Origin of the sequence: Methylobacterium sp. J-070 (assembly GCF_022829385.1) — a bacterium.
In the GTDB taxonomy this organism is placed as follows: Bacteria; Pseudomonadota; Alphaproteobacteria; order Rhizobiales; family Beijerinckiaceae; genus Methylobacterium.
This window is the reverse complement of sequence record NZ_JAKSXX010000182.1, coordinates 1-54,159: the sequence shown is the minus strand read 5'-3', so window position 1 is coordinate 54,159 and position 54,159 is coordinate 1. Positions and strand designations below refer to the sequence as shown.

Below are 54,159 nucleotides of genomic sequence, written 5' to 3'. Positions count from 1 at the left end.
CGCGTAGCCCGATCCGTCGTGCTCCAGGCTCGCCGTGACCACGAGCTCGGCCCCCGGCCCGACGAACGCGCGGAAGCGCGCCTTGTCGACGCCCGTGAGGAACGGCATCCGGGCGAAGTCGAGATGGGCGAGCACGAGGTAGCCGGAGGCCTGCGCCATGGTCTCGGTCAGGAGCACCCCGGGCACGAGGGGATGGCCGGGGAAGTGTCCCTCGAAGACAGGGCTCTCCAGCGGCACCCGGGCGAGCGCCTCGATCCGCCCGGCCGTCCGGTCGAGATGCCGCACGGAATCGATCATCTCGAAGTATTCGAGGCGCATGACGGAACCGGCCGGCCTTCTGGCGTCAGACCTTGGCGGCCTTCTCGGCCACGAGGCCGTCGATGCGCGCACACAGGTTCTTGAGGACGAAATACGCTTCCGCCGGGACCTTGCCCTCGTTGACCTCCTGGGTCCACCGCTCCAGCGGCAGCTTGATCCCGAACGCCTTGTCGACCGCGAAGGCGATGTCGAGGAAGGCGAGGCTGTCGATGCCGAGGTCGTCGATGGCGTGGCTCTCGGGCGTGATCTTGTCCCGCGGGATGTCGGCGGTCTCGGCTATGATGTCGGCCACGCGCTCGAAGGTGGCGCTGCCGTGGGCGGGCTCGTCGGACATGTCTACTCGCGGGCTGTTCGAATTCCGGGTCGGACGTGCGGATGCCCCCTCGGCGCCGGGCGGCCCGGCGCCCCCCCGCGGCCACCTCACGCGTCCACGGGCCCTCACGCGCGGCCCCGTCGAATGGCGGCGACCTCTACACGAGGGGGTCAGAGGCGGCAACCGCCGCGGTTCCCCGGCGTTTCAGCGCGTGTCAACAGGCGCGCCGCACCGTGTGCGGATGCGCGATCCCCGATTTGCCGGCCCTCGCTTCGGGGCGGGACCGACCGCGCCTTCCCAGGAGTTCAGACGGATGCCACCGATCACCAAACCCGTCGCCCCGCCGGCGCGGCTCGAGTCGACCCCCGTGGAGCGCCCGAGCCCCCCCGGCGAGCGCGGCCGCTCGCAGGGCGCGGCCCGCGTCCTGCTGGTGCTCACGCTCGCCGCCCTGGGCCTCTGGATCCTGCACGGGTTCCTGCCCGCCCTCGCCTGGGCGCTTGTGCTCGCCATCGCCCTGTGGCCGCTCTACGCCCGCCTGGAGCGCCGCTTCCCGCCGGGCCGGCACAACATCCTGCTGCCCACGGTGATGACCGCCGCCGTGGCGCTGGTCTTCCTGGCGCCGCTCGCCATCCTGGGGATCCAGGCCGCCCGGGAGGCGCACGACGTGGCCGAGTTCGTGCGCAATGCGGAGGCGAACGGCATCCCGGCGCCCGAATTCCTCCAGCACCTGCCCTATGGCGCCGCGCAGGCGACCGCGTGGTGGAACGACAATTTGGGCCACGCCCAGGCGGGCTCGGAGCTGCTTCACCGGTTCGAGAACAACTCGGTGATCGGGGCCTCGCGCAACGTCGGGCGCGAGGTGGTTCACCGGATCGTGCTGTTCGGGTTCAGCCTTGTGGCGCTGTTCTTCCTGTTCCGCGACTGGCGCACCGTGCGGGACCAGTCGCTCACCGCCTGCCACCGGCTGTTCGGGCCCCGCGGCGAGCGCGTCGCCCGGCAGATGGTGGCCTCCGTGCACGGCACCGTCGACGGCCTCGTGCTGGTGGGCATCGGCGAGGGCTTCCTCCTGGGGATCGTCTATTACTTCGCCGGCGTGCCCCACCCGGTCCTGCTCGGCGCCTTCACCGCGGTGGCGGCGATGATCCCGTTCGGCGCCGCCGTCGCCATCGCCATCGCGGCGGCGCTCCTGCTGGCGACGGGCTCGGCGACGGCGGCCGCGGTGGTGGCGGCGGCGGGCCTCGTGGTCACCTTCGTGGCCGACCACTTCATCCGGCCGGCGCTGATCGGCGGCACCACGAAGCTGCCCTTCCTGTGGGTGCTGCTCGGGATCCTCGGGGGCGTCGAGACCTTCGGATTGCTCGGCCTGTTCGTCGGGCCGGCGGTCATGGCCGCCCTGGTCCTGCTGTGGCGGGACTTCACCGAGGGCCACGACGAGGCGGCCTGAGCCGCCCGGCGCCCTATTCGGCCGCGCCCGCCCCGGCGGCGGACTCGACCCGGCGCCGGTCTTGGCGCCAGTCGGCCGGCTTCTCGAAGGTGCCGGCCCAGAGGCCGCGGCGGGTCGCCCAGGCGTGGCCCTCCTGGCGGAGATAGGCCGCAGTCCCGTGGCGGCTGGCCAGGGCCAGGCCCGCGCCGGCCATCCAGGCCGACAGGTCCTCGCCGTGGACGTGGCAGATTCCGGTGACGCGGCCGGCGACGGGGCTCTCCCGCCGCTCGCAGGTGACGAGGCCGGCGCCGATCCGCGCGCGCAGGGCCTGCGCGGCCTCGCGGCCGCACCGGTATTCCAGCCCCTTGGCGGTCTCGCAGCTCTGCCCGGTGTCGGGGGCGTCGATGCCGTAGAGATGGATGCGGGTGCCCTGAACCTCGACCGTGTCACCGTCGATCACGGTCGCCGGGCCGCTGATCGTCCCGGCCGCGGCCGCGGGGCCGCAGAGGAGCAACAGGGCGAGCATCGGTCTGATCATCGGGGAGCTGTCCACGCGCAGGCGGTCGGTCGAGCGGAAGGTTTGGCGGAGCCGCGACGCTGGGCCCGTACCGTGGCGATTTTGCCGGACGGTGGGACAGGCGCGGGTCGCAGGACGCGGACGCTATCGCGTCGGGCTTGCGAAAGCGTTCCGCGCCGCGCCGGGGCCCCGGTGATCGTCGGTCGGGATCATCCGCGCGTCGGGGCCGAGCCGCCCCGGAATGATGACGGCGTCCGCGCATCGTGCGCGACGCGCAGCCAGGGCGCCGCCGCCGCGACCGAGCGGTCGGCGTCTCAGACCCGGTACTTGCCGTTGCGCTTGACCAGGACGCGGGTCCCCACCGGGACGCGCTCGAAGAGGTCGGCGATGTCCTCGTTGAGCATCCGGACGCAGCCCGACGACAATTGCTCGCCGATGCTCCAGGGCTCGTTGGTGCCGTGGATCCGGAACAGGATGTCCCGATTGCCCTGGTAGAGGTAGAGCGCGCGGGCGCCGAGCGGGTTGTCGAGGCCGCCCTTGCGGGTCCGCGGGAGGTCGGGATTGAGCGAGACCATCGTGGTGGTCGGGCTCCAGTCGGGCCAGACGCCCTTGCGGCCGACACGCGCCTCGCCCTTCCAGGAGAACCCGGCCTTGCCGACGCCGACGCCGTACTGCATCGCGGTCCCATCCGCCTGCACCAGGACGAGCTGACGCTTGTCGATGTCGACCACGATCGTGCCGGGCTGCTCGGGGCCGTTGTAGGTCACCTGCTGGCGGCGGTACTTGGGATCGAGCCGCTGAGTATCGACCAGCGGGATGTCGAAGGGCTTGTCGGCCTTGGACCCGATGTACCAAGCCGAATCGTCATCCTGCGCGAGCTGTCCGGGGCGGGTCTGGCAGGCCGCCAGGGGCGCGATCGCCACGACGGCGAGAAGGATCCGCGAGGGACGGATCCGGCGCACGCGGTTCCAGGCCGAGGTGAGTGTTGCGATCATAGGTCCTGTTCGGGCGGAATGCGGTTCTCGGCCTCATGCCTACCGTCTTGCGTCCCGCGACGATGTAGCTTTTCCGCCGCATCGCACAGCAGGCGCCGGCTGCCGCGGTCACGGTTGCGCCCTATTTCACCCGTGAGGCGGACCTTCGGTACGGTCTTGCGCGGAGGTGATCGATGCCCGAGACCGAGACACTGCCCGTCGAGGCCCTGATTGCGCCGACCGCCAGCCTGAGCCCGGCGATCCACCTCGACCATTGCGTCATCCACGTCAGCGACTGGGCGCGGTCCAACGCCTTCTACCGCGACGTCGTCGGGGCCGAGGTGATCGCGCGCGGCCCGGGCTTCGCCTATCGGTTCGGCGGCGTTCAGCTGAACTGCCACGGTCCGGGCGTCGAGGCCACGCCGGTGGCGCGGGAGCCGGTGATGCCCGGCAACAGCGACCTGTGCTTCCGCTGGTCGGGGGCGATCGAGGACGCGGTCGCGCATCTCGAAGCGTCAGGCGTCCCGGTGGAACTCGGCCCCGTCGAGCGGCACGGTGCCGCGGGCGCCGGCATCAGCGTCTATTTCCGGGATCCGGACGGGTCGCTCCTAGAGTTCATCACCTACCCGCCGGGTTGATCCGGCTCAGCCGCGGCTTTCGGCCAGGGCCTGGTTGGTCTGTTCCAGGCGCAGCGCCAGCACCCGCATGAGGGCGATGCTGATCTGTGGAAACTGAGCCAGCAATTCGAGGAACACGCCGCGGTCGATGCGCAGGGCGGTCACCGCCGACTCCGCCGTCACGGTGGCGGATCTGGGCTGCTCAGCCAGGATGCCCATCTCCCCCACCAGGGCATCCTGGCCGAGCACCGCCAGCCGCACCGGGCCGGCGGGACCGTCGATGCTGACCTCCGCGGTGCCCTGGAGGATCACGTAGGCCGCATCCGCGACATCGCCTCGGGCGAAGAATCGCTGCCCGGGCTCGAAATGCACCCGCTCGCTGGTGAAGGCCAGGAGCTTCAGGCGCGCCGGCTCCACTTCGCGGAACAGCGGCACCTGCTTCAGGGAGGAAACCTCGGTGTCGAGGGTCATACGGGGGCTCCGCGACGGGTCTCACGCCCAGGACGGCGGGGCCGGACGGGCCCGCGTATCCATGCGGTTCGTCAAGCACTTGTCCAGTCCCGCGCCCGACACCGGCCGCGCCCGGTCGCGCCGGGGCCTCGCAGCGGGGCTGGTTCTGAGCCTGAGCCTGAGCCTGTGCGCCGCGCCGGCCTGCGCACGCCTCGCCCAGGCCGACCTCGCCCGGGTCGCCGTGGCCCCGCCGCCCGGAGCCCGGGCGCCCCTCGACCTCGCGGTCACGGACGCGCGCACCGGGCAGGCCACGACGCTCGGGCAGGCACTGAACGGATTGCCGACGCTGCTGCTTCCGGTGGATTACACCTGCGGCAACGTCTGCGACCCGATGGTGTCGATGTCCGCCGATGCCCTGGCGGCCACCGGGCTCGCCCGGACCGACTACGCCTTCGTGCTTTTGGGGATCGACCCGCGCGACGATGCCGCGTCCGCGCGCCGCATGCTCGCCGATACGCTCGGGACCCGCGCAGGGGCGGTCGACCCCCGGGCGCTCGTCGCCGGCCAGTCGGCGCTCGGCCGGCTCACCGCCGCCCTGGGCTACACGGCGATCTACGATGCCGGTACCGACAGCTTCGCCCATCCGGCCGCCGCCCTGCTGCTCGCCGGCGACGGGCGGGTCGCCCGGGTGCTCTCCCCCCTGGCGCTCACCGGGCGCGATCTCCGCCTGGCCCTCACCGAGGCGGGTGAAGGCCGGATCGGCGGCCTGTCGGACCGCCTCGCCCTCCTCTGCTACGGTTACGACGCCGCCCGCGGCGTCTACACCCCGCTCGTCCGGCGCATCCTCACGGTGGCCGGGATCGCCACGATCCTGGCCATCGGTCTGCTCATCCTCGGGCTCAGCCGACGGGTGCCGGCGGGGGCCGGCTGAGCCGGCCCGGGCTCAGCGCTTCGTCGACAGACCCTGCGCGCCGGGCGCGGGCGCCTCGCGCTTGAGGCTGGCGTTCAGGTGGGGCGAATCCACCGGCTCCTCCCGGGTCGTCGGCCGGGGGGCATCCTCCGGCGCCGGCATCAGCGGCAGGGGCGGCGTGTTCGGCGTCACCGCCGGCGCCGCGCCGCCGGTATCCTTGACCATGTTGCGGTTCGTCATGCCGTGGAAATCCTTCTCCATCCGGCGCCGCGGGCGACGGCGCTCCGGTCCGCCTCGGGCCGGTCCGCCGCACCCGCGGTCCAGGCCCGGGATCCGACGCGCGCAGCAACCGAGGTGGTTCCATGACCAACGCCGCGCAGAAGACCGAGGTTGCCGCCAAGCTGAGCTATAAGAAGCTTGACCAGGTCTCGGGACAGGAACCTTGGTTATTGCTGAAGGTTGTTGCGGGGTGAAGCGAAGCCTGAGGAGGAACTGATGGCATCCGGAAACTCGACCTCGAAGCGGGGCTTTGCCTCGATGGACTTGGAGCGGCAGCGCGAGATCGCCAGCAAGGGCGGCCGCAGCGTGCCCGCCGAGAAGCGGTCGTTCTCCCAGGACCGCGAACTTGCCTCGACCGCAGGCCGCAAGGGCGGCCAGTCCACGGGCACCGGCCGCGCCGAGTGAGGCAGGACGTTCGTCGTAATGCGTAGCGGCGCCGCGTCCTCCCGGACCGGCGCCGCCCTTGTTTCCGGCAGCCGCCGCCTGCGACACGCGCATCGAACGCGTGGTGCGGCCAATGATTATCCGGTGCCCTGGTCGGCCGCGTGATGGGAGACAGTGGTCTTCGCAGCGAGCCGGGGCATGACGAAAGGCCCCGCCGACGCAGCGGGACCTTTTGTCATGCCAGCGGGGGTCGCTCCCGGATCAGGAAATGCAGCGGCCCGGGGTCATCCGCCGCGCTTCCGGACCGACCAGGGAGCTGAGGGCGGTCTCGCAGCCTTCGCGGACCATGCGTCGCACGGGCGCCTTCAGAACCGGTCGGATGCCCAACTCCTGTGCCTCGCCGGCCACCGGTGTGACGCCGCCCTCGCTCTTCTGAACGCCGGCGATCCGGGTCGGGCTGATGGCCAGCGAGACCGGCCGCATGCCCGGCAACGGCGCATAGACGACCTGAGCCGTCGGGACCGGCGCCGTCCAGCGGTCCGCCGTGTCGCGCACGACCGGCTGCACCAGGACAGTGAGAAGAGCGGCGGGAGCACTCACGCCCAGAATGAAACCAGACCGCAGCATAACCCCGACCTCGTCGCGTGAGCTTGACAGGATGTTGTTATAACGCGGCCTGCAATCACAGGTTCCTAGACTATCGCGCGTCGCCCGCCCCTCAGTATTCGGCCGTGCTCCGGGCGTTGGTGCGGCGGCGCACCCGCGTCATCCACAACCGTCCTCTGTGCCTTCGCGGCCACATTCGTCGAAAAAGCGATTTTCTGGAACCGCACGGGCCGGCGGCCGTTTCTCCAGCACCCGGCCACCTGGTCCTCCCCGCATTCCCCTTGTGCATCGGCCGGAACCTCTTCGACGGGCTGGAGCTTTCTCCGGCCCGTTTTTTTGCGCGCCGCGCCCGGCACGCGGGCAACAAAAAAACCCCGGCTCGCGCCGGGGCTTTTTTTTCACGTTCAGGATCGGTGGGGGCAGCCGGCCTACGCCGTCTTGGCCTCGCGGCGCCGGGCCGTCTGCTGGAAGAACAGCGCCTGGCTGATCACCGCGGACACATTGGCGGGCTGGAACGGCTTGGCGATGAGGAAGGCCGGCTCGGGCCGCTCGCCGGTGAGGAAGCGCTCCGGGTAGGCGGTGATGAAGATCACCGGGACCTCGAAGGTCTTGAGCAGGTCGTTGACGGCGTCGAGGCCGGAAGAGCCATCGGCGAGCTGGATATCGGCCAGGATCAGCCCCGGGCGCTTGCCCTCGCCGGCGATCTTGATCGCCTCGGTGCGGGTGCGGGCCACACCGATGACGTTGTGGCCGAGCCCTTCGACCAGCGCCTCGAGATCCATGGCGATCAGAGGCTCGTCCTCGATGATCAGGATCTCGGTGGCCATGTCGGCGGCGAGTTCACGGCCGGCCTCGTCCACGAGGTCGCGGACCTCGGAAACGTCGACACCCAGGATGATCGCCGCATCCTCCTCGGAGAAGCCTTCGAGGCACGAGAGCAGGAAGGCCTGCCGCGGCAGCGGGGTGATCTGCCCGAGGCGGACTTCCGCCGGAAGATCGTGCTGGACCTGCTCGCTGCGTCCGTTGACCGAGAGCGAGTTCCAGATCCGCGTGAAAACCCGGAACAGGTCGGCCTTGATGTTGGTGCTCCGGCCCAGCGTGTCCGGCTCGTTGACCAGGGTCTCCAGGGTGGCGGCGACGTACGCGTCACCCGCCACTTGGCTCCCCGTAAGCGCGCGCGCGTAGCGGCGCAGGTACGGCAGGTGCTGTACCACGAGTTGCGATGTCGACATTCGATCCCCTGTGCCTCGCCGTGCTGCCCGACCGCGTCACTCCGATCTCAGACCGAAGTCGTGCCGGGGCCGGCTTATATCCTGCGCAGCCTACCGCCCAACGCGGAGGCCCGCACTCCGTTCCACCCCCCGGCGGAACCGATCCCGGCGGGCAGGCGTTGCCGCCGCAGCCATGGCGTATGTCGAGCCGCAGCACAATGCGGCCCAGCCGACATCGGCAATAAGGGGCGTGTCGATGGTGGATCAGGGGAAGGAGGCGGGCCGCCGTGCGCGGTATCCGCATCCGGGAGTCGCTTCGCGTCGCACATCGGACGCGAATGACAGCGCCGGCGCCGAACCCCAGAAGCCGACAGCCAGCCCTCCCTCCCGGACGGGCCTCAGCGATCAGACCCGCAACCGCATCGCCGCGCAGTTGCGGACGATGTACGACACGATCACGCAGCAGCCGGTCCCCGACCGCTTCGCCGACCTGATCGCGAAGCTCGACAGCGCCGACCGCAAGTAGATTCGATCCGGCGCGTCGCGACCCGCGGAGGCGAATGCCGACCTGATCGTGTGCCGCAGTGCCTTCGACCTGACGCGCGTGAGCATCGACGGTCCGATCGGAGTTCGGGCGCGTCTCCGCAGATCGGGATGACGGAACGCCGCCTCACCGCCGGCACGATGGCCCCGGAGCGGACTAACGCGCCGGGTCGCTGCCGGCGACGGAGGCCGCCTCCGGGCATCGTCCCCGCTCCATAAGAAAAGCCGCCGCGTGCCGCGGCGGCTCGTTGCAGCGTCACGCCAGCCCGAGCACAGGGCTGGCGCGTATCGATACGCGTCAGAGCGTCGGCGAACGGCCGCGCATCAGGCCGACGACGGCCGAGATCGCGAACAGGACGATCGCCACGAAGAACACCAGCTTGGCGGCTTCCATCGCCGTACCGGCGATACCACCGAAACCAAGCAGAGCGGCCACGAGGGCAACGACAAGGAAAGTTACGGCCCAACCGAGCATTGTACGTATCCTTCGACTGTATCAACGCGGGCGGGCCGCGTCGTTCTGACCACGAAAACGCCAAGGTTTCGCTCCGGTTCCGCCCACTTGACAAAGTCCTGTGTGTGGAGGCGGCCGCCAGATCCGGCCGCGGCAATCGGGGACGGAACGGGACGCACACGCTAGCGTTCGAAGATAGGCCTTCTGGTTCGAGCCGAGATCCGTGATGCTGCAATCCGCCAAGACCACCGTCCGATCGAAGGCCGCCGCGGCGACGGCCCGCCTCGCCGATGTCATCGGCAGAACCGGGGAGGCCCTGCGCGAGGCGGCCCTCGGCCTCGTCGCGGCTCCCGTGCTCGTGCCGGTGCGTGTCCGGACCCGCCCCCCGGGTCGCACCGACTGACCGGTTCGATCGGGCTGCACACGCGGACCGCGCGCATCCGCCGATGCCGGAGCGGCGCCGATTGCAACGCGGTCCGGATACGCTTTAGGAACCGTCCACCAGGTCGCGCGAGGCAGCGATGGCGGACGCGGACGAGAGCACCCTGACCTTCGATCGAGCGAGACCTCCGGCCGGGCGCCTGGAGGCGGTGGCGCCGCTGATCCGCCGCCGCATCGCGCCGAACGGCGGACCGTTCACCGCGACGGGAACCTGCACCTACGTGATCGGCCGGGGCCGCGTCGCGATCCTCGACCCCGGTCCGGACCAGCCCGATCACATCGACGCGCTCCTGGAAGGTCTTCCCGGCGAGACGGTCGACGCGATCGTGGTCACCCACACCCACCGGGATCATTCCCCCGGGGCGCGGCTCCTCGCGGCCCGGACGGGTGCGCCGATCCTCGGCTGCGGCCCGCACCGGGCGGCGCGGCCGTTGGCGGACGCCGAAGTGCCGCGCCTCGATGCCAGCACCGATACGGCCCACGCCCCCGATCGGGTCATGGCGGAGGGCGATTCCGTCTGCGGGCCCGGATGGACCCTCGTGGCGGTGGAGACGCCGGGGCACACGATGAACCATCTCGCCTTCGCCCTGCCGGAGGCGGAGGCCCTGTTCTCGGGCGATCACGTCATGGCCTGGTCCACCACGATCGTGGCGCCTCCGGATGGCGAGATGCGGGCCTACATGGCCTCCCTCGACAAACTGCGGGCACGCTCCGAGCAGACCTACTGGCCCGGCCATGGCGGCCCGGTCCGCGAGCCGGCGCGGTTCCTGCGCGGCCTCGCCGGCCATCGGCGCCAGCGCGAGGCGGCGATCCGGGCCCGGCTGGCCGCCGGCGACACGCGGATCGCCGACATCGTCGCGGCGATCTATCAGGGGCTCGATCCGCGTCTGAAGGGCGCGGCGGCTCTGTCGGTCCTCGCCCACCTGGAGGATCTGGTCGGGCGCGGTCTCGCGACCGCGCAGGGTCTGCCGAGCCTGGACGGCACCTACGCCCCCGCCTGAGGCGCCTACTTCACCGCGAGGGCGAGGTTGGCGACATCGTCGAGATAGGCGCGGATCCGGTCGGCGCTGCTGCCGAAGTCGCGGCCACCCAGCCGCGAGGCGGACCGCACGTCGATCCGTGCCCCATCGGCCCGGGGGCGGATCCGGACGGTCACGTCGTCGGGCAGGTTGAGGATCAGGCCGCGCGCCACGGCCTCGATCCGGCCGTTGCCGGTCCGTCCGCCCGGGCGGATCGCCTCGACGATCTGCCAGTGCCGGTTGAGGGCCGCTTTGCGGGCCAGCTCGAACGCCGCGTCGGCGCCGATATCGAGCGTCAGCGGCGCGATCTGCGGGTAGGCGCCGCGCTGGCGTTCGCGGAGCGCCGGCCCCGGATCGGCCGGATAGCGGCCGCCGCGGGCCGCGAAGGCCGCGCGCGAGCGCGAGAAGGCGGGCGGATTGTCGATGTCGGTGCTGATGTCCGACAGGGCGGGCAGCCGCAATCCGCGCAGGGCCAGGAAGGCGGGATAGCCGAGGACGACGAGCGCCAGGACCAGACCGGCGACGGCGGCCCCGAGCCCCCGCGCGCCCTCGCGCCAGACCCGCACGAAGGCGAAGATCGCCGCCAGGGTCGCGGCGAGCGCGACGCCGAGCCCGGCCGCCAGGGCGGCGAGCGCCGCGTCGGTGTCGGCGCGCGGATCCCGGACCAGCACCAGCGCGATCCCGGTGGCGACGAGGGAGAACACGGCGAGCCGCCGGGCCAGGGGCCCCGCGCGGGTGACCGGTTCCTCGATGAGCAGGCGGCGCATGGGGATCATGGAGGCGTTGAGGGCCCGATCTTAGAGCTTGACCGAAGACGGCGCCACGGGGGCGTCACGCGGACATCAAGGCACGTAGGCGCGCGCCGTGCCGGGAAGCCCGACCGCGGCGGGCTCCTTGAGGGACAGGGGCAGCAACGCCTCGCCCGACCGGCCGGCCGGCTCGGCGCCCTCGCCGGGGGCGAGGGTCTGGGCGGTGAGCGCGCTCCAGGGCCCGGAGATCTCGAACAGGAGTCCGCGGAGCGGGTCGGTGGCGGGCCGCAGCACGAGGCTCCCCTTGGCATCGAGACGTCGCTCCGGCAGCGACACCTGCCCGTGCAGGGTCGCCCCGACCCCCGGGCCGAGCAGCCCCGCCTCGGTGATCTCGCCGATCCCGTCGACGAAGCGCAGGGTCACCGCGGCCCGCTCGAAGGCCGTCCGGCCGTTCCGGCGTGCGAGCGCCCCGGGGGCGACGGCCCCGTTCCGGTGGATCACGTCGGCCAGGTCGAGCCCGGTGATGGTCCCGCCCTCCACGGCGAGCGTCGCCCGGCCGCCGAGATGGGTCAGCAGGCCGGCACTGTCGCGGGCGCTGGCCTCCAGGACGAACTGGCCGTTCGCCGGCCCGGCCAGCCAGCGCGACGCGCCGACCTCGCTCAGCAGGCTGCCGAGGGCGACCCGGTCGAGGCTCCCCTGCATGCGGATCTCGGTCACGGCCGGGTCGGCCCCGCTCGACAGGGTCATGCGGCCCTTGAGCGTGCCGTTCTCGATCCGGGCGCGGTTCACCGCGACCTCCACGGCCGCCTCGCGCACCAGGACGCTTGCCGCCAGGTCCTGGACCTGAACCGGCCCGACCTGCCCCTGAGCGGCTGACAAGCGCAGGTCGAGGTCGCCCCGGGTGAACGGCGCCAGCGCCATGTCCTGGGGCTCGGACCCGAGGACCCGCGCGAGGTCGTCCACCAGGGGGGCGAGGTCGAGCCTCTCGGCCGCCAGCGTCGCCTGGACCGAGAGGCGGGGCGCGTCGCCGGGCCCCAGGGCGACGGCGCCCGCGCCTTCCAGCACGTTCGGGCCGATGCCGATCCGGAGGCTCGGCCAGGACAGGGACCCGGCCGCCGTCTCGAACCGCCCGGAGACCGAGAAGGCGCCGGCGAGCGGCGAGAGCGGCACGTCCCGCCCGATCCAGGACAGGCACTCGGGCAGCGCGCGCGTCTCGAACCGGACCTGACCGGCGAGACCGGGCAGCCCGGTGCCGGCCGCGGCGTCCGCCACGCGCCCGTCGGCCGCGAGGCTCCCGCCCGGCCATGTCACCTCCGCGGTGAACGGGCTGCTCCGGCCCTGGGCGATGTCGGCCGGCCGCAGGTGGGTGAGCACGATCCGCGTCGGGACGCCGCGCCACGTCAGGCTGGCGCGGCCCTCGGCCGACGCGCTCCAGAACGGCCACGCGATGTCCAGATCGATATCCCTTGCCTCGCCGCCGTCGGCGAGGCGGGCGCCGCTGACGGCGATACGCCGCAGCGGCGGCGTATCGCCGGACCGGGCCGGGCCGGCGAGGCGCGCGAGGAGCGCGCGCCAATCCGCGTCGCGCGACAGGCGCGCGCCTTCGAGGCGCAGCCCCCCCGCGGCGGCGCGCCCGGCGAGCAGGCTGACGGGATCGAGGTCCAGACTCAGGCGGCCGTCCTCCGCCAGCGCCGGCCCGGCCGGCGCGGACGCGACGCGGACGCGACCGAGGGTGAGGCGCGGCACGGGCAGCAGCGTCAGGCTCGCCGGCCCCTCGACGCTCAGGACGAGGCCGTAGGCGTCGAAGGCCTCCCCCGCGAAGGCCGCCGCCCTGGGCCCGTCCACCGGCCAGTCGCGCAGGCCGAGACCGGCGACGACCAAGCTGCCGAAGGCGAGGATGAGGATCGGGCGGCGCAGCGGCATCATGCTCCGGAGGGCCGCGGTTGCGGCCGGGAAGCCGGGCGCCGCGTCAGGCCCCCTCAAGCCGGCGCGGGCCCCGGCAGGGTCTGCTCGTCGGAAGGCCTTGTAGCGCCCCCCGCGGGATTTGTCTGCCGCCCACCGCGGGGGGCCGAAACGCCCGCCCGCGCCGGCGCGGGTTACGGATCGCCGCGGGCCGCGCGGACTGGCGGCGCCGACCACTGGATTTCGCGTGTGGAATCGCCGACAGGAAGCGCGAGGAAACGCGCTTCCCCGGGGTTTCGGCCGGTCGGGACCGGCGGGAAAAGGACGATTCGATGAAGAAGGTCTATACGGATGCCGCCGCGGCGCTGGCCGGGCTCCTGCGCGACGACATGATGGTGATGTGCGGCGGCTTCGGCCTGTGCGGCATCCCGGACGAGCTGATCGAGGCGGTGCGCCTCTCGGGCGTCAAGGGCCTGACCATCGTGTCGAACAATGCCGGCATCGACGGCGTCGGCCTCGGCAAGCTTCTGGACACACGGCAGGTCGCCAAGATGATCTCGTCCTATGTCGGCGAGAACAAGGAGTTCGCCCGTCAGTACCTCGGTGGCGAGCTCGAGATCGAGTTCAACCCGCAGGGGACTCTGGCCGAGCGCATCCGCGCCGGCGGCGCCGGCATCCCGGCCTTCTTCACCAAGACCGGCGTCGGCACCAAGGTCGCCGAGGGCAAGGAGGTGCGTGAGTTCGACGGCGAGCAGTTCGTCATGGAGCGCGGCCTGTTCGCCGACCTCGCCCTGGTCCATGCCCATACCGGCGACACCGAGGGCAACCTGCGCTACCGGATGACCGCCCGCAACTTCAACCCGATGATGGCCACCGCCGCCAGGATGACGGTGGCGCAGGTGGAGCACCTCGTGAAGCCCGGCGAGATCGACCCGGACACGATCCACACGCCTGGGATCTTCGTGAAGCGCATCATCGCGGTGGGGGTGCGCGACAAGCGCATCGAGCAGCGCACCACGCGCAAGCGCGGCGACAGCACGCCGGCCGCGGCGGCCGGCGGCGGCACGCACTGATCGGACGGGAAGGGAGCGAACATCATGGCCTGGACCCGCGAGCAGATGGCGGCGCGCGCCGCGAATGAGCTGGAGGACGGCTTCTACGTGAACCTCGGCATCGGCATCCCGACGCTGGTGTCGAACTACATCCCCGACGGCATGTCGGTGCAGCTGCAATCCGAGAACGGCATGCTCGGCATGGGCCCCTTCCCGTACGAGGGCGAGGAGGACCCCGACCTGATCAACGCCGGCAAGCAGACGATCACCGCCCTGCCGACGACGAGCTACTTCTCGTCGGCGGATTCCTTCGGGATGATCCGCGGCGGGCACATCAACCTGTCGATCCTCGGCGCCATGCAGGTTGCGGGCAACGGCGACCTCGCCAATTGGATGATCCCCGGCAAGATGGTGAAGGGGATGGGCGGCGCCATGGACCTCGTGGCGGGCGTCAAGCGCGTCGTGGTCGTGATGGAGCACGTCGCCCGGAACAAGGACGGGACCGAGAGCCCCAAGCTGCTCAAGGCCTGCGACCTGCCGCTGACCGGGACCCAGGTGGTCGACCTCGTGATCACCGATCTCGGCGTCTTCGCCATCGACAAGAAGGGCGACGGCGGCATGCGGCTGATCGAGATCGCCGACGGGGTCACCGAGGACGAGATCCGCACGAAGACCGAGGCGGACTACACGGTGGCGCTCACGCGCTGAGCCCCGCCCTCCGGGCGCCGCGCGCGGCTCAGGCGGCGCGCACGCCGTCGAGGAACCGGACCACCTCGGTCTGCAGCCGCGCGGATTGATCCGAGAGGGCAGACGCCGCGCTCAGGACCTGCGTGGCGGCGACGCCGGTCCGCTCCGACGCCGCCGCGACGCCGACGATGTTGCGCGTCACCGTATCGGTGCCGGTGGCGGCCCGGGCGACGTTGCGGACGATCTCCTGCGTGGCGGCGCTCTGCTGCTCGACGATGGCCGCGAGGCTGGCGGTCAGGCCGTTGATCTCCTCGATCCGCGTCGCGATTCCGCCGATCGCCGTCACCGTCTGGCCGGTCGCCGACTGGATCTCACCGATCTGCCCGGTGATCGCATCCGTCACCTTGGCGGTCTGGCCGGCCAGCTCCTTGACCTCGGCGGCCACCACCGCGAAGCCGCGCCCCGCCTCCCCGGCCCGCGCCGCCTCGATGGTGGCGTTCAGGGCCAGGAGATTGGTCTGGCTGGCGATGCTGGCGATCATGCCGACCATTTCGCCGATCCGGGTCGAGGTCCGGCTCAGGGCCGCGACGAACTGGGTCGTCTGACCCGCCTCGTCGGAGGCGGTTTGCGCGAGATCGGCCGAGCCCGAGATCTGCCGCCCGATCTCACAGATGGCGGTGCCGAGTTCCTCGGCGGCAGCCGCGACGGTCTGCACGGTGCTCCCGGCCTCCTCCGCAGAGGAGGCCACTGTGGCGGCCTGCACGGCCGCTTCGCCGGCGGTATCGGTCATGCTCTCCGCCGCGGCGCGCAGGTCTGTGGCGGAGGACGACACCGTCCCGACGATCCCGCCCATCGCCTGCTCGAAACGCTCCGCCAGGGCCAACATGGTCCGCCTGCGCTCGACCGCGGCCGCCTCGTCGGCCCTGCGCACGGCCTCGGTCTGCTCGACCGTCCTCTGGGCGACCATGGCCTTGATGGCCTCGACGGCGCGCCCGACAGCACCGATCTCGTCGCCGCGGGCCGCCTCCCGGATCCCGGCGTCGATCTCGCCCCGGGCCATGCGATCCAGGGTCCGAACCAGCGCCACCAGGGGGCGTATGACGCCGAGGACCACGATGGAGACGCCGATCCCCAGGGCAGCGCCGAGCCCGACCACCGCGGCGATCGCCAGCGCGAGGACGGTCCGGTCGGCCGACCGTTCGGAGGCGTCCCGAGCCTGCCCGAGCTCGGCCCGCAGAAGCTCGACCTGCCCCTCGACCACGTCGGCGAGCTTCGCGCGGAGCGGATTGCCCTCGCCCAGCAGGATGTCCCGGGCGGCCTCGGGATCGCCCTGGTTGGCGCTGACGATCACCCGATCGACGACCGCTCCGAGCGCCGTCAGCGTGTCCCGCAGCGCGTCCTGGGCGGCGTGCTGCTCGGGTGCGTCTGCGAGCGCCGCCAGTTCGGAGATCTGCTGGAACGCGGTTGCCTTGGCCTGCTTGATGCGGGTCTCGTAGCCGGCCATCTGGGATTCCCGGGTCTCGAGGGCGAGGTTGCGCGCCTGCAGGGACACCTCGCCGACGGAGATCTGGACGCCCAGGATAAGTTCGAGACGCTTGGCCTGCACATCGACGATCCGGCGCGTCTGGGATGTCAGCGAGACCAGATTCGATCGGGCGAAGACGACCAGTCCGCCGGCAACCAAAGCTACGATCGCGAATGGGATCGCGAATTTCACAAGTATCTTTGCGTCGATCAGAACCTTCATTGCGTCGTCTCTCGGATCCTGCAAGCGCGATCCGTGATCATCCGACACTTCTCAGGTCACATCAACGTCGTCTCCAACGCAAACAGTGCCACGTTTTCTCGCAGCCTCGCCTATCGAGACGGCAGTTCGCGATCCGAACGATTGTGAGATGCGAGACCGAGCGGGAAGTTATAGCCTCAGCAACACGAATCCTGCGGCTGCGGACGCGTCGGTTCGACGGACCCGATCGGACACATCCGGCACATCGTGATGGTCCGGCGCGCCTCCGACCGGATGGGGCGCCCGGAGGATCGCCCCCGGGCGCCGTGATCGAAAGGCCGTGAACGCGCCGACGCGCGCTGTCGGATCACATCGGCGGGGTGAGGCCGTCCTTGCCCACCGCCACGAGCTTGCCCTCGGCCTTGGCGCCGTCCTTGGCGACCACGGCGAAGACCTTTGAGCCCGACATCAGGATCGCCTTGTCGGCGGGCTCGAAGGCGACGATCGGCGCCCCGGACGGCACGACGATCTCCTTCGAGCCGTCCTTGCCGTAGCTGACCGTCAGGGTGCGCTCGCCACCCGAAGCCGCCTTGTCGGCCTTCACGGTGCCGTTGGTCATGGCGCTCTTGACCTTGGGGGCGTTGGACGTCTCGGCCTTGACGGTGCCGTTGGTCATGGCGCTCTTCACCTTGGCGCCGGCGCCCGCCGTCTGGTCGGTGATCGAATCCCAGCCGTAATGGCCCTCGCCGGTGCCGCGCATCGACTCGGGGAAGAGGACCACCTCCAGGGCGGTCATCGGGTTCTCGCCCTTGGTGGCGGTGCCGATGAAGACGCCGTCCTTGATCTGGTCGAGGCTCGACGGGACCACCCAGGCGAACTTGGCGCCACTCACGTCGACGGTCTCGGACTTGCCGTCGTCGGTCTTGATCGTGACCGTGCTGCCCTCGGCCTTGTCGATCGTGCCGCGGACGCGCTCGACCTGCGCCGCGAAGGCCGCACTCGACAGGAGGGCCGTCAGGCCGGCGGCGGCGAGGGTCTTGCTGAGGTGCTTCATCGGGGTCCCATGCTGACTTCGGGAGCCAGGTTATGGGGCTCCGTGGGCGCAAAACAAGGTTGTGCGCAAGGCAAGGCTTCGGGTGTGACCCATGAAAAAGGCGGCGCCGGTTGGGCGCCGCCTTGGTGGAGCGGGCGGCCGCGGGGCCGCCCGCCGCGATGCTCAGGCCGCCAGCGAGCGCAGCACGTAGGCGAGGATGCCGCCGTTGCGGAAGTACTCCAGCTCGTCGAGCGTATCGATCCGGCAGGTCAGGGGAACCTGCTTCACCGAGCCGTCGGCGGACTTGATCTCCGCGGTCAGCGTCTGACGGGGCTTCAGCTCGCCCGCCAGCCCCTTGATGGTGACGGTCTCGTCCCCCTTCAGGCCCAGCGACTGCCAGCTCGTGTCGCCCTGGAAGACCAGGGGCACCACGCCCATCCCGACGAGGTTCGAGCGGTGGATGCGCTCGAAGCTCTCGGCCACCACGGCGCGGACGCCGAGCAGCTTCGTGCCCTTCGCCGCCCAGTCGCGCGAGGAGCCGGTGCCGTACTCCTTGCCGGCGAAGATGACGAGCGGGGTGCCCTGCTCGGCGTACTTCATCGCCGCGTCGTAGATGAACATCTTCTCGCCCGACGGCTGGAAGTGGGTCCATCCGCCCTCGACGACGTTGCCGGACTCGTCCCGCACCATCTGGTTCTTGATGCGGATGTTGGCGAAGGTGCCCCGCATCATCACCTCGTGGTTGCCGCGCCGGGTGCCGTACTGGTTGAAGTCCTGCACGCGCACCTGGTGCGACTGCAGGTACGCGCCGGCCGGCGAAGCCGCGCGGATGTTGCCCGCCGGCGAGATGTGGTCGGTGGTGATCGAGTCGAGGAACAGGCCGAGGATGCGGGCATCCGCGATGTCCTCCACCGGCTTCGGGGTCTTCTCCATGCCGACGAAGTACGGCGGGTTCTGCACGTAGGTGGAGCCCGGGTTCCACGCGAAGGTCTCGGCCTCGGTGACCTCGACGTCCTTCCAGTTCTGGTCGCCGCCGAACACGTCGGCGTAGCGCGACTTGAACAGCGCCGAGGTGATGTTCTCCTCGATGAACTGCTGCACCTCGGCCGAGGACGGCCAGATGTCCTTGAGGTAGACCGGCTTGCCGTCGGAACCCTGGCCCAGCGGCTCGGTGGTGATGTCGATCTGCATCGAGCCGGCCAGCGCGTAGGCCACCACCAGCGGCGGCGAGGCGAGGTAGTTCGCCCGCACGTCGGGGTTCACCCGGCCCTCGAAGTTGCGGTTGCCCGACAGCACCGCCGCGGCGACGACGTCGTTGTCGTTGATCGCCTTCGAGATCGGCTCCGGCAGCGGGCCGGAATTGCCGATGCAGGTGGTGCAGCCGAAGCCCACGAGGTTGAAGCCGAGCGCGTCCAGGGGCTCCTGCAGGCCGGACTTCTCGAGATATTCGCCCACCACCTGCGATCCGGGGGCCAGCGAGGTCTTCACCCACGGCTTGGAGCGCAGGCCCTTGGCGACGGCGTTGCGGGCGAGCAGGCCCGCGCCGATCATCACCGAGGGGTTCGACGTGTTGGTGCAGCTGGTGATCGCCGCGATCACCACGTCGCCGTGACCGATGTCGAAGTTCGTGCCCTCGACGGGATAGCGGCGGGCGATGTCGGCGGCCTTCTTGAACTCGGTCTCCATCGAGGCGGCGAAGCCCGGCTTGGCGCCGTCGAGGAGCACCCGGTCCTGCGGGCGCTTCGGGCCGGCGAGCGAGGGCCGGACCTCGCCCATGTCGAGCTCCAGCGTGTCGGTGAAGGCCGGGTCGGGGGTGTTGGCGTCGCGCCACATGCCCTGCGCCTTGGCGTAGGCCTCCACCAGGGCGATCCGGTCGTCGGCGCGGCCGGTGACCTTCAGGAAGTCGATCGTCTTCTGGTCGACCGGGAAGAAGCCGCAGGTGGCGCCGTACTCGGGGGCCATGTTGGAGATCGTCGCCCGGTCGGCCACCGCCATGTCGTCGAGGCCGGGGCCGTAGAACTCCACGAACTTGCCGACCACGCCCTTCTTGCGCAGCATCTGGGTGACGGTGAGCACGAGGTCGGTGGCGGTGGTGCCCTCGGGCAGCTTGCCCGACAGCTTGAAGCCCACGACCTCGGGGATCAGCATCGACAGCGGCTGGCCGAGCATGGCCGCCTCGGCCTCGATGCCGCCGACGCCCCAGCCGAGCACCGCCATGCCGTTGACCATGGTGGTGTGCGAATCGGTGCCGACCAGCGAATCGGGATAGGCCACGTCGGAGCCGTCCTCGGACTTCGTCCAGACGGTCTGGGACAGGTATTCCAGGTTCACCTGGTGGCAGATGCCGGTGCCGGGCGGGACCACCGAGAAGTTGTCGAAGGCCGATTGGCCCCACTTCAGGAAGGTGTAGCGCTCGCCGTTGCGCTCGTATTCCAGCGCGACGTTGTCGGCCAGAGCCTTCGGGGTGCCGAACTCGTCGACGATCACCGAATGGTCGATGACGAGATCCACCGGCACCAGCGGGTTGATCTTCTGCGGGTCGCCGCCGAGCGCCACCATGGCGTCGCGCATGGCCGCGAGATCGACCACCGCCGGGACGCCGGTGAAGTCCTGCATCAGCACCCGCGCGGGGCGGAACGCGATCTCGACCTCGGCCTTGCCCTTCTGGTCGAGCCAGCCGACGGTCGCCTCGATGTCGGCCTTCCGGACCGAGCGGTCGTCCTCGTAGCGCAGCAGGTTCTCCAGGATCACCTTCATGGAGAAGGGCAGCGCGGTGGCGGAGGCGAGGCCGTTCTTCTCGGCCGCGGGGATGGAATAGTAGGTGTAGGTCTTGCCGCCGGCTTCGAGCGTCTGGCGGGCCTTGAAGCTGTCGATTGAGGGCACGGCTGGTTCAATCCTCGCTGCGGGTTGTCGAACACGCACAGGCAAGACCTGCGCTACGAAGTCTGTGTTCGGCCTGTGTAGCGCCCAACGGGCGCGCGCCGCCCCGGGAGTGCCCGGGCAGGACGATGCGCGGGGGCGATTTGGACGCCCGTAGAGCCGCGCGGCGCAGCCAGGTGTCGATATAGAACTTTTCGAATCTGGCCGCTACCGGTCACGATGACAGGTGCGTTTTCCTGTCGGGACTGCGGCCACGGCGCGCGCATGCGCACCCGCCCCCCTCTGGCGGGGGCGTGTGTGGGGAAGGTTCGGAACGCACCACGCGGCTCGATCCTGCGCCCGGCAGGATGGCGGAGCGTGCGCGTCGGCCCAGGATGTGCGCGATCCGTGGCCGCTCAGCCCTGGCCCGGCATCCCAGCCCCCGACAGAGTCTTGAGCCGATTCGGCTGGGCGGCGAGCTTGCGCAGGGAGGCCACGTTGTTCGCGGCCTCCTCCGGGCTCATGTCCCGGCGCAGGACCGCCTCGGCATCGGCGAAGTGGCCCTTGAGCCCGAGGACCAGGGCGAGGTTCGCCCGCACCCGGGCATCGGCACCGGGCTGGTCGGCGGCCAGCCGCAGGGTCTGCTCGGCCTGGTCGAGGTTGCGCGAGAGCGCGTAGGACAGCCCGAGGTTCGACAGGAGCGAGGGCTCGTTCGGCCGGATCTTGAGGGCGGCCTCGTAGAAGCCCTGGGCGCGCGTCTGCTCGCCGAGCTGGGCGGAGGCCGAGCCCTGCGCCGACAGGATCCGCCAGTCGGGCGCCGCCGGGGAATGGGCGTTGGCGAGCACGTCGATCGCCTCGCGGTAGCGACCGACCTCGACCAGGGACTTGCCGTAGGCGCCGAGGATCACGGTGTCGCGCGGGTTGCGCAGGGCGGCCTGCTGGAGAACGGCGCTCGCCTGGCTGATCTGATCGGTGGTCCGGAGCGCGCGGGCATACGCCATCGCGGTCCGCGCGTCGCCCGGATTGGCGTTGTAGCGCTCGGCCAGGGCCTCGACCTCCTTGCGGGAGCCGGAGGTCCGTGCGCCGAGATCGCCGATCGAGCCGGTGGTCTCGGGGGAGCGGGTGTTGCAGCCGGCGAGGCCGAGCGCCACCACCAGCGCGACGGCGAGACCGGCGCGGCGTCCCGCGGAAGCCTGGATCGTGGCGACACGGGTCAGGGCCGACATCATGGTACGCTCCGCGGGGCAGGACCGGTGGGGTGCTGGCTCGCGCTTCACGCCCCCGGCCGCCCGGTGGTAAGGCGTTAACCCTAACCAGCGGTTAAGCGGCCGGAGCAGGCCGCGCACGAGAGGCTCATGACCCAGGCTGACACCACGCCGGCGGACGCGACGCAGGCGGATTCCCCGGCGCGGACGCTCACGCTTCTGCCCGGCGACACCGCGGCCGTGCCGGTGACCCTGGTGACGACGGCCTCCTGGACCGACACCGAGGCCGGCCTGGACCCGCTCCAGCGCGGCTTCGCGCGGGCCGTCGGTTTCAAGCCGAAGGCCGGCAGCCTCGCGCTGCTGCCCGGCCCGGACGGCACCCTCGCCCGGGTGCTGTTCGGCCTCGGTGATCCCGAGGCGGCCTCCTACGACCGGCTGCTCGCCGGCAAGCTGCCGGGGGCGCTGCCGGAGGGCACCTTCCGCCTCGAGGCCGCCCCCGACCCCGCCGAGGCCGCCCTGGCGTGGCTGATGGGAAGCTACCGCTTCGGCCGCTACCGCTCGGGCGGCGCCCCCCTGGCGCGCCTCGTGGCGCCATCGGGCGTCGACGGCGCCGATGTGGAGCGGATCGCCGCCGCCGTGGCGATGGGCCGCGACCTCGTCAACACCCCGGCCAACGACCTCGGGCCGGCCGAGATCGAGGCCGCCGCCCGGGCGCTCGCCGAGTGCCACGGGGCGTCCGTCGAGGTCACGCAGGGCGACGCGCTGGCGAAGGACTTCCCGCTGATCCACGCGGTCGGCGCCGCCTCGCCGCGGGCGCCGCGGCTGATCGACCTGACCTGGGGCCCCGCGGATGCGCCGCGCGTGACCCTGGTCGGCAAGGGCGTCGCCTTCGACACCGGCGGCCTGGATCTCAAGCCGTCGGCCGCCATGCTGCTGATGAAGAAGGACATGGGCGGCGCCGCCGCGGCGCTGGCGGCCGCCGACATGGTCATGGGCGGCGGGCTCCGCGTGCGGTTGCGGGTGCTGATCCCCGCGGTGGAGAACGCCGTCTCGGGCAACGCCTTCCGCCCCGGCGACGTCCTGTCGAGCCGGGCCGGCCTCCGCGTCGAGATCGGCAACACCGACGCGGAAGGCCGGCTGATCCTCGCCGACGCGCTGACCCTCGCGGACGCGGACGGCCCGGAGCTGCTCCTCGACTACTCGACGCTGACCGGCGCGGCCCGGGTCGCCCTCGGGCCGGACCTGCCGGCGTTCTTCACCGAGGACGAGGCCCTGGCGGGGGCCGTGGCGGAGGCCGGGCGGGCGGCGGTCGATCCGGTCTGGCGGATGCCGCTGCACGCGCCCTACGCGAGACTGCTCGACTCCAAGGTGGCCGACCTCAACAACGTCTCGAACGGGCCGTTCGCCGGGGCGATCACCGCGGCCCTGTTCCTGCGTCGCTTCGCGCCGAAGACGCGGGCGCACGGCCATTTCGACCTGTATGGCTGGAACCCGTCGGCCAAGCCCGGCCGGCCCGAGGGCGGCGAGGTCCAGACCGCGCGGCTCACCTATGCGCTGCTGAAGGCGCGCTACGGGGGCTGAACCGCCCCCATCTTGGCGAGCGGATCAGGCCAGCCCCGCCTGCCGCAGCAGCACCCCCGCCCCGGCGCAGAGCGCCAGGGTCGGCAGCGTGCCCAGCCCGAACCGGAAGACCGCCAGGATCGCCGCCAGCGTCAGCGCGAGGGCGGCGGGGTCGAGGCTGCCCGGTACCGGCAGGTCGAGCCGCAGCGGCCCGAGCGGCACCGTCGCCACCTGGGCGAACAAGGTCCGCAAGCCGAACCAGACCGCCAGGTTGAGGATCACCCCGGCCACCGCGGCGGTGATCGCCGAGAGGGCGCCCGCCAGCCGCCGGCTGCCGCGCAGGCGCCCGATCAGCGGGGCGCCCGCGAAGATCCACAGGAAGCAGGGCACGAAGGTGACCCAGGTGGTGAGGAGGCCGGCCAGCGTCCCCGCGAGCAGCGCCGGCAGGGCGCCGGGCGCGCGAAACCCCGCCAGGAAGCCCACGAACTGGAGCACCATGATCAGCGGCCCAGGGGTGGTCTCGGCGAGCCCGAGCCCGTCGAGCATCTCTCCGGGCTTCAACCAGCCGTACTGATCCACCGCCTGCTGCGCCACGTAGGCGAGGGCCGCGTAGGCGCCCCCGAAGGTGACCAGCGCCATCTTGGAGAAGAACAGCGCCACCTGCCCGAAGACCGGCGGCACGCCGGGCAGGACGTACAACGCCGCCACCGGCAGCAGCCAGATCGCGAGCCACAGGGCGGCCGTCCGCAGGGAGGCCGCGATCCCGGACCGCTCCCGCGGCAGGGCCGCCTCGCCGATGAGGACATGCGCCGCGTCGGTGGCGTCCTCCGAGGTCTCGTGGGCCGGGGGCCGGCCGCGGGCGAGACCCAGGACGCCGGATGCCGCCACGACCAGCGGGAACGGCACCCCGAAGGCGAAGATCGCCACGAAGGCGGCGAGGGCGATGAGCCGGTCGGTCCGATCGCGCAGGGCCCGGCCGGCGAGGCGCCAGAGCGCGTGCAGCACGATCGCGAGCACCGCCGCCTTGAGGCCGAAGAACAGGCCGGCGACCGCATCGACATGGCCGTACAGCACGTAGAGCCAGCTCAGCGCCATCAGGGCGAGCAGACCCGGCAGCACGAACAGACCGCCCGCCACGAGCCCGCCGGCGGGGCCGTGCATCAGCCAGCCGATATAGGTCGCCAGCTGCTGCGCCTCGGGCCCGGGCAGGAGCGTGCAGAACCCGAGGCCGTGCAGGAAGCGCCGCTCCGAGATCCAGCGCCGCTCCTCCACGAGGATGCGGTGCATTACGGCGATCTGGCCGGCGGGGCCGCCGAACGACAGGGCCGCGACCCGCAGCCAGACCGGAACCGCCTCCGCGAGGGTCGGCGCCGCGACCGCGCTCAGGCGGTCAGCGGCAGCCCCGTCTCGATCAGGCGCGCCCATAACGACGCCCCGTACGGCGCGGCGGCATCGTTGAAGTCGTAATGCGGGTGGTGGAGGGAGGCACTGTCGCCATTGCCGATGAACATGTAGGCGCCGGGGCGGCGGCCGAGCATGTAGGAGAAGTCCTCGGCGGTCATCATCGGCGCCACGGCCCGATCGACGTTCTCCCCACCGACCAGGGCCTCGGCGACATCGGCCATGAACGCCGTCTCGGCCGGGTGGTTCTCGGTGACCGGATAGCTGTTGCCGAACTCGGTGACGCCCCGCGCTCCGAAGGCCGCCGCGATCTCGGCCACCAGGGTCTCGATCCGCCCGCGGACCTGCGCGCGCACCGCCGGGGACAGGGCGCGCGTGGTGCCCCGCAGGGTCACGGTCTGGGGCAGCACGTTGAAGGCCTCGCCGGCCTCGAGGGCGCAGACCGAGACCACCGCCGACTGCACCGGATCGAGGTTGCGCGCCACGATGCTCTGGAGCGCGATGATCACGTGGCTCGCCACCAGCACGCTGTCGACGGCGTTCTGCGGCAGGGCCGCGTGGCCGCCGCGGCCCTCGATGGTGAGGGTGAAGCGGTCGGTCGAGGCCATGATCGGTCCCGGCCGGATCGCGAAGGTGCCGACGGCCATGCCGGGGATGTTGTGCATGCCGTAGACCGATTCGATGCCGAACCGCTCCATCAGCCCGTCGTCGACCATGGCCTCGCCGCCGCCGCCGCCCTCCTCGGCCGGCTGGAAAATCAGCACCGCCGCGCCGTCGAAATCGCGTGTCTCGGCGAGATACCGGGCGGCCCCGAGGAGCATGGTCGTGTGCCCGTCGTGGCCGCAGGCGTGCATCGTCCCCGGCACGGTGGATCGGTATGGCAGGTCGCGCACCTCTTGGATCGGCAGCGCGTCCATGTCGGCGCGCAGGCCGATGGCGCGGTTGGAGGCGCGGCCGCGGCCCCGGATGACCCCCACCACTCCGGCGCGCCCGATGCCGGTGACGACCTCATCGCAGCCGAAGGCCCGGAGCCTTTCGGCCACGAACCCCGCGGTGCGGTCGACGTCGTAGAGCAGCTCGGGATGGGCGTGGAGGTCGTGGCGCCACGCCTGCATCGTGTCGGCGAAGTCGCGGATCCGTTCGAGGACGGGCATCGTAAAGGGGCTCTCGTGGCCAGAAGGTTCGGACGGCCCAGCAAAGCCGGGGCCAGAGCCGCCGTCAACGGCCGCGCTTGGGGCGGAGGGCCGGGTGGAGTCGGTGAGAGGCCTTCGAGACGCCTTCGGACCGCCACAGCAGGTCGCGTCCGCGGGCTGAACGGCACACCAACGGGATCAGCCCACTCACGTACCCCCGCGCACCAGACCGCGCCTGGCGAAACCGCCGGCCAAACGCCTCCGCGCCGGTCCCCGATCCGCCGCCGCGAGGTCGTCCAGGATCGGGCATTCGGGACGGTCGTCGCCGCAGCAGGCGTCCGCGAGGTGCTCAAGGGTCCGGGCCATGCCCTCCAGTTCGGCGATGCGGCGGCGCAGATCCGTGATCTGCTCCTGGGCGATCGCCTTCACGCCGGCGCTCGGCCGGGCCCGGTCGCGCCACAGCGCCAGCAGATCGGTGATCGCCCCGACGCTGAAGCCGAGATCCCGGGCGCGGCGGATGAAGCGCAGGGTATGCAGGTCCGCCTCGCCGTAGTGGCGGTAACCGGCCTCGGAACGGGCGGCCGGCGGCAGCAATCCGGTCGCCTCGTACCAGCGGATCATCTTGGCCGAGACGCCGGTGCGCCGGGCGGCCTCGCCGATCGTCAGGACATCCGCGCTCATGCCGCCCTCGGCGCGAGCACGGGCGCGGCCGCGCGGGTGGTCCGCCCGCCCGCCCGGCGCAACCGCAGGGCGTTGCCGAGGACGAAGACGCTCGAGAACGCCATGGCGCCCGCCGCCAGGACCGGCGACAGGGCCGGGCCGCCGAACGGCACCAGCACGCCCGCCGCTACCGGGATCAGCGCGGCGTTGTAGGCGAAGGCCCAGAACAGGTTCTGGCGGATGTTGGCCATCACGGCCCGCGACAGCGCCAGCGCCTCCACCAGAGCGTCCAGGTCGCCCGACATGAGCACCACGTCGGCGCTCTCGACCGCGATGTCGGTGCCGGTCCCGATCGCAAGCCCGACATCGGCCTCGGCAAGCGCCGGCGCGTCGTTGATGCCGTCGCCCACGAACGCCACCGGACCGTGCGTCGCCCTGATCCGCTGGACCGCCTCGACCTTGCCGCCGGGCAGCACCCCGGCGGCCACGTCGTCGATCCCAAGGCTCCGGGCCACGCGGGCGGCGGCGCGGGGATCGTCGCCCGTGACCATCGCCACCGCAAGGCCCCGCGCCTTCAGGGCCGCAACCGCCGCGCCGGCCCCCGCCTTGACGGGATCGGCCACCGCCAGCACGGCGGCGTGGCGCCCGTCGAGGACGAGGTGGATGGGGCTGTAGCCCTCCCCGGCGAGCCCCACGGCGCGGGCGGCGAGGTCCGGGTCCAGGGCGACGCCGAGGCGCTCCAGGTAGCGCGGCGCGCCGAGCGCCACGGCCCGCCCCGCCACCCGGCCGGCCACGCCGAACCCCGCCACGGCCTCGAACCCGTCCGGCTCCGGCACCGCCAGGCCCCGGTCGCGGGCGGCCGCCACCACGGCCCCCGCGAGCGGATGCTCGGAGCGGGTCTCCAGGCCGGCCGCCAGGGCGAGCGCCTCGGCCTCGGCGACGCCCGCGGCCGGGACGATCCCGGTGAGCCGGGGGCGGCCCTCGGTGAGCGTGCCGGTCTTGTCGAGGGCCACGACGCGCACGTCGCGCAGCCGCTGCAGCGCGGCGCCGTCGCGGAACAGCACCCCCCGCGCCGCCGCCCGGCCGGCACCCACCATGATCGCGGTCGGCGTCGCCAGCCCCATGGCGCAGGGGCAGGCGATGATCAGCACCGCGACGGCGTTGACCAGCGCGGTGCTCAGGGCGGGCGCCGGCGCGAGGAGCAGCCAGGTCAGGAAGGTCGTCAGCGCGATGCCGATCACCGCCGGCACGAACCAGCCGGTGACGCGGTCGACCAGCGCCTGGATCGGCAGCTTGCCGCCCTGGGCGCGCTCCACGAGGGCGGCGATCTGCGCGACCACCGTGGCGGCCCCCACCGCCCCCACCCGGAGGTCGAGGCTGCCGCGGCCGTTGAGGGTGCCGCCGACCAGGGCGTCGCCCGGCCCCTTGCGCACCGGCGCCGGCTCCCCCGTGACCATGCTCTCGTCGACGTGGCTGGTGCCGGAAACCACCGCGCCGTCGGCGGCGATGCGCTCGCCCGGACGCACCCGGACCACGTCGCCGAGGCGCAGGGCGGCGAGCGGGACCTCGGCCTCGGCGCCGTCGCGGACGACCCGGGCGGTCTTGGGCGTGAGGTCCATCAGCCGGGCGATGGCCCGGCCGGTGCGACCCTTGGCGCGGGCCTCCAGGGTCCGGCCGAGCAGGATCAGCGTGACGATCAGCACGCTCGCCTCGAAGTAGAGGTGCGCGGCGCCAACGGGCAGGAGCTCCGGCGCGACGGTCGAGACCAGCGAGTAGAGGTAGGCAGCCCCGGCGCCGAGGGCGACGAGGGCGTTCATGTCCGGATGGCCGCGCAGCAGGCCCGGCACGCCGCGGAGGAAAAACCGCCGCCCGGGCCAGGCGAGGACCAGGGTCGCCAGGACGGCCTGGACGAGGGCCGTCCCGGGGGCGCCATGCAGCCCGGGCAGGAGGTGGCCCCCCATGTCGAGCACCACGACGGGCGCGGAGAGCAGGGCGGCGGCGATCAGGTCGCCGCGCAGGACACGGTTCTCTTCGGCCTGACGGACCGACGGATCCACCGGGTGAGCCCCGTCGACCGGGCGCGCCTCGTAGCCCGCCGCCGCCGCGGCCGCGACCAGATCGCCGATCGCGACGAGACCCTCGGGATGGCGGATCGCGGCCCGCCCCAGGGCGAAGTTGACGCCGGCGGCGGTCACGCCCGGCACGGCCGCCAGCGCCCGCTCGACGCGCCCGACGCAGCTTGCGCAGGACATCCCCTCGATGGCGAGCAGGCTTTCCGTCTCCGGGACCGGGTAGCCGGCATCCGCCAGCGCGGCCGCGACGGCACCCGGGTCGGCACCCCCGTCGAGGACGAGGCTGGCGCGGTTCGTCGCGAGATTCACCGCCACGTCCCGGGCGCCGGGCAGCGCCTTCAGGACACGCTCCACGCGGCCGACGCAGGAGGCGCAGGACATCCCCTCGACGGGGAGGGTGAGGGCGGCGGATTTCGACATGGTGGCGGATCCGATCGAAGCATCCATGATCGGAGAGATGGGGGTTCCCATCATGGGAAGGTCAAGGGCCGGCCTCGATACAGCTCGGCCGCGCCGTTGCCGAATCGCGCCTGCCCGGCCAAGGTCTCGGCGCGCCGGAGGACGAGGAACGGATGACCGCACCCCTGACGATCTACGGCGATCCCGGCTCGGGGAACTGCCTCAAGGTCAAATGGGTGGCCGCCCATCTCGGCATCCCGACGGTCTGGCGCGACGTCGATGTCCCGGGCGGCGGGACGCGCACGCCCGAATTCCTGGCGCTGAACCCCGCCGGGCGCGTGCCGATCGTGGTCCGCCCGGATGGCGCCGTCCTGTCGGAGTCGAACGCCATCATCCTCTACCTGGCGGAGGGCTCCTCCCTCGTGCCGGAGGCGCCGTTCGACCGCGCGCGCATGCTGCAGTGGATGTTCTGGGAGCAGTACAGCCACGAGCCCTACATCGCGGTCCGCCGGTATCAGCTCCACTATCTCAAGCGCGCGCCGGAGGATCTGGATCCCAGGCTCGCCGAGCGCGGCGGCGACGCGCTGCGGCTGATGGCGGCGACCCTCGCGCGCTCCGCCTTCATGGCGGGCGACGCGCTGACCCTGGCCGACGTGGCCCTCGTCGCCTACACCCGCATGGCCCACGAGGGCGGCTTCGACCTCGCCGCCTATCCGGCCGTCGGCGCGTGGGTGGGACGCGTCGAGTCCGGGCTCGGGATCGGAGCCTATGCCGGGCCGGCCTGATCGGCCAACGGCTGCATCGGGGCGACGGCCCCGTATTCCGGCAGGCTGACCCGCACGATCGTGCCCTGCCCCACCACGCTCTCGATGGTGAGGCGGCCGCGGTGGCGGTTGAGGCTGTGCTTGACGATCGCGAGTCCGAGCCCCGTGCCCCCGCGGGCGCGGCTCGAGGCGACGTCGACCCGGTAGAAGCGCTCCGTCAGCCGCGGGATGTGCTCGGGCGGAATGCCGGGCCCGTCATCGGTCACCGACAGCACGATCCGGCGGCCGTGCCGGGGATCGTCCTCGCGCGCCAGGCCGACGCCGATCCGGCCGCCGCCGTACTTCACGGCGTTCTCGATCAGGTTCTCGATCACCCGGACGAGTTCGTCGGCATCCCCGGGGACCCGATAGGGACCGTGCCCGTCCTCGAACCGGATCGTGGCGCCCCTGGCCTCTGCGGGCGGCCCCTGCGCGTCGACCATCTGGCGGGCGAGCGCCCCGAGATCGACCACCGCGGTGGGCGCCACGTGCTCGCGCAGCTCGATACGCGAGAGCGAGAGCAGGTCGTCGATCAGCCGCGTCATGCGCAGGGCCTGGACCCGCATGATCTCCAGGAAGCGCTCCCGCGCCGCGGCATCCTCGCGGGCGGGGCCCTGCAGGGTCTCGATGAAGCCGATCAGGGTGGCGAGGGGCGTGCGCAACTCGTGGCTGGCGTTGGCGACGAAATCGACCCGCATCGCCTCCAGGCGCCGGGCCGAGGTCAGATCGCGCAGGAACAGCAGGGCGCTGACGCCGGACCCGTCGGGCATCGGCAGGGCGCCGATCTGCACCTCGAAGGTCCGCTCCAGCGGGATCCGGGTCGACAGGGCGACGCGGCGGGGCATGCCGGAACTCAGGACCGCCTCGATGCCGTCGAGGACCTCCGGGTCGCGCAGCGCGAAGGACAGGGGCCGGGCGTAGTGCAGGGCGGGCAGCAGGGCCCGGGCGGCCGGGTTGGCCTCCACCACCAGGGTGCGCCGGTCCACCAGGATGACCGGGTCGGGCACGTGGGCGAGCAGCGCCTCGGCCACGGCGTGGCGGGGCGCCGCCGCGGCCGGCCGCGGCGCCGGCGCGTCGCGGTCGCGCCCCCCGAGCCAGCCGCCGAGAAGGACCGCCGCGAGCCCTATGAGGATCAGCGGGAGATCGAGGCGTCCGGCCAGCGCGGTGGCGCTTGCCAGCACGCCCGCCGCGATCGCGGCGCCGGTCCAGGCTGGGGAACTGCGCAGGCGGCCGGACATGGCAGGCGCCGCGGCCGGATTACCGGGGCTCGGATTCGTCGCGCCACGCCTGGGCGGACGGACCGGCGGTGCCCTCCGGCGGCGGCGAATCGCGCGTGCCGCCCGCGCGCTTGACGATCTCGTAGAGGCCGAGCATCGCGAGCGCGGTGACGAAGGGCACGACGTAATAGCAGCCCCGGAACAGGAGCAGCGAGGTCAGCACCTCGTTGCGGGGCAGGCTCGACAGGGCGAGCAGCACCGTCGCCTCGAACACGCCGATGCCGCCGGGGGCGTTCGACGCGATGCCCAGCATGGCGGCGAGCACGTAAATCGCCAGGAAGGTGGTGAAGCCGAGCGTGGTCTCCTGCGGCAGCAGGACGTAGAGCACGGCCGCCGCCGCGCAGACATCGCCGATCCCCACGATCATCTGCCCGATGGACACCGAGGCGCCGGGCAGCTCCAGCCGCCACTGCTTCACCGTGATGCTGCGCTTCTTCGCCGAGACCCAGGCGAGGTAGCCCAGCACCAGGGCGAGCGCCGCGAGGCCCACGGTCTGGTTGATGCGGATCGACGTGAAGGCGAGGCCGGCGAGCTGGCCCGCCTCGATGATCAGGCTGAGGCCCAGGACCACCCCCATGCCGAGCCAGAAGGTGAAGCCGGCGATCACCGTGAGCGCCGCGATCTTGGCGGTCGACAGGCCCTGCCGGGCGTAGATCCAGTAGCGGATCGTGCCGGCGGTGAGCAGGGGAAAGCCCAGGGTGAAGCTCACCGCGTAGCTGGTGAACGAGGCGAGCGCCGTGATCCGGTAGGGTACCTTGATCTTGAGCTGGCGCAGGGCCAGCGCGTCGTAGCCCGTGAGGAACAGGTAGCTGATGCCGACGAACAGGAAGGCGAGACCGAGCTGCCCGGCCGTCGCCGCCGCGATGGCCGTGCGCACCTCGGCCCAGCTCACGCTCTGGACGAGCTTCCACAGCACCCCGAGGGAGACCGCGACCAGCACGATGCTGGCGCCCGTGCCGATCCAGGCATAGCGGCTGCGCCGGCTCTTCCGCTTCGCGCCCGCGGCGGCGTCGTGCTGAACCGGCTCGGCCTTCTCGGCCGCGTTCCGGTGCTGTCCCTGAAAGTTCATGCCGCTCGGCGTCCGCCCTTCCGGCTGCGCGGTCCGGCCGAAGGCCTACAGCCCGTGCCGGAGTCTCCCGGACCGCGGCCCGTTGCCCCGCATGTAGGCCGAACCGGCGCGCAAGGCCAGGGAAGGCGCCGCCGCCATGGACCCGCCATCCTCAGCCGGATGCGGCCCGGCCTCCGACAGGCCGCGCCGGATCCGGGCGGCCACCTCCGGCGCCGTGCAGACATAGGTCGGGCTCGGGTGCGGGATCAGGATCAGCGGCAGACCGGGGCGGTGCGCCGCGAGCGCCGGCGCCGCCCCGGCGGCGAAGCGGCCGGCCAGCACCGCGACGGTCAGCCGGGGCAGCAGGTCGAGGAGCGGCCCGAGATACGGCGCGGCCGCCGCGACCTCGGCCCTGCGGGGCGCCCGGTTGCGCGCGCCCTCCTGGTGGATCAGCCAGGGCACCGCGTTCCAGATCAGCGTGTCGGTGCGGGCGATCCCGGCCTCTGCGAGGAACCGGAACAGGTTGGCGGCCGTGCCGTTCGCGCTGTCGCGGGTGACGAAGCCGGTGCGCAGGACGGCCGGTCCCGGCGTCTCCAGGAGCAGCAGCATCCGCGCGCCGACGCCGCCGTCGATCGGGTCGGGGACCGGCACCGGCGCGCCCCGCTCGGCGCCGATTCGCGCGGCCAGAGCCCGGATCGGCGCGATGTGCGCGGCCCCGACCAGGGCGCGGCGCGCCGCCAGCGCAACCGGGTCGGCCAGGGATTTCGGCGCCTGCGGCTCAGCCGGCATCGAGGCCCGGGATCGCCGCGTCGAGCGCGCCCGAAAGGCGGAACCGCTCGATCCCGCCCTCCCGGGCCAGCCGCGCATCGAGGCCCGCCTCGCCGCCGAACTGGAATCCGATCTGGCTGGCATAGGCGGCGCAGGCCGCGCGTTTCCGGCCCTGCGCTGCGGCGTCGAGGGTGACGGTCGGCTCGGCGAGGGCGGCGAACAGGTCGGCGAGCGGCGCCCTCGGGACGACGTCGCGGACCGTGTAGGGGAAGTCGCGCCACCACAGGATCGGGCCCTCGACCGCGAGGCTGCGCAGGGCACGGACCGCCTGGACATGGTCGACATGGCCGCCGATCGCCTGAGGGGCGAGGATGAGATCGGGGCTCTCGGCGGCGATCAGCCCGGCCAGCACCGGTGCGAGGTCGGTGGCGATGCCGTCGTCGGCGCGGGTGTCGGAGAACAGCGCCGCTGGAGACCCGTAGCCCCGGTGGGGCGCCTCCCGGAACGGCAGATGGAGGGGCGGAGCGATGCCGAGCTCCGCGGCGGCGGCCCCGTCCTCGGCCCGGCGCAGCGCCATGTAGTCGACCTCCGCCGGCAGCCCCTTGTCGAGCTGGCAGGCCAGCGCGAAGCCCTCCGGGTCGGCGACGCTGCCGGTGAACAGGGTCGCCATCACCACGCGCCAGCCGGCCTGCGCGAGGCGCGCCAGCAGGCCGCCGCAGGAGAAGGCGGCGTCGTCGAGATGCGGCGAGAGGGCGAGTGCGGTCGGCACGGGGCGGAGGACCCTCCTCAGAGCAGATGCGGCTCGGCGCGAAACCGGCAGGTGGGATCGTGGGGCAGGTCCGGGGAGAAGTCGGTGGCCGGCCGCGCGTCGCGCACGCGTCCGTAGACCTCCATGATCTGCCGCCCGACCGCGTGCCAGGAATAGATCCGCCGGCACTCCTCCAGGCCCGCCGTCGCGAGGCGCCGGCGCAACCCTGCATCGGTGATGATCCGGGTGAGCGCGGCGGCGAGCGCCGGCACGTCGCCCGGATCGACCAGCAGCCCGTTCTCGCCGTCGCGCAGGCAATCCGAGACGCCGACCGCGTGGCAGGACACCGTGGCGAGCCCGGCCGCCAGCGCCTCCAGGATCGTGTTGGAGAAGCCCTCCGCGTAGGTCGGCGAGACGAACACGTCGGCGCGGCGATAGAGGTCGGGCACGTGGCCGTACTCGGCGTAGCCCGTGAAGGCGATGGCGCGCTCCGAGAAGTCCCGCGCCGCGGCGAGCGCCTTGGCCGGCTCGACGTCCGGCCCGATGCCCGAGATGGTGGCGGCGAACGGCGTGCCCCGCGCGCGCAGGATCGCCAGGGCCTCGATGAAGTCGAGCACGCCTTTCCGGCGGTCGACCCGCCCGTGATAGAACAGCCGCACCGGGCCGCCATGGGGCGCGGGCAGCCCGTCGGCCGTGCCCTGGGCGAACCTCTCCGTGTCGACCGCGCCGGGGACGATGGTGAAGCGGGCGGGGTCCGCGCCGAGCCGCCCGCAGACCTCGTCCACGAAGGAGGCGCCGCCGATCAGCAGGGCGTTGGCGTGGGCCAGGACCTCGCACATGGCGACCCGGTGGGTCTCGCAGCAGGAGCCGACCCAGTGGCCGTCGCCGCCCTGGATCGACACGACGCTCGGGACCCCCAGCGCCCGGGCGGCGAGGAGCACCGCCCAGCCGGTGGGATAGCCGTACTGCGCGTGCAGCACGTCGAACGGCGTCCGCGCGTGCTCCCGGCGGATCGCCTCGACCATGGCGGCGATGTCGCGCTCGAAGTCGCCGGAGGTCTGCTCGCCGAGCTGCTCCAGGCCGATCACGCGCACCCCCGGCACCGGCGGCGGCGGTCCGCCCCCGTAGACGCGGGTCCCGAAGGCGTCGCCCCGGTACTGCGAGATCATCGTCACGTCGTGGCCGGCGCCGACGAGCTCGCGCAGCAGGTTCTGCGCGTAGACGCTCATGCCGGATATCGCCGGAAAGTAGCGGCGGCTGAGGAAGAGGATTCTCATGCTTGCACACGGTCCGAAGTGCGGGCCGGTCGGGATCCCATCTCCCTTGCGGGGAGGGGAAGGGATGGGTGTGGTGTGGAAGGCACCAGATCGCTCGATCCTGCACCACCCCCACCTCCGGCTCCTCCCCGCAAGGGGGAGGAGAGACGAGCCGCTCCCCTCACTGCCATTGCCGCCGGGTCTCCTGCGCGCCGGCCAGCACCGGGCCGGCGCGGCGGCAGCCGCGGAGATAGTCCAGCGCCTGCGGGATCATCACGTCGGCCCGGTGGCTCTCCCGGGAGAGCTCGACGCAGACGAGCTTGCCGAACCCGACCGCCTCCAGCGCCTCCAGCACGCCCGGGACGTCCATGTCGCCCTCGCCGAAGGGCAAGTGGACGTGGCTGCCGCGCTTCATGTCCTCGATCGCCACCGTGCCGATCCGGTCGGCGAATTCCCGCACGGCCGCCGCCGGCTCGCGCTCGCCGGTCACGAGGCAATGGCCGGTATCGAGGGCGAGCTTCAGTCCCGGGACGGTCAGGGCGGCGAAGTCGTCCAGCGTCTCGATCAGCATGCCCGGCTCCGGCTCCAGGCAGGGCACGATGCCCGCCTCGGCGGCGAAGGCCGCGACCGCGTGCAGCCCGTCCGCCAGCCAGTGCCGGGCCTCCCCGTGGTCGATCCCGGGCTTGGGCACGCCCGCCCAGAACGAGACCGCCTCGGCCGAGAGCATCGCGCCGATCTCCACGGCCCGCTTGAGGAAGCCGATCCGGCGGGCGCGGCCCGCGGCATCGGCGCTCACCAGGGTCGGCTCGTGCTTGGCGCGGGGATCGAGCAGGAAGCGGGCCCCCGTCTCGATGACGCAGCTCAGCTCCAGCTTCTCGAGCAGGCTCGCCACCCGGCCGGCCTCGGCCGCCCAGGTCTCGGAGAACGGGTCGAGATGGTGGATGTCGAGGGTCAGCGCCACGCCGTCGTAGCCGGCGGCCTTGATCAGGTGGATCGCGTCGTCGAGGCGGTGGTTGGCCGCGCCGTTGGTGTTGTAGGCGAAGCGAAGCGTCACGCCGCCCTCCCCTGTCTCTCTGCGAGGCGGAACGGCGCATGGTGCGATTCCGGCTCGCGGTACAGCGGATAGTGCCGCCCGACGATCCGTTCGGCCAGGGCGATGTCGAACAGCGGCTGGCCGCCGAACCGCTCCAGGGCCTCCGGCGTCAGACGCACCGGGCACAGGGTCTCGGTCTCGGCACCGAAGCGGATCAGCGGGTGGTCGCGCTCCAGGAGCTTGCGCGTGTTGCGCTCGCCGATCCGGTAGTAGCTCATGGTCTCGACCTCGAGCCCCGGCACGATCGCCTTGACCACGCCGACCCCGCCGCCGGGGGGCGTGCAGTCGACGTAGAGCACGTCGAACCCGGCCTCGGTGAGCCGATCGCAGGCGATCTTCCCCCGCGCATGGCCGTCGGCGGCCGGGGTCGAGGGCAGCTCCGCGAAGCGCTTGGTGCTGCGCTCGGAATAGACGGTGTCGGCGAGCACCCCGCGCAGATCGGCCGCCGGCATCTCGATCCAGGCGAGCATCGCCTTGAGCGCCCGGCTCTCCTCCAGATCGAGGCTCGGCAGGGCCTTCTGGATGAACGCGTCCACATAGCCCGGCGGCGTCACCGTGGCCGCCATGTCGAGGGGGCCGTGCCCGAAGGTCTTGCGCACCCGGGCGGCCTGGAACTCCAGCAGCGCCTTGCGGAGCGCCCGCTCCCGGTCGGGGTCACAGGCCTCGCCGCAGGCCGACAGGGCGATCGGCGCCGGCGTGCGCGCCGGGTCTTCGTCGTAGCCGACGACGTAGAGATTGGTGAGGCCGAACTGATCGGTGGCGAATTTCGGCAGGGCGCGGATGCCGAGGTCCCGCAGCCGGGCCAGCATCGCGGCGTTCTCCGGGCCGATGCCGTCGAGATCGAGCATCACGCCCTGATCGAGGGCCCGGAACAGCAGGCCGTTGCCGTCCCGCTGCAGCAGTTCCAGCACGCCGTGGCCGAGGGCGAAGGGCACGTCGGGCCCGGCGCCGAGGCCGTTGGTGATCAGGTTGGTGAAGGGCCGGTAGCCCTCCGACAGCTCGAAATAGTCGGTGGCCGCGATGTCGAGGGGCATCAGCACGACCTCGCCCGTGGCGTGCCGGACGGCTTGCGTCCATTCGAGCACCGTGTCGCGGCCGACCGGGGAGCCGGCGGGGAGGCAGAGGGTCAGCGGGTCGGCGACGGACGTGGCGCCGTAGACGCGGGCGAGGTCGTTGTAGCTCGCCCGCTTCTTGGCCCGCGGCAGGACCGCCAGCGACGGCATCAGGTTCTCGGCGATCTCCGCCACGGCGCCGATCAGCGCCTCCTCGTCGGTGGCGCCGTAGCCGATGCCCGACGGCATGGCGCCGACGAAGAACGGGTCGTCGAGGAACAGGGCCACGAACCAGACCGGGATGCCGGTGCGGTCGAGGGGCGCCAGGGGGAAGCCGACGACGCGGCCCTCGGGCAGGACGTCGAGATAGGCTCGCACCGGCTCGGGCAGCGCCTCGGGCAGCCCCTCGATCGGCCGCTTGGACCCGAAACGGTAGGGGCGCGGCGCCTTGATCCGCTCGTGGCGGGCGCGGTCGTCCTGGTCGTGGAAGGCGTCTGCGTTGCTCAAGTCGTGTTCCCGTCTGCCTCGAACCCTGCGCCGCACACCATCCCATCAAGCCGCCTCCGCCTGAGGTGACCGCGCCAGCGGGTCTCGGCGGAGGCATCATCCGGAAAGCGCCGCGATCCCTGGAGCCCTCCTTCGAGGCCTCCGCTACGCTCCGGCGCCTCGGGATGAGGGTGCGGGTGGAGATACCGGGGTCTGGTTCCGTGAATGGTGTCCTGTCCTGTCGGCTATCCCTGCCCGTAGGCACGGGCGACGAGCCGCATGGTGTGAAGGTCGCGGGATGCCGACCACGCCGGCCGCTCCTCGGGCCGGCGCAGGGCCGAGCCGAAGGCGCGCACCTGCTCGGTGAAAGGCGAGCCGTCGGCGTCGAAGGCGAGCGGCTCCGCGCGGCCGCCGGCGCCGTCGATGAACAGCAGGGAGCCGCCCGCCGTCTGGCCCATCGTGTTCTCGGCCACCAGCATGCCCTTCGTGCCGGTGACTTCGAGGCGGCGGCGGGGCAGCGCGTCGGGGCAATTGTAGGCGACGTGCAGGCTCGCCAGCGCACCGCCGCCGGTGCGGCCGATCAGCAGCGCGCCGTCGTCGACCGCGTAGTCCTGCGCGCGGCTCTGGGTCAGGGCCGCGATGGTGGTGATCGGCTCGCCCACCAGGAAATCCACGAGGTCGAGCCCGTGCGGGGCGAGGTCCATCAGCGCGCCGCCACCCGCCTGGGCGGCGTCGATCCGCCAGTTCGGCTGGCCGGCCTCCGACCAGTCGCGCCCGAGCCAGCAGGCGTAGACGATGCGCACGGCCGTCACGGTCCCGAGCCGTCCGGCCTCGACCTGGGCGCGGATCGCCCGGTGCGCCGGGTGGTGCCGCTGATCGAAGGCCGTCCCGTAGAAGATGCGACCGGCCTCCACCGCCCGCGCCATCGCCTCGGCGTCCCTGAGCGTCGCCGCCATGGGCTTCTCGCAGAGCACCGCCTTGCCGGCGGCGGCCAGCGCCTCGACGGCGCCGCGGTGGAGATGGTTCGGCGTCGCGACGTAGACCGCCTCGACCTCGGGCTCCGCAAGGAGGCCGGCGAGGTCGGCATGGCCGCGGGCGCCGGCGCGCTCGGCCGCTTCGCGGCTGTCCGGATCGGGATCGCAGACCGCCACCAGCCGGTGGCCGGCGGCGCGGATGCCGGGCTCCATGTAGTCGCGGGCGACCCAGCCGTAGCCGACGATGCCCCAGCCGACCGCGTCCATCACCAACGCTCCGGGAGATCGACGAACTCGCGCACGCGGACGCGCTGTGTCTCGGGCGCGTCGAGGCTTCCGTCGAAGGTCAGGTGCTCGGGGCCCGGGGAGTGCAGCGGGTAGGTTGCGCGGAGGGCGTATTCCGCCTCGTAGCGCTCCGAGGGCCAGCGGACGACGTAGCCGTCGCCCGTAGGTGCATAAAGCGGGTTGAGCCGCAGGACGGTCCCGGGCTTCGGCAGGGTCAGGCCGTCGACCAGGGCACGGGGCGCCGGGCGCATGCCGGGGCCGCACACAACCGAGAAGGCCTCGCAGCTCCGCAGGGCGGCGGGCTCCTGGGGGCTCGGCGCCCGCACCGCGACGAGCGCCCGGGTCAGCTCCGCGTCGTCGTAGACCAGGGCGTCGGGAAACAGCTCGGCGATCTCCTCGGCCGTCACCGCCCGCCCGGCGGAGAAGCCGGGGCAGTCGCGGTTGTGGATGTGGCTCAGCGCCAGCCAGCCGTCGTCTCCGGCGTTCTGGCGGAGGGCTTCCAGCAGGGCCGCCTTGTCGTCGAGGAAGTAGAAGGCGTCGTTGCAGACGACGAGGTCGACCGGCGCCCCCGGGATCGGCCAATGCGGCGAGCCGGCGTCGAAACAGACCAGCTGCGCCGTCTCGGCCACGACCCAGTGGCGGGCGACCCAGAGCTTGGCGAAGACCACGTCGGCCCCCGCGACCTTGCAGCCGCGGCGCTGCAGCTCCCGCAGGTAGTGGCCGATGCCGCAGGCGAACTCGAAGACGCAGATCGGCTCGTTCCAGTGCGCCTCCAGCAGCGACAGGCCGGCGAGGAAGGTCGGGTCGCTCCACCGGTGCAGGAAATAGTCGCCGACGCGGCCCCACCCCAGGAGCGCCACGGCATCGCGCAGGGTCGCGGTGCGGCGCTCCTTGATCAGCCGGATAATCCCGGCGGGATCGGCGGGCGGCCCGTTCCACCAATCGTCCTGATCGACCAGCAGGGCGGCCAGCGCCTCGTCGGGCTCGCCGGCGTCGAGATGGGCCAGCACCCGCTCGACCAGGGCCTCGCGGTGGACCCGCAGGTACGGGATTCCGTCGATCACGGGCCAGCGCGCGCCGGTGCCGGCGTCGCGCAGGGCGTGCTGGCCGTCGGCCTTCAGCGGGTTGCCGGTGTCCGGCGATCTGAGTTCGAACGGGATCATGGCTCTCGGGACCGCCCCGGCAGATGGGCGACCGGCTTCGGCGATCAAGGGATGCGCATGTCGGCGAGGACACGATCGTGGAAACCCTTGACCGGGCCGGCATGGACCAGTTCCCACTCGTCGAGCACCACGCCCATCGTGGTCGAGGCCCCGCGCAGGTGCTGGGCGATCTGCAGGACCCGGTCGATGCAATCCGCCGCGTGGAAGGCGCGGCCCTCCGCGGTGGCGTCGTCGGGCAGGATCGCGCGGGCGCGCTCGACCTGGCCGCGCAGGGGCTCGGCGAGTTCGGCCAGCGCCCAGGCGGTGGTCGCAGCCATGATCGGGCCCAGATGGTCGCCCAGCAGCATCTCGCCGGTGAAGCCGGCATCCGGCATCGCGGCGTTGTGGAGGTGATGCGCCATCGCCGCCAGGAACACGGTGCCGGGATCCGCCCGGTAGAACGGGCTGAGGCAGACGCCGTAGGCCGCCACGATCAGGCAATGCTCGGCGTGGTTCTCCGGCGGCTCCAGCAGGATGCGGGCGCGGCCGGGACAGGTCACTCCGGCCCGCGGCTGTTGGGCGAGGGCGCCGACGAAGCCCGGGAGGGAACCAGGCCGACCCGCCGGGCGTGGGGCGAGGCGGGCGCGGAGGCGGCTGCGGAGATCCGGGTCGAGGTCCCCGGTCACGGCGTCGAAGCCGGCGATCAGCACGGCGGACGCCGCTTCGTCCGAGAGGCCGGCCGCGGTCAAAAAGGCGGCGTCGAGGTCGCAGAGCCGCGTCGCCGCCAGCGTCGTCGCGGTGACGTCGAGGGCGACATCCTCTGGTGGGGTCCCGCCGGTGAGGAGCCCCCACCCTTGCGCGAACAGCCGCTCGGCGATCGACCCGGCACGGCCGGCCGAGCGGACGCGCTTGAGGTCGTTCATCTCGACCATGAGGTCGCGCAACGCCTCCGGCGCCGCGGCGCCGGATTGAGATGGGGGGGTCTCGCTTGGCATCGTCTCTTTCGGGATGAGGCGTGTACGCCCTCGCAGGCAGCTTGGACGGACTCGCCCATCGACGCGAGGTGCGCGAGTCCCCTCTCCCGCCCGGGAGAGGGGGCCTGTCGCACCCCGTCGTCAGGGCATCAATGAACGCCCAGCCAATCGCGCAGCATCTGCTCCTGCTTGCCGAAGGCGTGCTCCGGCCCATGGCCGTTCTTGACCATCGGGGCCTTGAAGAAGGTGGAGAGCTGCTCCTGCACGCCGCCGTCGCCGCGCTTGCTGGCGAGGTCGAGCACCCGGGCGATCTCGATGACCAGCGGCGCGGCCAGGATCGAGTCCTTGCAGAGGAAGTTCACCTTCACCTGCATGCGCTGGCCCATGAAGCCGGTGACGTCGATGTTGTCCCAGGCTTCCTTGTCGTCGCCGCGCGGGCGGTAATAGTGGATGTGCACGAGGTGGTCCTCGACCGGGTAGCCGAGGATCGAATCCAGCACCGTGCCCTTGGTGTTGAGCTTCGACTGAAGCGAGTTCGGGTCGTTCAGGGCCAGGCCGTCGCGGTTACCCAGGATGTTGGTCGAGAACCAGCCATCGACGTGCAGCGCCCGCGCCTTGAAGGCCGGAGCCAGCACGGTCTTCATCATGGTCTGGCCGGTCTTGCCGTCCTTGCCGGCGACCGGGACGTTCAGCTCCTTGGCGAGGTCGAGGAGCGCGGGCACGTCGGCTGCCACGCTGGGCGTGAAGTTGGCGTACGGGATGCCGCTCTTGATCGCCGCGTAGGCGTAGAGCATCGCGGGCGAGATCGCCTCGTCGCTCGAATCCAGGCCCTTCTCGAAGGCGGCCGTGGAGTTCAGGGTCGGGTCGTTGAGGTCGGGCCAGCGCTCGGTCGAGGCGACGTTCACCACCACGACATCGTCGAGGTTGCTCTCCTTCTGGAAGCGCCGCAGATCGTTGGCGATCACCGAGACCGCCTCGCGGTGGTCCTTGGCGACGATGCGGTTCTGGCCGTCGATGTTCTTGCAGAACTTGGCGCTGCCCACCGCCGGCCAGGGGGTGATGCCCTTCAGGGCCCGGGCGCCGCTCTCGATGTCGTCCTTCGAGAGCACGCCGTGGCCGCCCGCGGCCGCCGCCAGGTCGTCGCCGTTCAGATCCCAGCCGCCGAACACGAGATCCTTGTAGTCCGCCATGCCGGCCACGGAGAGGCCGGCGAGGGGCAGCCCGTCGAGTCGGTTCGATCCGGATTTGATCATCTCGATGCCGGCGATGGCGGTGGTGGCGACGGCGCCACCCATGCCAACGAACGCGACGCCGACGCGGCGACCGGTCTGCATGCTCATCGGAAAATTCTGTCCTTATGGGGACGCGGATCGCGTCGCGGGCTGGAAAGGTCTGCCCCCCGGGCCGTACCTAACTGGCTCGGCGGTGCGGCGTTCCAAGCCAAATGCGACATCATTGCGCCTCCGCGTCCCGGAGCGCGGCCGCTTCGCGGCGTCAACGCGGCCCTGCGCGGCAGGGTTAACCTTTCCTTGACCGTGCCACGCTTGAATCACGGGGTCGTCCCATTCTGGTCACGGCCGGCGCCGATAGGGCCGCCGCTTCAAGGAACCCGGCCGCCAGACGCCGGGCCGGTACAAGGGACACTCTGAAAAGGACCAATGATGGGGGTTTTCCCGGAGCCGGCGCGTTGCGCCGACGACGTGAGCCGACTCGCGCCGAACGCGGGCCATATCGAGGATGAGGCCGTGGCATGGCTGCCGCGGCAGGGAGACAGGACCCGACGCGCGACAGGGCGCCGGTCACGGCGCCGCACGGACCGGAGCGGGATCCGGCGCCTCGCCGGAACGCTGGCGCTGGGCCTCGTCGCAGGCTTCGGCCTGCCCCAGGCGGCCTTCGCGCCCGCCTATTTCGCGCCCGCCGCGCAGGCCCACGACCGGGTCGATACCAGCCCGCGCGCCGCCCAGGGGCTCGCCGCCGGGGCGCCCGCCGTCGAGACGTCCGCCCAGGACCTGTCGCTGCGCACGACGCTCGACCCGGATCCGTCGCAGGACATGCCGGCCGAGACCCTGTCCGACTGGAACGGCCTACCGGTGCCGGAGCAGGAGCCGGCCACGACCGCGCTGATCCAGGACGACCTCGCGGCCCTGCCGCGGGTGACGGAAGCGCAGGGCGAAGCCGCGATCCGGTTCGGCGAGCGCAGCGTGCCGCGCAAGGTGGTGGATACGATCGTGAAGGCCTCCGACGAGGCCGGCGTCGACCCCGTCTACATGATGGCGCTGGCCGACAAGGAATCGAGCTTCGACACGGACGCCAAGGCCGCGACCTCCTCGGCGCAGGGCCTGTTCCAGTTCGTCGCCCGCACGTGGCTGGAGATGATCCGCGACTACGGCGCCCGCTACGGGCTCGCCGAGGAGGCCGCCGCCGTGAAGGGCCGGGGTGCCGCGATCTCCGTCGCCGCCGGGATGCGGGCCCGGGTTCTCGGCCTGCGCAACGACCCGCGCGTGGCGGCGCTCATGGCGGCCGAACTGATCAAGCGGGACCGCGAGCGGATCGAGGCCCGGGTCGGCCGCGCGCTCACCACGACCGAGCTCTACCTCGCGCATTTCCTCGGCACCGCCAGCGCCGGGCGGTTCCTGTCGCTCTCCTCCGAGAAGCCCGACGAGGCGGCGGTCCGCGAGTTCCGCAGCGCCGCCCGGGCCAACCGGAGCCTGTTCACCGAGAAGGCCGGCGGCAAGCGCCGCAGCCTGACGGTCGCGGAGCTGCACGGGCGGCTCGACGGCATGATCGACCGGCGCCTGACCCGCTACCAGGGGGTCGCGGCCGTGGCCGAAGCCCTCGACAAGGCGCCGGCCCAGACCGAAATCGCCACCGGGGAGACGGCGCCGGCGGGCGGCGGGCGCCGCATCGAGGTGACCGAGGCGCTGCCGCCGGACGGGGTCTGATCGCCCGGACGCGGGCGCGGCCGGCTCAATGGCCGCCCGCCGGCGCCCCGCCGCCGAGCTTGACGCTCTTCAGGCTGAGGGCGATCGGCACTGCGCAGGCGGCGACGAGTCCGAGGACCCAGAACACGTCGATATAGGCCCAGTAGGCCACCTGCGTGCTCAGCACGCTGCCGAGCCACGCGGTTGCCTGGTTCTGGGCCTCGACGCCGGCGTAGCCGTGCTCGGAGAAGTACTGCGTCGCCTGCCGCATGGTCTCCTGATAGGCGGGCGCGGCCGGGTTGACGCTCTCGACGAGCCGGCTCTGGTGGAACTGGCTGCGGTACGCCAGCATGTTCTGGGCGAGCGACACGCCCATCGATCCGCCGACATTGCGGGCGACGTTGATCAGCGCCGAGGCCTGATCGGTCTGGTCCTTGCGGATCCCCTCGTAGGAGGCCGAGGTGATCGACAGGAACACCATCGGCAGGCCGATGCCGATATAGACCCGCGACCACGCGAAGAACGAGAACGTCGTGGTGCCGTCGAGCCGGGTCAGGTCGTACATGCCGAGCGCCACGATGGTCATCCCGGTGGCGATCAGCCATTTCGGCTGGATGTAGGCCGAGGCGCGCCCGGTGAGGAACATCATCACCACCGTGACGATGCCGCCCGGCCCCAGCACGAGACCCGACAGCGTGGCGGTGTAGCCGTAATATTCCTGCGTGATCTGCGGGATGAACTGCGTGGTCGAGATCAGGATCGCGCCGGTGAACATCATCACCACGAAGCAGGAGCCGAACTGGCGGTTGCCGATGAGCCGCAGATCGACGGCCGGGTTCTCCTTGTTCAGGAGCCACGGGATCATGGCGATGAACGAGACGATCATCAGCACCCCCGAGACGTTCATCAGCGTCGAGGTTCCGAACCAGTCCTTCCGCTGGCCCTCGTCGAGGATCACCTCCAGGGAGCCGAGGAACAGGGCGACCAGCAGGAAGCCGACGATGTCGAAGCGGATGCCCTTGCGCACGAGGGCGCGCCGCTCCTTCTTGGCCGCCTCGCTGTCCTCGATCAGCCAGGACATCAGACCGAGCGCGATGAGGCCGACCGGGCCGTTGATCAGGAAGCACCAGTGCCAGGAGGCGTTGTCGGAGAGCCAGCCGCCGAGCGTCGGGCCGATCACGGGCGCGACCACGATGGCGACCCCGTAGAGCGCGAAGGCCTGGCCGCGCTTCGCCGGCGGGAACGAATCCGCCAGGATCGACTGCGCGAGCGGCGCCATGCCGCCGCCGCCGAGCCCCTGCAGCACGCGGAAGAACAGCAGGGATTCCAGGCTCCAGGCGAAGCCGCACAGGATTGACGAGAGGGTGAACAGCCCCACCGACCACATGAAGAAGGCCTTGCGGCCGTAACGCTTGGCCAGGAAGCTCGACGCCGTCAGCGTGATCGCGTTGGCGACGAGGTAGCTGGTGACGACCCAGGCCGCCTCGTCGGGCCCGACCGCGAGGCCGCCCGAGATGTAGCGCAGCGCCACGTTGGCGATGGTGGTGTCGAGCACCTCCATGAAGGTCGCCAGCGCCACCACGCCGGCAATCAGCCAAGGGTTGTGGCCACCGGGCGCCGTCCCGGACGCGGCCACGCCCGCGCGACCCGCCATCGCGCTCACCGCACCGTGACGGTGGGCACGACCGACATGCCGGGGCCGATCGCGACGTCCGTCGGCCAATCCTTGACCAGGATCTTCACCGGGATGCGCTGCGTCACCTTCACGTAGTTGCCGGTGGCGTTCTGGGCCGGCAGCAGGCTGAAGGCCGTGCCCGAGCCCGGCTGGACGGAGGCGACCGTGCCGCGGATCTTGCGGTCCGGATAGGCGTCGATCGCGATGGCGACCGGCTGGCCCGGGCGCATGTCGCTGATCTGCGTCTCCTTGAAGTTCGCCGTGACCCAGATGTCGTCGGGCACGAACATCGACAGGCTCTGGCCCGCCTGGGCGAGCTGGCCGATCCCGCCGCTGAGCCGGACGATGCGGCCGGCCTGCACGGACCGGACCGTCGTGTAGCCGAGGTTCAGCTCGGCCTGCTCGACCTGCGCCTTGTCGCGGGCGAGCTGCGCCTCGGTCGAGGCCCTCTGCGCCTGGAGCGAGCCGATCTGCTTCTGGGCGGCGACCACGCTGGCATTGGCGCTCTGGAGGGCCGCCTGCCGCTGCTGCAGCGTGGAGGTGGCGGATTGCGACTGCTGGATCGAGCCCGAGCCGCGATCGGCGAGGTCCTTGTAGCGGGCCGCGTCCTCCTGGGCGAATTTCAGAGCCGCCTCGGCGGTGGCGACCTGCGCCTTGGACACGTCGATATTGGCGTTCTGGGCCTGGATCTGCGCGTCGATGTTCTTGATCGCGGCCTCGTCGGCCTGGACCTGCGCCTGCGCCTGCTCGCGGGCGATCTCGTAGTCGCGCCGGTCGATCTGGAACAGCACCTGTCCGCCCTCGACGTGCTGGTTGTCGGTGACCGGCACCGCGACGAGGTAGCCGCCGACCTTCGGCTGGATCGAGATGCTGCGCGCGTCCACGAAGGCGTCGTCGGTGCCTTCGTAGGGATGCATGTACAGGAGCCAGTAGAAGAAGATGCCGACGCAGAGGGCGGCCACCGCCAGGGCGCCGAACAGGAAGGCGAACGGATGGCGCCGGAGGATGCCGGGGCGGCGCGCGTCGCCCGCCTCCTCGGTCCCGTCACCCTGCTTGGCCTGATCCTGGTCCGGATCCGCCGCCGCGGCGTCCGGCTTCCGGGCGGTCTCGTCGTCCCGGCCCGGTGCGGCCCGGCCGAGATCCAGCACGTCACGATCGAGCGCGCCGCCGCTCGCGCCATCGGCCGGCCGCGCGCGCGCCTCCGTCACGGAGACCTGCCGTTGATCGTCAAGCATGGGAAGTCGTCGCCCGATGGGCCGGCCATCTCGCGATGGCCGGGCGCTGCACATCGCCCGCCTCGAGCTTCAAAAGCCGGGCCGCGCCGCAAGGTTCCCTGTTGCCGGAATCCGGCCAGGAACAGATGCCGCACTGCGGCGTTCAGCGGCGGGAACCTCCGCCGTCCACAGGCAAGATGCCTCGGAGTTCAGCCATGACCCACAGCCCGAACCCGAACCACGGGCCGACCGGGACCTCACCCTCCGGCATCCCGCTGACGGGGGCCGCGCGGCTCGATGCCATGAGCGCGGCGCTCGCCCGCAACTGGTGGCTCGTCGCGCTGCGCGGCGTCGTCGCCATCCTGTTCGGCGCCATCGCGTTCGTCGCGCCCGACGTGTTCGTCCTGTCGCTGGTGCTGTTCTTCGCGGCCTACATGGCCGCCGACGGCGCATTCGCGATCGTGGGCGCGGTCCGGGCCGCGCAGCGGCACGAGCGCTGGGGTTTCCTGCTCCTCGAAGGGATCGTCAATCTCGTCGTGGGTGTCGGCGCCGTGCTGGTGCCGGCCGCAGCCGTCTGGGCATTCGTGCTGCTGCTCGCCGCCTGGGCGCTGGTGACCGGAGGCCTGATGATCGCCGCCGCGTTCCGCCTGCACCTGCATTACGGGCGCTGGTGGCTCGTCCTCGGCGGCCTCGTGTCGATCCTGTTCGCGGCCGCCCTCCTGATCGACCCGGGCATGTCGGCCCTGGTGCTGACCTGGTGGATCGGTGCCTACACGGTCGCGTTCGGCGTGCTCCTGCTGATCCTCGCGTTCCGATTGCGGAGCCGGCACGGGGCGGCCGGGCCGTCGATCCGCGGCGGCCTGTGATCGGGCGCGGCGCCTTGATTTCACCGGCGCCGGCGCGCGACAGGGAGTCGGATGAGCCTTAAGACACACCGACGACCGGAACGGCCGGTCCGGGAACCCGCGCTGTGATGAAGCCCGACGCGCCGGAACGCGCCCCGGCCGACGGGCCGACCGCGTCGGACCCTGCCTCCGCGCGCGGGACCGACGCCGCGCCCCCGGACCCGGGCTTCGCGGCACGGGAGGCGCGGCGCGCTGCCCAAGATCTCTTTCGGCACCTGCGGGTGCTGATCGCCGCGGCCGCCCTCGGCCTCGCCCGCCGGGGACGGGCCGCGTTCGCGCGGTCGGGCGCCCTGCTGGCCCGGGTGAGCGCCCGCCCGCGGCCGGTCCCGGGACCGGTCCCGCCCCCCGCGCCCGATCCCGGTGTTGGTCCCGGTGTCCCTGCGCCTCGGCGCCCGCGCCGGATTCCGATCCTGCGCATCGCCGCTGCCGCGATCCTGCTCCCGGTCCTGGCCCTTGCGATCTACCTGCTCGCCGCCCTGCTGACGTTGCCGCCCCTCGGCGGGGCCGTGGTCGAGACCGGTCAGAGGGCGATCACGGTGGAGTCCGACGACGGGCGGGTCTTCGCCACGCGGGGCAGCTTCCGCGGCCAGAAGCTCACCGCGGCCGACCTGCCGCCGCATCTCGCGCAGGCGATCGTGGCGATCGAGGACCGGCGCTTCTACAGCCACTGGGGCATCGACCTGCGCGGGCTCGTCCGGGCCGCGTGGCGCAACCTCGCGGGCGGCGGCGTGCGCGAGGGCGGTTCGACCATCACGCAGCAATACGCGCGCCTCACCTCGCTGAACCAGGAGAAGACGCTCTGGCGGAAGGTGCAGGAGGCGATCCTGGCGCTGCGGGTCGAGGCGACGATGAGCAAGGACGAGATCCTGCTCGGCTACCTCGACACTGCGTATTTCGGCGCCGGCGCCTACGGGGCGGACGCGGCGGCCCGGCGCTACTTCGGCAAGCCCGCCAAGGCGCTGAACCTCCCGGAATCGGCGATGCTGGCCGGACTGGTGCGCGCACCCTCTCAGCTCGCCCCGACGCGCAACCTCGGCGGCGCCAAGGAGCGGGCCGACGTGGTGCTCCAGGCCATGGTGGAGACCGGCGCGATCAAGCAGGCCGAGGCCGATGCCGCCCGCCGGCAAAGCGTCACCCTGAAGTCCCCGCCCGAGGCGCCGCCGGGCACCAACTACTTCCTCGACATGATCGCGGGCGACGTGAAGCGCTTGGCCGGCAAGGACGGCGACATCACGGTCCGCTCGACCCTCAACCTCGACCTCCAGAGTCTCGCCGAGGGCGTCGTCGCCCGCCGCCTCGACAAGGACGGAGCGCGCCGCAAGGTCGGGCAGGCGGCCATGGTGGTGCTGTCGAAGGAGGGTGCGATCCTCGCCCTGGTGGGCGGGCGGGACTACGAGGACAGCCAGTTCAACCGGGCCGTCCAGGCCAAACGCCAGCCGGGCTCGCTGTTCAAGCTCCTCGTGTACCTGACGGCCTACGAGCAGGGCTTCACGCCCGAATCGGTCGTGTCGGACCGTCCGGTGAGCATCGGCGACTGGGAGCCCGAGAACGACGACGGGCGCTACCGCGGGCCGGTGCCGCTCCGGACCGCCTTCGCGCTGTCGATCAACACGGTGGCGGCCCAGCTCGGCCAGGAGGTCGGCATCCCGGCGGTGATCGCCACCGCGCGCAAGCTCGGGATCCAGTCCGATCTCCCGAACGTGCCAAGCCTCGTCCTGGGCTCGGGTACCGTGAGCCTCCTGGAGATGACCCGGGCCTACGGCTCGGTCCTGTCCGGCCTGACCCCGCTGCAGAGCTTCGCCATCCACGCGATCCGCGGCGGGGCGCCTCAGCCGCTCTACGTGCATGCCGACCCGGCGGCCGAGGCGCGCCTCGCCCAGGAGCCGCGCACCATGATGCTCGACTCGCTGCAAGCGGTGGTGGAGTCGGGCACGGGCCGGGCGGCGCGGGTGCCGGGCCAGATCATCGGCGGCAAGACCGGCACGAGCCAGGATTTCCGGGACGCGTGGTTCGTCGGGATGACCCCCGACATCGTGGTCGGGGTCTGGATCGGCAACGACGACGACAGCCCGATGAACCGGATGTTCGGCGGCGAGATCCCCGCCGGGATCTTCCACGACTTCGTCCAGCGGGCCTCGGAGAAGCTCGCCAAGGGGAAACCGCGCCCCTCGGCGGAGCGGGCCGAGCCGGCCAGGGCGGTCGCGGTCCCGGCTTCCCCGGCGCCGGTCGCCGAGGTGCGGGGCGTACCGGAGGTGATCGACACCGGGACTTTGAGTCTGCGCGGTCGTCCCGTCCGCCTGCTCGGCGTCGAGGGCGAGCGGGGCCATCTGGCCCGTCAGCTCGCGAGCTACCTGCGACGGCGCGAGGTGGTCTGTACCGGCGTCTCGGACACGCCCACGGCGCGCTGCCGCATCGAGGGCGACGACCTCGCCGCGCTGATCCTGGCCGCGGGCGGCGCCCGCGCTTCGGAGGACGCCCCCGCGGACCTTCTCGGCGCGGAGGAGCAGGCGCGGGCCGAGCGGGTCGGCCTGTGGGGGCGGTAGGGCGGCCGCCCCCGGATCGGCGGGCGAGCGGGGTTCCGGTCTGTCAGGCCGACGCGAGCTTCTCCAGGGTCAGCGGGTCTGGCGAGCCGGCAAAATACTTTGCCAGCGCTTCGGTGAAGCAGGATTCGTCCGGCGCCGCGGCGGCGAACAGCGTCATGCTGGAGCGGAATTTCACGTCGTCGGGCGACCCGAAGATCGCGTGGGCCGAGCGCCCGGACACGGCGTTGACGGCCTGCGTGCAGGTGCGCAGCCGCGCGCCGAGCAGGGGGTGATCCAGATAGGCGCGCGCCTCGCCGCGGGAGCCGATCGCGTAGCGCTGCGCCATCGGGCTGAACCCCAGGCCGGCGATCTGCGGGAAGATGAACCACATCCAGTGGCTGAGCTTCTCGCCCGCGCGCAGTTCAGCGAGGGCCCGCGGATAGACGCCCTCCTGTGCCGCCACGAAGCGGCCGAGATCGTACGCGTCCGCCATCCCGTCGCCCCTCCCGTCCCGGCGCGACGGCCGGGACGCAGTTTGCCGCTGACCCGCCCGCCGGCTTCGTATAAGCGCGGTGGCCATGTTCGGAACGCTCGTCGCCTTCATGGTCGCAAACCCGGCGGCGAGCCATGCCATCACGGCGACCCTCGAGACCGCCGGCATGGCGGCCGCCATGATCGCCCTGCGCGGCCCGCGCCCGGAGGCCACCGCCGCGCTCCTCGTCTCGACCTATTATTACGGCCGCGAGGCCGGCCAGCGCGAGCACGATATCAAGCATGCCGGCTGGGACGCGGTCCAGGCCCATCTCGGCGCCGAGTTCCTGTACGGATGGTCGCTGCCGAACCTGGAGCAATGGGTGGCGCCGACCTGCGCCGCCTGGGCGGCGGCGGCCCTCATCGCCCTGATCCGGTCTCGGACGATGAGCCGGGTTGCGGCAACGCCGAAACGGGGGCGGTCCTAGCAGCCCCTTTGCCGGCCGGCGCGGCCGCCCGGGAAGCCGAAGCCGCTCGATCGCCAAGGCGGTGGGCTGGCGCATCGTCGGCACCCTCGACACGCCGGTGCTGTCTTACCTGTTCACCGGAAGCGCCGTGGTCGCGGGACCCGTCGCCTCCACCGAGACCTTGACCAAGACGGTGTTGTACGACCTGCAGGAGCGCGGCTGGGCGTTTGTACCGCTGGGCCGGGCCTGACGGGACGAAGCAGGATCAGGTCGAGACCGTCCCCTCGGTGCCCCGGATCGGACGGCGAACGCGCCCGCGTCGCGACGCAACCAGTCCCGGGTCGGCGTGATGCGCCGCGCCCCGCAACCGTCGCAGGAGGAAATCGTATGGCGCAGATCGAAATCGGCGGGACCGCGTTCCGCTACGTGCTCGCGGGGCCCGAGGACGCCCCGGTGGTCGCCTTCTCGAACTCGCTGGGGGCCACCCTGGAGATGTGGGACGCGCTGCTGCCGGCGCTGGGCAACCGCTTCCGGACGCTGCGCTACGACACCCGCGGGCATGGCGGTTCCGGGACCCGCGACGAACCCGCGGAGATCGCCGATCTGGCCGGCGACCTCGCGGGCCTGCTGGACGCCCTCGGCATCGGACGTGCCCATCTGGTCGGGCTGTCCCTCGGCGGCATGACCGTGCAGGCGCTCGCGAGCGCCGATCCCGGGCGGCCGCTCAGCGCCACCCTGATGGCGACGGCCGCCCACATGCCGACCGCGGAGAGCTGGAACGCGCGCGCCGAGACGGTCCGGACGGAGGGAACCGGGGCCGTGGTCGAGGCCACGCTGGGGCGCTGGTTCACGCCCGGCTATGCCGAGCGCGCCCCCGAGATTGTCCAGGCGGTCCGCGCCCGCTTCCTGGCCTGCGATCCGGCCGGCTACGCGGTCTGCTGCGGAGCGATCGGGCGCATGGACCTGCGTCCTGCCCTCTCGGCCGTCACCGCGCCGACCCTCGTCATCGCCGGACGCGACGACCCGTCCACGCCGCCCGCGATGGCGGAGGAGATCTGCGGGGGGATCGCCCAGGCCGAACTCGTGGTTCTGCCCCGCGCCGCGCATCTCCTCGCCGTGGAGCGCGCCGAGGCCGCCGGCGGCTACCTGCGGGCCTTCCTCGAACGGCACGGGGCTGCCGGCGCCTGAGGCCCGGGCCGGCCGCCGCATCCGCGATCGGCGGGGCGTCGCTCCAGACGAAGAGGCCCCCGCGGATGCATCCGCGGGGGCCTCGACCGACCGCGCGCCATCAGGCGCACGCGAGGAGCCTCACTTGATGAGGGCGAGGAGCGCCTTGCCGGCCTTCGAGTTGAGCTCCTTGGCATCCAGGGTGCCGTCGCCGTCCGGGTCGGCCATCTTGAAGCGCTCGCCCACGGCCGCGAGGTATTCCTTCTTGTCGAGGGTGCCGTCGCTGTCCGGATCGGCCTGCTTCACGCCGACCTTGCTCAGACGGCCCTTGAGTTCGCGGGCGTCGAGGGTGCCGTCCGAGTCCTTCTCGAGGCGGTCGAAGGTCGCCGAGGCGATCGCCTCGACTTCCTTCATGTCGACGGTGCCGTCGTTGTCGGTGTCGATCATCTTGATGGCGCTCGCCCCGCTGGCCGGCTTCGCCAGGGCGGCAGGAACCGAGAAGGCCGACACCGCGAGGGCCAGGGCCGCGAAACCGTTGAGACGACGAAGGGTCATTGCCGAATGCTCCCGAAATTTGATGCGGGATCTTCCTAGTCGCTGACCCGGCATGCTGCAAGTGCGAAATCGTGCATCGGGCGTCATCCGTCGGCTCCGCCGATGTCGAACCATAGAAAAAGGGGCCGGCGGATGCCGACCCCTCTGAGTAGGGTTAATCGTCGAACCGCTGTCCGCGAATCGAATCAGTATCCGGTGCCGCGGCGGGCGACCGGACGATCGTCCTCGAAGCGCTCGCGCCGGTAGTAACGGTCCTCGTCGCGGGCGCGGTCGTGGCGGTAGTCCTCGCGGCGGAAGTCACGCTCGCGCTGGCCGCGGGAGCGCAGATCGACGCTCGGGCCGTCCGGTCCGATGTCGATGCGCTGAGCCGCGGCGGGAACGACGGTCGCGAGGGAGGCGGCCAGAACGGCGCCGGCGAGCAGGGTCTTCATGGGACACTCCTTCGTGCGTTGGGGGGCCAACACAAGTGCGTGAGGAACGTTCCCGGCCCGTTCTGTGCGCCCGCCCCGGCCGGCGGGCTCAGGCCAGCGTCGCCAGGTCCTGGAACCAGTGCTGGGCCTGGACATAGGCCTTCACCCGCGGCGACAGGGCGTGCGGATTGGTATCGTGCACCACCCAGACCTGGACGGCATCGTCGACCACGATCTCGTGGATGCGCGCCAGCAGCCGATTCTGCTCGTCGGTATCGAGGCTCGCCTTCACCTTGTCGCAGAGGGCGTCGACCTCCGGATTGCGGTAGTGGCTCCAGTTCACGCCGTTCGGGGCGATCTGCTTCGAATCGTAGAAGCGCAGGATCGCGTAGAACGGATCCGAGGTGACGTAGGCGATGTTGCCGGCCGTGACCCCCTTGAGGCTCGGATCCGCCGCGCCCTGGCGCCACGCCGTGTAGGCCACCTCCAGCTCGACCGTCTTGAACTCGACCTGGATGCCGACTTCGGCCCAGCTCTGCTGGATGTACTCGTTGATCGGCAGGGACAGCATCTGGCCGGTTCCCCCGGTCGGTATGAGGACCGTGGCCTTCACGGGGTTCTTCACCGAGAAGCCGGCCTCTTCCACCAGCTTGCGGGCCTGCTCGACGTCGGTCTTGATCTGGAAGCTCGGCTTGCCGAACCACGGACTGGAGGTTTGAACCTGCCCGACCGCCGGCTGGGCGAGCCCGCCCATCAGTTCGACGACGCCGGCGCGGTCGATGGCGAGGTTGGCGGCCCGACGCAGGCGCAGGTCGCGCCAGGGCGAGCCCTCCAGCATCGACAGATGGTAGTTCCAGACATGCGGCGTGTCGTTGCCGACGACGCGCATGCCGGCGGCCTTCAGGCGCGGCACCGCGTCGGGGGCCGGCGCCTCGATCAGGTCGACATTGCCCGACAGGAGCGCGTTCACCCGCGCCAGGTCCTCGGGCACGCAGGTGAGCGTCAGCTTCGCGAGCTTGGGGACCCGCTTCGGGTTCCAGTAGGCGGCG

General features: G+C 72.0%; 53 protein-coding genes (1 of these 53 only partly in view). 17 read left to right on the top strand and 36 right to left on the bottom strand.

Annotation, left to right across the window (positions count from 1 at the left end):
* Both MKL01_RS19715 and MKL01_RS19710 read right to left on the bottom strand, forming a co-directional pair.
* Window positions 1-318: the 5' portion of a 3-hydroxyacyl-ACP dehydratase FabZ family protein gene (locus MKL01_RS19715; protein ID WP_243906895.1), read on the bottom strand. 162 nt of this gene lie to the left of the window's left edge; the window shows 318 of its 480 coding nt (coding positions 1-318); the start codon lies at window positions 316-318; its stop codon lies off the left edge, out of view.
* Window positions 319-343: 25 nt separating this feature from the next.
* Window positions 344-652: an acyl carrier protein gene (locus MKL01_RS19710; protein ID WP_243906894.1), complete on the bottom strand. Its 309-nt coding sequence runs from the start codon at window positions 650-652 to the stop codon at window positions 344-346.
* Between the two features lie 292 nt (window positions 653-944).
* On the opposite strand from MKL01_RS19710, the gene MKL01_RS19705 reads away from it, so the two are divergent.
* A complete protein-coding gene (locus tag MKL01_RS19705) occupies window positions 945-2,075 on the top strand; it encodes an AI-2E family transporter (protein ID WP_243906893.1) in 1,131 nt (376 codons plus the stop codon).
* 13 nt (window positions 2,076-2,088) lie between these two features.
* Here MKL01_RS19705 and MKL01_RS19700 read toward each other — a convergent pair whose 3' ends face one another.
* Together MKL01_RS19700 and MKL01_RS19695 are read right to left on the bottom strand one after the other, a co-directional pair.
* Window positions 2,089-2,592 carry a thermonuclease family protein gene (locus tag MKL01_RS19700; RefSeq protein WP_243906892.1) on the bottom strand — a complete coding sequence of 168 codons (504 nt, stop codon included), beginning with the start codon at window positions 2,590-2,592 and terminating at the stop codon, window positions 2,089-2,091.
* A 293-nt stretch (window positions 2,593-2,885) separates the two neighbouring features.
* On the bottom strand, window positions 2,886-3,566 hold the full coding sequence (locus MKL01_RS19695; RefSeq protein ID WP_243906891.1) for a L,D-transpeptidase: 681 nt from the start codon (window positions 3,564-3,566) through the stop codon (window positions 2,886-2,888).
* A 173-nt stretch (window positions 3,567-3,739) separates the two neighbouring features.
* Between MKL01_RS19695 and MKL01_RS19690 the strand changes: the two genes are divergently transcribed.
* Window positions 3,740-4,183, top strand: coding sequence for a VOC family protein (locus MKL01_RS19690; RefSeq protein ID WP_243906890.1), 444 nt, complete (start codon window positions 3,740-3,742; stop codon window positions 4,181-4,183).
* 6 nt (window positions 4,184-4,189) lie between these two features.
* Here MKL01_RS19690 and MKL01_RS19685 read toward each other — a convergent pair whose 3' ends face one another.
* Window positions 4,190-4,633, bottom strand: a complete 444-nt coding sequence (locus MKL01_RS19685; RefSeq protein WP_243906889.1) for a cyclic nucleotide-binding domain-containing protein — start codon at window positions 4,631-4,633, stop codon at window positions 4,190-4,192.
* Between the two features lie 61 nt (window positions 4,634-4,694).
* Between MKL01_RS19685 and MKL01_RS19680 the strand changes: the two genes are divergently transcribed.
* Window positions 4,695-5,543 carry an electron transporter gene (locus MKL01_RS19680; protein WP_243906888.1) on the top strand — a complete coding sequence of 283 codons (849 nt, stop codon included), beginning with the start codon at window positions 4,695-4,697 and terminating at the stop codon, window positions 5,541-5,543.
* Window positions 5,544-5,555: 12 nt separating this feature from the next.
* Here the strand turns inward: MKL01_RS19680 and MKL01_RS19675 are convergent, their stop codons facing one another.
* On the bottom strand, window positions 5,556-5,762 hold the full coding sequence (locus MKL01_RS19675) for a hypothetical protein (protein ID WP_243906887.1): 207 nt from the start codon (window positions 5,760-5,762) through the stop codon (window positions 5,556-5,558).
* Window positions 5,763-6,017: 255 nt separating this feature from the next.
* On the opposite strand from MKL01_RS19675, the gene MKL01_RS19670 reads away from it, so the two are divergent.
* Window positions 6,018-6,206 (top strand): general stress protein, encoded by a 189-nt coding sequence (locus MKL01_RS19670; protein ID WP_243906886.1) that lies wholly within the window; start codon window positions 6,018-6,020, stop codon window positions 6,204-6,206.
* A gap of 240 nt (window positions 6,207-6,446) precedes the next feature.
* Here the strand turns inward: MKL01_RS19670 and MKL01_RS19665 are convergent, their stop codons facing one another.
* Together MKL01_RS19665 and MKL01_RS19660 are read right to left on the bottom strand one after the other, a co-directional pair.
* On the bottom strand, window positions 6,447-6,812 hold the full coding sequence (locus MKL01_RS19665) for a hypothetical protein (RefSeq protein WP_243906885.1): 366 nt from the start codon (window positions 6,810-6,812) through the stop codon (window positions 6,447-6,449).
* Window positions 6,813-7,219: 407 nt separating this feature from the next.
* The gene (locus MKL01_RS19660) at window positions 7,220-8,023 is read right to left on the bottom strand and encodes a response regulator (RefSeq protein ID WP_043349459.1); all 804 of its coding nucleotides are present in this window, start codon (window positions 8,021-8,023) and stop codon (window positions 7,220-7,222) included.
* A 172-nt stretch (window positions 8,024-8,195) separates the two neighbouring features.
* Between MKL01_RS19660 and MKL01_RS19655 the strand changes: the two genes are divergently transcribed.
* Window positions 8,196-8,528 carry a NepR family anti-sigma factor gene (locus MKL01_RS19655; RefSeq protein ID WP_313901477.1) on the top strand — a complete coding sequence of 111 codons (333 nt, stop codon included), beginning with the start codon at window positions 8,196-8,198 and terminating at the stop codon, window positions 8,526-8,528.
* 315 nt (window positions 8,529-8,843) lie between these two features.
* On the opposite strand, the gene MKL01_RS19650 is transcribed toward MKL01_RS19655, so the two are convergent.
* Window positions 8,844-9,020, bottom strand: a complete 177-nt coding sequence (locus tag MKL01_RS19650; RefSeq protein WP_007568853.1) for a DUF1328 domain-containing protein — start codon at window positions 9,018-9,020, stop codon at window positions 8,844-8,846.
* Between the two features lie 205 nt (window positions 9,021-9,225).
* Between MKL01_RS19650 and MKL01_RS19645 the strand changes: the two genes are divergently transcribed.
* Together MKL01_RS19645 and MKL01_RS19640 are read left to right on the top strand one after the other, a co-directional pair.
* Window positions 9,226-9,402, top strand: a complete 177-nt coding sequence (locus MKL01_RS19645; protein WP_243906884.1) for a hypothetical protein — start codon at window positions 9,226-9,228, stop codon at window positions 9,400-9,402.
* A gap of 118 nt (window positions 9,403-9,520) precedes the next feature.
* A complete protein-coding gene (locus tag MKL01_RS19640; protein ID WP_243906883.1) occupies window positions 9,521-10,441 on the top strand; it encodes an MBL fold metallo-hydrolase in 921 nt (306 codons plus the stop codon).
* Between the two features lie 5 nt (window positions 10,442-10,446).
* Here the strand turns inward: MKL01_RS19640 and MKL01_RS19635 are convergent, their stop codons facing one another.
* Window positions 10,447-11,226 carry a DUF1499 domain-containing protein gene (locus MKL01_RS19635; RefSeq protein ID WP_243906882.1) on the bottom strand — a complete coding sequence of 260 codons (780 nt, stop codon included), beginning with the start codon at window positions 11,224-11,226 and terminating at the stop codon, window positions 10,447-10,449.
* Window positions 11,227-11,301: 75 nt separating this feature from the next.
* Window positions 11,302-13,134, bottom strand: coding sequence for an AsmA family protein (locus MKL01_RS19630; protein WP_243906881.1), 1,833 nt, complete (start codon window positions 13,132-13,134; stop codon window positions 11,302-11,304).
* Window positions 13,135-13,442: 308 nt separating this feature from the next.
* On the opposite strand from MKL01_RS19630, the gene MKL01_RS19625 reads away from it, so the two are divergent.
* Together MKL01_RS19625 and MKL01_RS19620 are read left to right on the top strand one after the other, a co-directional pair.
* The gene (locus MKL01_RS19625) at window positions 13,443-14,183 is read left to right on the top strand and encodes a CoA transferase subunit A (protein ID WP_243906880.1); all 741 of its coding nucleotides are present in this window, start codon (window positions 13,443-13,445) and stop codon (window positions 14,181-14,183) included.
* Between the two features lie 24 nt (window positions 14,184-14,207).
* Complete coding sequence (locus tag MKL01_RS19620) at window positions 14,208-14,870, top strand: 3-oxoacid CoA-transferase subunit B (RefSeq protein ID WP_243906879.1); 663 nt, start codon at window positions 14,208-14,210, stop codon at window positions 14,868-14,870.
* Window positions 14,871-14,898: 28 nt separating this feature from the next.
* On the opposite strand, the gene MKL01_RS19615 is transcribed toward MKL01_RS19620, so the two are convergent.
* The 4 genes from MKL01_RS19615 to MKL01_RS19600 form a co-directional block, all read right to left on the bottom strand.
* Window positions 14,899-16,596: a methyl-accepting chemotaxis protein gene (locus tag MKL01_RS19615; protein WP_243906878.1), complete on the bottom strand. Its 1,698-nt coding sequence runs from the start codon at window positions 16,594-16,596 to the stop codon at window positions 14,899-14,901.
* Window positions 16,597-16,942: 346 nt separating this feature from the next.
* On the bottom strand, window positions 16,943-17,629 hold the full coding sequence (locus MKL01_RS19610; RefSeq protein WP_243906877.1) for a metal ABC transporter permease: 687 nt from the start codon (window positions 17,627-17,629) through the stop codon (window positions 16,943-16,945).
* A gap of 162 nt (window positions 17,630-17,791) precedes the next feature.
* On the bottom strand, window positions 17,792-20,491 hold the full coding sequence (acnA, locus tag MKL01_RS19605; RefSeq protein WP_243906876.1) for an aconitate hydratase AcnA: 2,700 nt from the start codon (window positions 20,489-20,491) through the stop codon (window positions 17,792-17,794).
* A gap of 392 nt (window positions 20,492-20,883) precedes the next feature.
* On the bottom strand, window positions 20,884-21,693 hold the full coding sequence (locus MKL01_RS19600) for a CDC27 family protein (RefSeq protein ID WP_409566290.1): 810 nt from the start codon (window positions 21,691-21,693) through the stop codon (window positions 20,884-20,886).
* Window positions 21,694-21,822: 129 nt separating this feature from the next.
* Between MKL01_RS19600 and MKL01_RS19595 the strand changes: the two genes are divergently transcribed.
* Complete coding sequence (locus tag MKL01_RS19595) at window positions 21,823-23,253, top strand: leucyl aminopeptidase family protein (RefSeq protein WP_243906874.1); 1,431 nt, start codon at window positions 21,823-21,825, stop codon at window positions 23,251-23,253.
* 24 nt (window positions 23,254-23,277) lie between these two features.
* Here MKL01_RS19595 and chrA read toward each other — a convergent pair whose 3' ends face one another.
* The 4 genes from chrA to MKL01_RS19575 form a co-directional block, all read right to left on the bottom strand.
* Window positions 23,278-24,657, bottom strand: a complete 1,380-nt coding sequence (chrA, locus tag MKL01_RS19590; protein WP_243906873.1) for a chromate efflux transporter — start codon at window positions 24,655-24,657, stop codon at window positions 23,278-23,280.
* A complete protein-coding gene (locus tag MKL01_RS19585) occupies window positions 24,615-25,787 on the bottom strand; it encodes a M20 aminoacylase family protein (protein ID WP_243906872.1) in 1,173 nt (390 codons plus the stop codon). Before MKL01_RS19585 ends, chrA begins: the two co-directional genes overlap by 43 nt.
* Window positions 25,788-25,973: 186 nt before the next feature.
* Window positions 25,974-26,447 carry a Cu(I)-responsive transcriptional regulator gene (gene cueR, locus MKL01_RS19580; protein WP_243906871.1) on the bottom strand — a complete coding sequence of 158 codons (474 nt, stop codon included), beginning with the start codon at window positions 26,445-26,447 and terminating at the stop codon, window positions 25,974-25,976.
* Entirely contained in the window at window positions 26,444-28,918 is a 2,475-nt protein-coding gene (locus tag MKL01_RS19575) for a heavy metal translocating P-type ATPase (RefSeq protein WP_243906870.1), read from the bottom strand. The genes cueR and MKL01_RS19575 overlap by 4 nt, the downstream gene beginning before the upstream one ends.
* Window positions 28,919-29,070: 152 nt before the next feature.
* Here MKL01_RS19575 and MKL01_RS19570 point away from each other — a divergent pair, with 152 nt between their 5' ends.
* Entirely contained in the window at window positions 29,071-29,682 is a 612-nt protein-coding gene (locus MKL01_RS19570; protein WP_243906869.1) for a glutathione S-transferase family protein, read from the top strand.
* Here MKL01_RS19570 and MKL01_RS19565 read toward each other — a convergent pair.
* The 11 genes from MKL01_RS19565 to MKL01_RS19515 form a co-directional block, all read right to left on the bottom strand.
* Complete coding sequence (locus MKL01_RS19565; RefSeq protein WP_243906868.1) at window positions 29,664-30,938, bottom strand: ATP-binding protein; 1,275 nt, start codon at window positions 30,936-30,938, stop codon at window positions 29,664-29,666. The genes MKL01_RS19570 and MKL01_RS19565 overlap by 19 nt on opposite strands.
* Before the next feature lie 19 nt (window positions 30,939-30,957).
* The gene (locus tag MKL01_RS19560; RefSeq protein WP_243906867.1) at window positions 30,958-32,046 is read right to left on the bottom strand and encodes a lysylphosphatidylglycerol synthase domain-containing protein; all 1,089 of its coding nucleotides are present in this window, start codon (window positions 32,044-32,046) and stop codon (window positions 30,958-30,960) included.
* A gap of 45 nt (window positions 32,047-32,091) precedes the next feature.
* Window positions 32,092-32,814, bottom strand: a complete 723-nt coding sequence (locus tag MKL01_RS19555; protein ID WP_243906866.1) for a uracil-DNA glycosylase — start codon at window positions 32,812-32,814, stop codon at window positions 32,092-32,094.
* Window positions 32,804-33,562, bottom strand: coding sequence for a PIG-L deacetylase family protein (locus MKL01_RS19550; protein ID WP_243906865.1), 759 nt, complete (start codon window positions 33,560-33,562; stop codon window positions 32,804-32,806). Before MKL01_RS19550 ends, MKL01_RS19555 begins: the two co-directional genes overlap by 11 nt.
* Window positions 33,563-33,579: 17 nt before the next feature.
* Complete coding sequence (locus MKL01_RS19545; RefSeq protein ID WP_243906864.1) at window positions 33,580-34,818, bottom strand: glycosyltransferase family 4 protein; 1,239 nt, start codon at window positions 34,816-34,818, stop codon at window positions 33,580-33,582.
* A 160-nt stretch (window positions 34,819-34,978) separates the two neighbouring features.
* Window positions 34,979-35,851: a sugar phosphate isomerase/epimerase family protein gene (locus tag MKL01_RS19540; protein WP_243906863.1), complete on the bottom strand. Its 873-nt coding sequence runs from the start codon at window positions 35,849-35,851 to the stop codon at window positions 34,979-34,981.
* Window positions 35,848-37,449 carry a YcaO-like family protein gene (locus MKL01_RS19535; protein ID WP_243906862.1) on the bottom strand — a complete coding sequence of 534 codons (1,602 nt, stop codon included), beginning with the start codon at window positions 37,447-37,449 and terminating at the stop codon, window positions 35,848-35,850. Before MKL01_RS19535 ends, MKL01_RS19540 begins: the two co-directional genes overlap by 4 nt.
* Before the next feature lie 224 nt (window positions 37,450-37,673).
* Window positions 37,674-38,669 carry a Gfo/Idh/MocA family protein gene (locus MKL01_RS19530; protein ID WP_243906861.1) on the bottom strand — a complete coding sequence of 332 codons (996 nt, stop codon included), beginning with the start codon at window positions 38,667-38,669 and terminating at the stop codon, window positions 37,674-37,676.
* Window positions 38,669-39,850, bottom strand: a complete 1,182-nt coding sequence (locus MKL01_RS19525) for a class I SAM-dependent methyltransferase (RefSeq protein ID WP_243906860.1) — start codon at window positions 39,848-39,850, stop codon at window positions 38,669-38,671. Before MKL01_RS19525 ends, MKL01_RS19530 begins: the two co-directional genes overlap by 1 nt.
* A gap of 44 nt (window positions 39,851-39,894) precedes the next feature.
* On the bottom strand, window positions 39,895-40,824 hold the full coding sequence (locus MKL01_RS19520) for an HD domain-containing protein (protein WP_243906859.1): 930 nt from the start codon (window positions 40,822-40,824) through the stop codon (window positions 39,895-39,897).
* A 128-nt stretch (window positions 40,825-40,952) separates the two neighbouring features.
* A complete protein-coding gene (locus MKL01_RS19515; protein WP_243906858.1) occupies window positions 40,953-42,143 on the bottom strand; it encodes an inositol-3-phosphate synthase in 1,191 nt (396 codons plus the stop codon).
* 321 nt (window positions 42,144-42,464) lie between these two features.
* Between MKL01_RS19515 and MKL01_RS19510 the strand changes: the two genes are divergently transcribed.
* A complete protein-coding gene (locus tag MKL01_RS19510; RefSeq protein ID WP_243906909.1) occupies window positions 42,465-43,745 on the top strand; it encodes a transglycosylase SLT domain-containing protein in 1,281 nt (426 codons plus the stop codon).
* 25 nt (window positions 43,746-43,770) lie between these two features.
* Here MKL01_RS19510 and MKL01_RS19505 read toward each other — a convergent pair whose 3' ends face one another.
* Window positions 43,771-45,378, bottom strand: coding sequence for a DHA2 family efflux MFS transporter permease subunit (locus MKL01_RS19505; protein ID WP_243906857.1), 1,608 nt, complete (start codon window positions 45,376-45,378; stop codon window positions 43,771-43,773).
* 5 nt (window positions 45,379-45,383) lie between these two features.
* A complete protein-coding gene (locus MKL01_RS19500) occupies window positions 45,384-46,634 on the bottom strand; it encodes an HlyD family secretion protein (protein WP_243906856.1) in 1,251 nt (416 codons plus the stop codon).
* Between the two features lie 194 nt (window positions 46,635-46,828).
* On the opposite strand from MKL01_RS19500, the gene MKL01_RS19495 reads away from it, so the two are divergent.
* Window positions 46,829-47,479, top strand: a complete 651-nt coding sequence (locus tag MKL01_RS19495; protein ID WP_243906855.1) for an HdeD family acid-resistance protein — start codon at window positions 46,829-46,831, stop codon at window positions 47,477-47,479.
* 107 nt (window positions 47,480-47,586) lie between these two features.
* The gene (locus MKL01_RS19490; RefSeq protein ID WP_243906854.1) at window positions 47,587-50,061 is read left to right on the top strand and encodes a PBP1A family penicillin-binding protein; all 2,475 of its coding nucleotides are present in this window, start codon (window positions 47,587-47,589) and stop codon (window positions 50,059-50,061) included.
* A 43-nt stretch (window positions 50,062-50,104) separates the two neighbouring features.
* Here the strand turns inward: MKL01_RS19490 and MKL01_RS19485 are convergent, their stop codons facing one another.
* Complete coding sequence (locus tag MKL01_RS19485) at window positions 50,105-50,533, bottom strand: DUF1810 domain-containing protein (RefSeq protein ID WP_243906853.1); 429 nt, start codon at window positions 50,531-50,533, stop codon at window positions 50,105-50,107.
* An 85-nt stretch (window positions 50,534-50,618) separates the two neighbouring features.
* On the opposite strand from MKL01_RS19485, the gene MKL01_RS19480 reads away from it, so the two are divergent.
* From MKL01_RS19480 to pcaD, 3 genes are all read left to right on the top strand, one after another.
* The gene (locus MKL01_RS19480) at window positions 50,619-50,999 is read left to right on the top strand and encodes a hypothetical protein (protein WP_243906852.1); all 381 of its coding nucleotides are present in this window, start codon (window positions 50,619-50,621) and stop codon (window positions 50,997-50,999) included.
* Between the two features lie 61 nt (window positions 51,000-51,060).
* Entirely contained in the window at window positions 51,061-51,228 is a 168-nt protein-coding gene (locus tag MKL01_RS36015) for a DUF2061 domain-containing protein (RefSeq protein ID WP_243906851.1), read from the top strand.
* A 137-nt stretch (window positions 51,229-51,365) separates the two neighbouring features.
* Window positions 51,366-52,166, top strand: a complete 801-nt coding sequence (pcaD, locus tag MKL01_RS19470) for a 3-oxoadipate enol-lactonase (RefSeq protein WP_243906850.1) — start codon at window positions 51,366-51,368, stop codon at window positions 52,164-52,166.
* Between the two features lie 120 nt (window positions 52,167-52,286).
* On the opposite strand, the gene MKL01_RS19465 is transcribed toward pcaD, so the two are convergent.
* The 3 genes from MKL01_RS19465 to MKL01_RS19455 all read right to left on the bottom strand — a co-directional run.
* On the bottom strand, window positions 52,287-52,700 hold the full coding sequence (locus tag MKL01_RS19465; protein WP_243906849.1) for an EF-hand domain-containing protein: 414 nt from the start codon (window positions 52,698-52,700) through the stop codon (window positions 52,287-52,289).
* 185 nt (window positions 52,701-52,885) lie between these two features.
* Window positions 52,886-53,131, bottom strand: coding sequence for a hypothetical protein (locus MKL01_RS19460; protein WP_243906848.1), 246 nt, complete (start codon window positions 53,129-53,131; stop codon window positions 52,886-52,888).
* Window positions 53,132-53,219: 88 nt separating this feature from the next.
* Window positions 53,220-54,159 (bottom strand): ABC transporter substrate-binding protein (locus tag MKL01_RS19455; protein ID WP_243906847.1); only part of this gene is annotated, 940 nt, incomplete at its 5' end.

What these genes read in the sequence shown, in the direction of transcription:
- MKL01_RS19555 (WP_243906866.1), bottom strand. Translation starts at nt 32,814, where the DNA reads ATGCCGGCTGAGCCGCAGGCGCCGAAATCCCTGGCCGACCCGGTTGCG.
- MKL01_RS19685 (WP_243906889.1), bottom strand. Translation starts at nt 4,633, where the DNA reads ATGACCCTCGACACCGAGGTTTCCTCCCTGAAGCAGGTGCCGCTGTTC.
- MKL01_RS19545 (WP_243906864.1), bottom strand. Translation starts at nt 34,818, where the DNA reads ATGAGAATCCTCTTCCTCAGCCGCCGCTACTTTCCGGCGATATCCGGC.
- MKL01_RS19460 (WP_243906848.1), bottom strand. Translation starts at nt 53,131, where the DNA reads ATGAAGACCCTGCTCGCCGGCGCCGTTCTGGCCGCCTCCCTCGCGACC.
- MKL01_RS19670 (WP_243906886.1), top strand. Translation starts at nt 6,018, where the DNA reads ATGGCATCCGGAAACTCGACCTCGAAGCGGGGCTTTGCCTCGATGGAC.
- MKL01_RS19575 (WP_243906870.1), bottom strand. Translation starts at nt 28,918, where the DNA reads ATGTCGAAATCCGCCGCCCTCACCCTCCCCGTCGAGGGGATGTCCTGC.
- MKL01_RS19630 (WP_243906881.1), bottom strand. Translation starts at nt 13,134, where the DNA reads ATGATGCCGCTGCGCCGCCCGATCCTCATCCTCGCCTTCGGCAGCTTG.
- MKL01_RS19515 (WP_243906858.1), bottom strand. Translation starts at nt 42,143, where the DNA reads ATGAGCATGCAGACCGGTCGCCGCGTCGGCGTCGCGTTCGTTGGCATG.
- MKL01_RS19585 (WP_243906872.1), bottom strand. Translation starts at nt 25,787, where the DNA reads ATGCCCGTCCTCGAACGGATCCGCGACTTCGCCGACACGATGCAGGCG.
- MKL01_RS19625 (WP_243906880.1), top strand. Translation starts at nt 13,443, where the DNA reads ATGAAGAAGGTCTATACGGATGCCGCCGCGGCGCTGGCCGGGCTCCTG.
- MKL01_RS19510 (WP_243906909.1), top strand. Translation starts at nt 42,465, where the DNA reads ATGGGGGTTTTCCCGGAGCCGGCGCGTTGCGCCGACGACGTGAGCCGA.
- MKL01_RS19640 (WP_243906883.1), top strand. Translation starts at nt 9,521, where the DNA reads ATGGCGGACGCGGACGAGAGCACCCTGACCTTCGATCGAGCGAGACCT.
- MKL01_RS19610 (WP_243906877.1), bottom strand. Translation starts at nt 17,629, where the DNA reads ATGAAGCACCTCAGCAAGACCCTCGCCGCCGCCGGCCTGACGGCCCTC.
- pcaD (WP_243906850.1), top strand. Translation starts at nt 51,366, where the DNA reads ATGGCGCAGATCGAAATCGGCGGGACCGCGTTCCGCTACGTGCTCGCG.
- MKL01_RS19520 (WP_243906859.1), bottom strand. Translation starts at nt 40,824, where the DNA reads ATGCCAAGCGAGACCCCCCCATCTCAATCCGGCGCCGCGGCGCCGGAG.
- MKL01_RS19595 (WP_243906874.1), top strand. Translation starts at nt 21,823, where the DNA reads ATGACCCAGGCTGACACCACGCCGGCGGACGCGACGCAGGCGGATTCC.
- MKL01_RS19650 (WP_007568853.1), bottom strand. Translation starts at nt 9,020, where the DNA reads ATGCTCGGTTGGGCCGTAACTTTCCTTGTCGTTGCCCTCGTGGCCGCT.
- MKL01_RS19665 (WP_243906885.1), bottom strand. Translation starts at nt 6,812, where the DNA reads ATGCTGCGGTCTGGTTTCATTCTGGGCGTGAGTGCTCCCGCCGCTCTT.
- MKL01_RS19660 (WP_043349459.1), bottom strand. Translation starts at nt 8,023, where the DNA reads ATGTCGACATCGCAACTCGTGGTACAGCACCTGCCGTACCTGCGCCGC.
- MKL01_RS19705 (WP_243906893.1), top strand. Translation starts at nt 945, where the DNA reads ATGCCACCGATCACCAAACCCGTCGCCCCGCCGGCGCGGCTCGAGTCG.
- MKL01_RS19525 (WP_243906860.1), bottom strand. Translation starts at nt 39,850, where the DNA reads ATGATCCCGTTCGAACTCAGATCGCCGGACACCGGCAACCCGCTGAAG.
- MKL01_RS19620 (WP_243906879.1), top strand. Translation starts at nt 14,208, where the DNA reads ATGGCCTGGACCCGCGAGCAGATGGCGGCGCGCGCCGCGAATGAGCTG.
- MKL01_RS19560 (WP_243906867.1), bottom strand. Translation starts at nt 32,046, where the DNA reads ATGAACTTTCAGGGACAGCACCGGAACGCGGCCGAGAAGGCCGAGCCG.
- MKL01_RS19480 (WP_243906852.1), top strand. Translation starts at nt 50,619, where the DNA reads ATGTTCGGAACGCTCGTCGCCTTCATGGTCGCAAACCCGGCGGCGAGC.
- MKL01_RS19490 (WP_243906854.1), top strand. Translation starts at nt 47,587, where the DNA reads ATGAAGCCCGACGCGCCGGAACGCGCCCCGGCCGACGGGCCGACCGCG.
- MKL01_RS19485 (WP_243906853.1), bottom strand. Translation starts at nt 50,533, where the DNA reads ATGGCGGACGCGTACGATCTCGGCCGCTTCGTGGCGGCACAGGAGGGC.
- MKL01_RS19695 (WP_243906891.1), bottom strand. Translation starts at nt 3,566, where the DNA reads ATGATCGCAACACTCACCTCGGCCTGGAACCGCGTGCGCCGGATCCGT.
- MKL01_RS19680 (WP_243906888.1), top strand. Translation starts at nt 4,695, where the DNA reads ATGCGGTTCGTCAAGCACTTGTCCAGTCCCGCGCCCGACACCGGCCGC.
- MKL01_RS19700 (WP_243906892.1), bottom strand. Translation starts at nt 2,592, where the DNA reads ATGATCAGACCGATGCTCGCCCTGTTGCTCCTCTGCGGCCCCGCGGCC.
- MKL01_RS19635 (WP_243906882.1), bottom strand. Translation starts at nt 11,226, where the DNA reads ATGCGCCGCCTGCTCATCGAGGAACCGGTCACCCGCGCGGGGCCCCTG.
- MKL01_RS19570 (WP_243906869.1), top strand. Translation starts at nt 29,071, where the DNA reads ATGACCGCACCCCTGACGATCTACGGCGATCCCGGCTCGGGGAACTGC.
- cueR (WP_243906871.1), bottom strand. Translation starts at nt 26,447, where the DNA reads ATGAGCGCGGATGTCCTGACGATCGGCGAGGCCGCCCGGCGCACCGGC.
- MKL01_RS19600 (WP_409566290.1), bottom strand. Translation starts at nt 21,693, where the DNA reads ATGTCGGCCCTGACCCGTGTCGCCACGATCCAGGCTTCCGCGGGACGC.
- MKL01_RS19505 (WP_243906857.1), bottom strand. Translation starts at nt 45,378, where the DNA reads ATGGCGGGTCGCGCGGGCGTGGCCGCGTCCGGGACGGCGCCCGGTGGC.
- MKL01_RS19495 (WP_243906855.1), top strand. Translation starts at nt 46,829, where the DNA reads ATGACCCACAGCCCGAACCCGAACCACGGGCCGACCGGGACCTCACCC.
- MKL01_RS19690 (WP_243906890.1), top strand. Translation starts at nt 3,740, where the DNA reads ATGCCCGAGACCGAGACACTGCCCGTCGAGGCCCTGATTGCGCCGACC.
- MKL01_RS19500 (WP_243906856.1), bottom strand. Translation starts at nt 46,634, where the DNA reads ATGCTTGACGATCAACGGCAGGTCTCCGTGACGGAGGCGCGCGCGCGG.
- MKL01_RS19530 (WP_243906861.1), bottom strand. Translation starts at nt 38,669, where the DNA reads ATGGACGCGGTCGGCTGGGGCATCGTCGGCTACGGCTGGGTCGCCCGC.
- MKL01_RS19615 (WP_243906878.1), bottom strand. Translation starts at nt 16,596, where the DNA reads ATGAAGGTTCTGATCGACGCAAAGATACTTGTGAAATTCGCGATCCCA.
- MKL01_RS19675 (WP_243906887.1), bottom strand. Translation starts at nt 5,762, where the DNA reads ATGACGAACCGCAACATGGTCAAGGATACCGGCGGCGCGGCGCCGGCG.
- MKL01_RS19565 (WP_243906868.1), bottom strand. Translation starts at nt 30,938, where the DNA reads ATGTCCGGCCGCCTGCGCAGTTCCCCAGCCTGGACCGGCGCCGCGATC.
- MKL01_RS19710 (WP_243906894.1), bottom strand. Translation starts at nt 652, where the DNA reads ATGTCCGACGAGCCCGCCCACGGCAGCGCCACCTTCGAGCGCGTGGCC.
- MKL01_RS19465 (WP_243906849.1), bottom strand. Translation starts at nt 52,700, where the DNA reads ATGACCCTTCGTCGTCTCAACGGTTTCGCGGCCCTGGCCCTCGCGGTG.
- chrA (WP_243906873.1), bottom strand. Translation starts at nt 24,657, where the DNA reads ATGGGCGCGCCTGATCGAGACGGGGCTGCCGCTGACCGCCTGAGCGCG.
- MKL01_RS19645 (WP_243906884.1), top strand. Translation starts at nt 9,226, where the DNA reads ATGCTGCAATCCGCCAAGACCACCGTCCGATCGAAGGCCGCCGCGGCG.
- MKL01_RS19655 (WP_313901477.1), top strand. Translation starts at nt 8,196, where the DNA reads ATGGCGTATGTCGAGCCGCAGCACAATGCGGCCCAGCCGACATCGGCA.